The 57671-nt window shown below is 33.9% G+C and carries 56 protein-coding genes, 2 pseudogenes and 1 other annotated feature; of the genes and pseudogenes, 7 read left to right on the top strand and 51 right to left on the bottom strand.

From position 1 onward, the window contains the following. Positions 1–18: 18 nt before the first annotated feature. The 5 genes from nrdG to BHY08_RS02440 form a co-directional block, all read right to left on the bottom strand. A complete protein-coding gene (gene nrdG / locus BHY08_RS02460) occupies positions 19–597 on the bottom strand; it encodes an anaerobic ribonucleoside-triphosphate reductase activating protein (protein ID WP_071456362.1) in 579 nt (192 codons plus the stop codon). A 44-nt stretch (positions 598–641) separates the two neighbouring features. Next, positions 642–2804, bottom strand: a complete 2163-nt coding sequence (gene nrdD / locus BHY08_RS02455; protein ID WP_420855335.1) for an anaerobic ribonucleoside-triphosphate reductase — start codon at positions 2802–2804, stop codon at positions 642–644. Between the two features lie 264 nt (positions 2805–3068). Then, a complete protein-coding gene (rny, locus tag BHY08_RS02450; protein WP_071456360.1) occupies positions 3069–4625 on the bottom strand; it encodes a ribonuclease Y in 1557 nt (518 codons plus the stop codon). A 243-nt stretch (positions 4626–4868) separates the two neighbouring features. Beyond that, complete coding sequence (gene recA, locus BHY08_RS02445) at positions 4869–5927, bottom strand: recombinase RecA (protein ID WP_071456359.1); 1059 nt, start codon at positions 5925–5927, stop codon at positions 4869–4871. 99 nt (positions 5928–6026) lie between these two features. Then, on the bottom strand, positions 6027–7241 hold the full coding sequence (locus tag BHY08_RS02440; RefSeq protein ID WP_071456358.1) for a CinA family nicotinamide mononucleotide deamidase-related protein: 1215 nt from the start codon (positions 7239–7241) through the stop codon (positions 6027–6029). A gap of 144 nt (positions 7242–7385) precedes the next feature. Between BHY08_RS02440 and sdaAB the strand changes: the two genes are divergently transcribed. Further along, a complete protein-coding gene (sdaAB, locus tag BHY08_RS02435) occupies positions 7386–8045 on the top strand; it encodes an L-serine ammonia-lyase, iron-sulfur-dependent subunit beta (protein WP_071456357.1) in 660 nt (219 codons plus the stop codon). A gap of 13 nt (positions 8046–8058) precedes the next feature. Then, the gene (sdaAA, locus tag BHY08_RS02430; protein WP_071456356.1) at positions 8059–8928 is read left to right on the top strand and encodes an L-serine ammonia-lyase, iron-sulfur-dependent, subunit alpha; all 870 of its coding nucleotides are present in this window, start codon (positions 8059–8061) and stop codon (positions 8926–8928) included. Positions 8929–8991: 63 nt separating this feature from the next. Here sdaAA and BHY08_RS02425 read toward each other — a convergent pair whose 3' ends face one another. The 7 genes from BHY08_RS02425 to zapA all read right to left on the bottom strand — a co-directional run bounded on the left by BHY08_RS02425 (position 8992) and on the right by zapA (position 16409). Continuing rightward, positions 8992–10200, bottom strand: coding sequence for an NAD(P)/FAD-dependent oxidoreductase (locus BHY08_RS02425; RefSeq protein WP_071456355.1), 1209 nt, complete (start codon positions 10198–10200; stop codon positions 8992–8994). Between the two features lie 96 nt (positions 10201–10296). Next, positions 10297–10590: a hypothetical protein gene (locus tag BHY08_RS02420; RefSeq protein ID WP_071456354.1), complete on the bottom strand. Its 294-nt coding sequence runs from the start codon at positions 10588–10590 to the stop codon at positions 10297–10299. A 69-nt stretch (positions 10591–10659) separates the two neighbouring features. Continuing rightward, a complete protein-coding gene (gene uvrC / locus BHY08_RS02415; protein ID WP_071456353.1) occupies positions 10660–12441 on the bottom strand; it encodes an excinuclease ABC subunit UvrC in 1782 nt (593 codons plus the stop codon). 97 nt (positions 12442–12538) lie between these two features. After that, positions 12539–12850, bottom strand: a complete 312-nt coding sequence (gene trxA / locus BHY08_RS02410; RefSeq protein ID WP_071456352.1) for a thioredoxin — start codon at positions 12848–12850, stop codon at positions 12539–12541. Positions 12851–12935: 85 nt separating this feature from the next. Then, a complete protein-coding gene (locus BHY08_RS02405) occupies positions 12936–15308 on the bottom strand; it encodes an endonuclease MutS2 (protein WP_071456351.1) in 2373 nt (790 codons plus the stop codon). Between the two features lie 62 nt (positions 15309–15370). Then, positions 15371–15922, bottom strand: a complete 552-nt coding sequence (locus BHY08_RS02400) for a CvpA family protein (protein WP_071456350.1) — start codon at positions 15920–15922, stop codon at positions 15371–15373. Between the two features lie 19 nt (positions 15923–15941). Next, positions 15942–16409: a cell division protein ZapA gene (gene zapA / locus BHY08_RS02395; protein WP_071456349.1), complete on the bottom strand. Its 468-nt coding sequence runs from the start codon at positions 16407–16409 to the stop codon at positions 15942–15944. Positions 16410–16561: 152 nt separating this feature from the next. Between zapA and rnhC the strand changes: the two genes are divergently transcribed. After that, the gene (gene rnhC, locus BHY08_RS02390) at positions 16562–17488 is read left to right on the top strand and encodes a ribonuclease HIII (protein WP_071456348.1); all 927 of its coding nucleotides are present in this window, start codon (positions 16562–16564) and stop codon (positions 17486–17488) included. Positions 17489–17661: 173 nt separating this feature from the next. After that, the gene (locus BHY08_RS02385) at positions 17662–19851 is read left to right on the top strand and encodes an amidase family protein (RefSeq protein WP_071456347.1); all 2190 of its coding nucleotides are present in this window, start codon (positions 17662–17664) and stop codon (positions 19849–19851) included. A 30-nt stretch (positions 19852–19881) separates the two neighbouring features. Here BHY08_RS02385 and BHY08_RS02380 read toward each other — a convergent pair whose 3' ends face one another. From BHY08_RS02380 to pepA, 9 genes are all read right to left on the bottom strand, one after another. Then, the gene (locus tag BHY08_RS02380) at positions 19882–20316 is read right to left on the bottom strand and encodes a GNAT family N-acetyltransferase (RefSeq protein ID WP_071456346.1); all 435 of its coding nucleotides are present in this window, start codon (positions 20314–20316) and stop codon (positions 19882–19884) included. Between the two features lie 14 nt (positions 20317–20330). Further along, positions 20331–20477, bottom strand: coding sequence for a hypothetical protein (locus tag BHY08_RS10905; protein ID WP_157093622.1), 147 nt, complete (start codon positions 20475–20477; stop codon positions 20331–20333). Positions 20478–20564: 87 nt separating this feature from the next. Beyond that, on the bottom strand, positions 20565–20882 hold the full coding sequence (locus BHY08_RS02375) for a DUF1292 domain-containing protein (RefSeq protein ID WP_071456345.1): 318 nt from the start codon (positions 20880–20882) through the stop codon (positions 20565–20567). Between the two features lie 68 nt (positions 20883–20950). Beyond that, complete coding sequence (ruvX, locus tag BHY08_RS02370; protein WP_071456344.1) at positions 20951–21370, bottom strand: Holliday junction resolvase RuvX; 420 nt, start codon at positions 21368–21370, stop codon at positions 20951–20953. Further along, positions 21367–21636, bottom strand: a complete 270-nt coding sequence (locus BHY08_RS02365) for an IreB family regulatory phosphoprotein (protein ID WP_071456343.1) — start codon at positions 21634–21636, stop codon at positions 21367–21369. Before BHY08_RS02365 ends, ruvX begins: the two co-directional genes overlap by 4 nt. Positions 21637–21728: 92 nt before the next feature. Further along, positions 21729–22346, bottom strand: coding sequence for a YtpR family tRNA-binding protein (gene ytpR / locus BHY08_RS02360; protein WP_071456342.1), 618 nt, complete (start codon positions 22344–22346; stop codon positions 21729–21731). A 29-nt stretch (positions 22347–22375) separates the two neighbouring features. After that, positions 22376–22831, bottom strand: a complete 456-nt coding sequence (locus tag BHY08_RS02355) for a universal stress protein (protein ID WP_071456341.1) — start codon at positions 22829–22831, stop codon at positions 22376–22378. A gap of 14 nt (positions 22832–22845) precedes the next feature. Then, positions 22846–23157 carry a thioredoxin family protein gene (locus BHY08_RS02350; protein WP_071456340.1) on the bottom strand — a complete coding sequence of 104 codons (312 nt, stop codon included), beginning with the start codon at positions 23155–23157 and terminating at the stop codon, positions 22846–22848. 7 nt (positions 23158–23164) lie between these two features. Beyond that, the gene (gene pepA, locus BHY08_RS02345; RefSeq protein ID WP_071456339.1) at positions 23165–24241 is read right to left on the bottom strand and encodes a glutamyl aminopeptidase; all 1077 of its coding nucleotides are present in this window, start codon (positions 24239–24241) and stop codon (positions 23165–23167) included. A gap of 174 nt (positions 24242–24415) precedes the next feature. Between pepA and BHY08_RS02340 the strand changes: the two genes are divergently transcribed. Then, the gene (locus BHY08_RS02340; RefSeq protein WP_071456338.1) at positions 24416–24775 is read left to right on the top strand and encodes a PepSY domain-containing protein; all 360 of its coding nucleotides are present in this window, start codon (positions 24416–24418) and stop codon (positions 24773–24775) included. A 98-nt stretch (positions 24776–24873) separates the two neighbouring features. Here BHY08_RS02340 and BHY08_RS02335 read toward each other — a convergent pair whose 3' ends face one another. The 16 genes from BHY08_RS02335 to BHY08_RS11140 all read right to left on the bottom strand — a co-directional run bounded on the left by BHY08_RS02335 (position 24874) and on the right by BHY08_RS11140 (position 41295). Beyond that, positions 24874–25635 (bottom strand): (S)-acetoin forming diacetyl reductase, encoded by a 762-nt coding sequence (locus BHY08_RS02335; RefSeq protein ID WP_071456337.1) that lies wholly within the window; start codon positions 25633–25635, stop codon positions 24874–24876. 226 nt (positions 25636–25861) lie between these two features. Further along, on the bottom strand, positions 25862–28564 hold the full coding sequence (locus BHY08_RS02330) for a YhgE/Pip domain-containing protein (protein ID WP_071456336.1): 2703 nt from the start codon (positions 28562–28564) through the stop codon (positions 25862–25864). Next, entirely contained in the window at positions 28558–29055 is a 498-nt protein-coding gene (locus tag BHY08_RS02325; RefSeq protein WP_071456335.1) for an RrF2 family transcriptional regulator, read from the bottom strand. The genes BHY08_RS02330 and BHY08_RS02325 overlap by 7 nt, the downstream gene beginning before the upstream one ends. 158 nt (positions 29056–29213) lie before the next feature. Next, positions 29214–29897: a metal-dependent hydrolase gene (locus BHY08_RS02320; RefSeq protein ID WP_071456334.1), complete on the bottom strand. Its 684-nt coding sequence runs from the start codon at positions 29895–29897 to the stop codon at positions 29214–29216. A gap of 331 nt (positions 29898–30228) precedes the next feature. Then, positions 30229–30942 (bottom strand): tyrosine-protein phosphatase, encoded by a 714-nt coding sequence (locus BHY08_RS02315; protein WP_071456333.1) that lies wholly within the window; start codon positions 30940–30942, stop codon positions 30229–30231. Between the two features lie 12 nt (positions 30943–30954). Beyond that, entirely contained in the window at positions 30955–31734 is a 780-nt protein-coding gene (locus BHY08_RS02310; protein WP_245729991.1) for a PhnE/PtxC family ABC transporter permease, read from the bottom strand. A gap of 13 nt (positions 31735–31747) precedes the next feature. Next, a complete protein-coding gene (gene phnE, locus BHY08_RS02305) occupies positions 31748–32539 on the bottom strand; it encodes a phosphonate ABC transporter, permease protein PhnE (protein WP_071456331.1) in 792 nt (263 codons plus the stop codon). Beyond that, positions 32532–33347 carry a phosphonate ABC transporter ATP-binding protein gene (gene phnC / locus BHY08_RS02300; RefSeq protein WP_071456330.1) on the bottom strand — a complete coding sequence of 272 codons (816 nt, stop codon included), beginning with the start codon at positions 33345–33347 and terminating at the stop codon, positions 32532–32534. The genes phnE and phnC overlap by 8 nt, the downstream gene beginning before the upstream one ends. Before the next feature lie 4 nt (positions 33348–33351). Further along, entirely contained in the window at positions 33352–34263 is a 912-nt protein-coding gene (locus BHY08_RS02295; RefSeq protein ID WP_071456329.1) for a phosphate/phosphite/phosphonate ABC transporter substrate-binding protein, read from the bottom strand. A 237-nt stretch (positions 34264–34500) separates the two neighbouring features. Then, a complete protein-coding gene (locus BHY08_RS02290; protein ID WP_071456328.1) occupies positions 34501–35706 on the bottom strand; it encodes a M20 family metallopeptidase in 1206 nt (401 codons plus the stop codon). 24 nt (positions 35707–35730) lie between these two features. Beyond that, positions 35731–36579 (bottom strand): MetQ/NlpA family ABC transporter substrate-binding protein, encoded by an 849-nt coding sequence (locus tag BHY08_RS02285; RefSeq protein WP_071456327.1) that lies wholly within the window; start codon positions 36577–36579, stop codon positions 35731–35733. Between the two features lie 21 nt (positions 36580–36600). Then, on the bottom strand, positions 36601–37281 hold the full coding sequence (locus BHY08_RS02280; RefSeq protein WP_071456326.1) for a methionine ABC transporter permease: 681 nt from the start codon (positions 37279–37281) through the stop codon (positions 36601–36603). After that, a complete protein-coding gene (locus BHY08_RS02275) occupies positions 37265–38344 on the bottom strand; it encodes a methionine ABC transporter ATP-binding protein (protein WP_071456325.1) in 1080 nt (359 codons plus the stop codon). The genes BHY08_RS02280 and BHY08_RS02275 overlap by 17 nt, the downstream gene beginning before the upstream one ends. Before the next feature lie 343 nt (positions 38345–38687). Continuing rightward, positions 38688–38920 (bottom strand) — a binding site (T-box leader). A gap of 70 nt (positions 38921–38990) precedes the next feature. Next, positions 38991–40001, bottom strand: coding sequence for a branched-chain amino acid aminotransferase (locus tag BHY08_RS02270; RefSeq protein ID WP_071456324.1), 1011 nt, complete (start codon positions 39999–40001; stop codon positions 38991–38993). Positions 40002–40129: 128 nt separating this feature from the next. Beyond that, entirely contained in the window at positions 40130–40798 is a 669-nt protein-coding gene (locus BHY08_RS11145; protein WP_211267911.1) for an MFS transporter, read from the bottom strand. Between the two features lie 2 nt (positions 40799–40800). Continuing rightward, positions 40801–41295 (bottom strand): MFS transporter, encoded by a 495-nt coding sequence (locus BHY08_RS11140; RefSeq protein ID WP_211267910.1) that lies wholly within the window; start codon positions 41293–41295, stop codon positions 40801–40803. Positions 41296–41480: 185 nt separating this feature from the next. Between BHY08_RS11140 and BHY08_RS02260 the strand changes: the two genes are divergently transcribed. Then, positions 41481–42899 carry an MFS transporter gene (locus BHY08_RS02260; protein WP_071456323.1) on the top strand — a complete coding sequence of 473 codons (1419 nt, stop codon included), beginning with the start codon at positions 41481–41483 and terminating at the stop codon, positions 42897–42899. Positions 42900–42944: 45 nt separating this feature from the next. Here the strand turns inward: BHY08_RS02260 and truA are convergent, their stop codons facing one another. From truA to BHY08_RS02200, 13 genes and pseudogenes are all read right to left on the bottom strand, one after another. Beyond that, the gene (truA, locus tag BHY08_RS02255) at positions 42945–43682 is read right to left on the bottom strand and encodes a tRNA pseudouridine(38-40) synthase TruA (RefSeq protein ID WP_071456322.1); all 738 of its coding nucleotides are present in this window, start codon (positions 43680–43682) and stop codon (positions 42945–42947) included. Between the two features lie 433 nt (positions 43683–44115). Beyond that, positions 44116–45108 (bottom strand): LacI family DNA-binding transcriptional regulator, encoded by a 993-nt coding sequence (locus BHY08_RS02245; protein WP_071456320.1) that lies wholly within the window; start codon positions 45106–45108, stop codon positions 44116–44118. Between the two features lie 87 nt (positions 45109–45195). Then, positions 45196–46068 carry a fructokinase ScrK gene (scrK, locus tag BHY08_RS02240; RefSeq protein ID WP_071456319.1) on the bottom strand — a complete coding sequence of 291 codons (873 nt, stop codon included), beginning with the start codon at positions 46066–46068 and terminating at the stop codon, positions 45196–45198. A gap of 12 nt (positions 46069–46080) precedes the next feature. After that, positions 46081–47511 carry a glycoside hydrolase family 32 protein gene (locus BHY08_RS02235; RefSeq protein WP_071456318.1) on the bottom strand — a complete coding sequence of 477 codons (1431 nt, stop codon included), beginning with the start codon at positions 47509–47511 and terminating at the stop codon, positions 46081–46083. 42 nt (positions 47512–47553) lie between these two features. After that, positions 47554–48831 carry an MFS transporter gene (locus BHY08_RS02230; protein WP_071456317.1) on the bottom strand — a complete coding sequence of 426 codons (1278 nt, stop codon included), beginning with the start codon at positions 48829–48831 and terminating at the stop codon, positions 47554–47556. A 157-nt stretch (positions 48832–48988) separates the two neighbouring features. After that, positions 48989–49217, bottom strand: a pseudogene (locus tag BHY08_RS11230) (IS30 family transposase); the annotation flags it as partial. Next, positions 49181–50059: pseudogene (locus BHY08_RS02225) on the bottom strand (ROK family protein). The pseudogenes BHY08_RS11230 and BHY08_RS02225, both read right to left, overlap by 37 nt. A gap of 59 nt (positions 50060–50118) precedes the next feature. After that, the gene (locus BHY08_RS11225) at positions 50119–50697 is read right to left on the bottom strand and encodes a GH32 C-terminal domain-containing protein (protein ID WP_245729990.1); all 579 of its coding nucleotides are present in this window, start codon (positions 50695–50697) and stop codon (positions 50119–50121) included. Further along, complete coding sequence (locus tag BHY08_RS11220) at positions 50687–51583, bottom strand: glycoside hydrolase family 32 protein (RefSeq protein WP_245729989.1); 897 nt, start codon at positions 51581–51583, stop codon at positions 50687–50689. Before BHY08_RS11220 ends, BHY08_RS11225 begins: the two co-directional genes overlap by 11 nt. A gap of 15 nt (positions 51584–51598) precedes the next feature. Beyond that, entirely contained in the window at positions 51599–52447 is an 849-nt protein-coding gene (locus tag BHY08_RS02215) for a carbohydrate ABC transporter permease (RefSeq protein WP_071456316.1), read from the bottom strand. Between the two features lie 2 nt (positions 52448–52449). Beyond that, complete coding sequence (locus tag BHY08_RS02210) at positions 52450–53328, bottom strand: carbohydrate ABC transporter permease (RefSeq protein WP_071456315.1); 879 nt, start codon at positions 53326–53328, stop codon at positions 52450–52452. A 65-nt stretch (positions 53329–53393) separates the two neighbouring features. Continuing rightward, a complete protein-coding gene (locus BHY08_RS02205; RefSeq protein WP_420855334.1) occupies positions 53394–54686 on the bottom strand; it encodes an ABC transporter substrate-binding protein in 1293 nt (430 codons plus the stop codon). A 105-nt stretch (positions 54687–54791) separates the two neighbouring features. Beyond that, a complete protein-coding gene (locus BHY08_RS02200; RefSeq protein WP_071456313.1) occupies positions 54792–55784 on the bottom strand; it encodes a LacI family DNA-binding transcriptional regulator in 993 nt (330 codons plus the stop codon). Positions 55785–56037: 253 nt separating this feature from the next. On the opposite strand from BHY08_RS02200, the gene asnA reads away from it, so the two are divergent. After that, positions 56038–57045 (top strand): aspartate--ammonia ligase, encoded by a 1008-nt coding sequence (gene asnA / locus BHY08_RS02195; protein WP_071456312.1) that lies wholly within the window; start codon positions 56038–56040, stop codon positions 57043–57045. Between the two features lie 26 nt (positions 57046–57071). Here the strand turns inward: asnA and BHY08_RS02190 are convergent, their stop codons facing one another. Beyond that, positions 57072–57638, bottom strand: a complete 567-nt coding sequence (locus tag BHY08_RS02190; protein ID WP_071456311.1) for an LURP-one-related/scramblase family protein — start codon at positions 57636–57638, stop codon at positions 57072–57074. Positions 57639–57671: the final 33 nt, after the last annotated feature.

Here is a 57671-nt window from a genome sequence, read left to right as displayed (position 1 = left end):
ATTACGCATTCATCCAGTTTATCGAAAGTAAGCTTCCTTATCTAAACATTTTTCCCAAATAACTACATTAGATTTTTCTAACGACTGTGCGACGTCTATAATTCTTTGATTACTGCTACCTCTAAATTGTAAGGTTAAATCTCTCTTATCTAATTCAAATCTTCCATCTACCAAAACGTCAATCAAACGAAGTAATTCTAGTTTATCATCCGTTTCTTGCAATAACTCTTCAAATGTATAACCAGACCAAGACCAAATATCTTTTGACGAACCGAATTCACCTCTAACACGTTTTACTAGCGACAAACACACTTCGGTATTTAAAAAAGGTTCTCCGCCTAATAAAGTCAATCCTTGAACATAATCATGAGATAAGTCTTCAATAATTTTATCTTCCAATTCTTTTGTATAAGGAGTGCCGTAGTTAAAATTTTGAATCGCACGATTAAAACAGCCTTTACAAGCAAATAAACACCCACTGACATAAATACTACATCTAACACCCTCACCATCAACAAACATAAATGGTTTATAATCAGCAATGTACCCTTTACTATATTTAGTAGATTCCCACTCTTTTGGTTTTGGATTTCTCATTTCTATACTCCTTTAAAAAATAAAAAAGAGTTTGATACTCTTTTTTATTTCATATGTTTTACTCGTGATGATATTTCTTTGTGACGACCATGAACCATTGGTCTTGCTTGTGGATTACCTAAGTAGCCACATGTTCGTTTTACTACATCACATGTTTTTGGGTCATTATTGTGGCATTGTGGGCATTCAAAACCACGTTCAGTTGGATTAAAATCTCCCTCAAAACCACATTCATAACAGTGATCAATTGGGGTATTGGTCCCTAAGTAACCAACTTTATCATACGCATAATCCCAAACAGCTTCTAATGCTTTTCTATTTTGTTGTAATACTGGGTACTCACAATAGTGAATAAACCCTCCAGAACAATATTTAGGATAATCTTTTTCAAAATCTAATTTTTCAAAAGGAGTTGGATTTTTTCTTACATCATAATGAAAACTATTCGTATAATATTCTTTATCTGTAATATTTTCAATTTCACCAAATTTTTCTTTGTCTAAACGACAGAAACGATCTGTTAAACTCTCACTTGGTGTCGAATACACACTAAAGTGATAACCATACTCATCACCCCATGAATCTGTATGTTGTTTTAAATATTTCAAAATCTCTAAAGTAAATTCTTTTGCTTCAGGATTATCTTCCCATTCTCCACCAAAAAATGATGAAGCTACTTCATACAACCCAATATAACCAAGTGACACAGTTGCACGTTTGTTTTTAAATAATTTATCAACTGACTCATTTTTATTCAATCTATCACCAAACGCCCCATACATATATAAAATCGGTGCATTAGCTGGTGTTGCCTCAATGCATCTCTTCACACGAAAAACTAACGCGTCTTTTGCCGTAGCTAAACGTTCATCTAATAAAGACCAGAACTTCTCTCTATCGCCACTAGCTTCCAAAGCAATGCGTGGTAAATTAAGTGTCACCACACCTAAATTCATTCTTCCAGCGTTCACTTCTTTTCCTGTTTCATCTTTCCAACCTTGTAAAAATGATCGGCAACCCATTGGTACTTTAAAACTACCAGTCAATTCTACAATTTTGTCGTAATTCAATACATCAGGATACATTCTTTTTGTTGCACACTCTAATGCTAATTCTTTGATATCATAGTTTGAGTCTGTCGGTTTTAAATTTACACCATCTTTAATGGTAAATATTAATTTTGGAAAAATCGCTGTACGATGTTCCCCTCCAAGTCCTTTAATACGATTCAAGAAAATCGCACGTTGAATTTCTCGCTCAAACCAATCTGTACCAAGACCAAAACCTAACGAGGTAAAAGGCGTTTGACCATTAGAAGTAAATAGTGTATTGATTTCATATTCTAAACTTTGCATAGAATCGTAGATATCTTTGCTGGTTTTTTGTTTCGCATATTCATCATGCTTAGACTCGTCATCTATCCATTGTTTCGCATCTTCTAAATGCTTTTCATAATTTTTTTTCGCAAAAGGCGCTAAAAACTCGTCAATTCTATCTGCCGAGCATCCACCATACTGACTAGATGCCACATTCGCAATGATTTGAGAAATTTGTGCTGTAGCTGTTTGGATTGACTTAGGTGATTCCACTTCAGCATTTCCTATTTTGAAACCATTATTTAACATGCTTTCAAAATCAATCAAACAACAATTCGTCATTGGAGAATATGGATGATAATCTAAATCGTGGTAATGAATTTCACCTTTTTGATGAGCATTCGCTACATGAGAAGGCAATAATTTTAGGCCAATTGATTTTCCTACAATCCCTGCTGTCAAATCACGTTGAGTATTAAAAACATCACTATCTTTATTTGCATTTTCATTTACTAATCGTTGATCTTTATTTAACAACTTACCAATTGTAACATTAATATCTGTCGATTCTGCTCGTTCAAAATCTCGTTTAGTTCGATAATTAATGTATTCTTGTGCAAGAGCATATTCTCTATTTTCCAATAAAATATGCTCAACAATATTTTGTATCTCATAAATTTTGACGTCCTTAGAAAAACGCTCACTAATTTCTGATACGATTTTTTGCACAAGTGCTTCAATTTTTTTTGTCGATAATTCATCAACTGGACCATTTACTTTATTCTCAGCTTTTAATAAGGCTTCTGTTATTTTTTTAGCATCAAAATCAACTGTACGACCATCTCTTTTAATGACATTTATCATATCAATTCCTTCTGATAGATAGCTCATTTTTTCATTTAATTCTGTTTCTTCAATCATTACCATCGAACTCCCTTTATGTATTCAACTTATATCTTATCCCAACGAGAGTCTTTTTTCAACTATATATAGTGTTTTAATTTTATTTTTTAATTAAAAACCACTATATATAGATGAAAAGTTGATGTATTAACTTTTATTCTTGTCAATAAATTATTTTGTTTTCTAATTCACTAACAATACACATGAGACAATAAAAAAGACCCAGATTTCTCTGAGTCTTTTCAATAAATACTATTTAGCATAATCTACCGCTCGTACTTCACGAACAACAGTTACTTTAATGTGCCCTGGATATTCAAGTTCCTCTTCAATGCGTTTACGAATGTCATGTACTAAAATAACTGCTTCATCATCTGTTACTTCATTTGGTTTAACAGCCACACGTATCTCACGACCGGCTTGAATAGCAAAACTTGTGTCAACTCCGGGGAAGTCATTTGCAATACCTTCTAAACGTTCAAGACGCTTAATATAATTTTCTAATGATTCACTACGAGCTCCTGGTCGAGCAGCTGATAATGCATCGGCAGCAGCAACAAGTACTGAAATAACTGACGTTGCTTCTACGTCACCATGGTGAGAGGCAACAGCGTTAATCACAACAGGATTTTCTTTGTACTTACTTACAAGCTCTGTTCCAATCTCTACGTGTGAGCCATCAACTTCATGATCAAGTGCTTTACCAATATCATGTAATAATCCCGCACGTCTTGCTAGAGTGGCATCTTCTCCTAGCTCCTCAGCTAAAACTCCAGCTAATTTCGCTACTTCTATCGAATGATTTAATACATTTTGACCATAACTTGTTCTAAATCTTAAGCGACCAAGTATTTTTATTAAATCTGGGTGAAGTGAATGCACTCCTACTTCAAATGCTGCGTTTTCACCATATTCTCTGATACGTTCATCCATTTCTTTGCGAGATTTTTCCACCATCTCTTCAATTCTAGCTGGATGGATACGACCATCTTGGATTAATTTTTCTAAAGTTATACGTGCGATTTCACGTCTAATTGGATCAAAACCTGATAATACCACTGCTTCTGGTGTATCATCAATAATTAAATCAATACCTGTTAATGTTTCAAGTGTTCGTATGTTTCGTCCTTCTCGACCAATAATACGACCTTTCATATCATCATTAGGTAATGTAACAACCGTTACTGTTAACTCTGAAATTTGATCTGCCGCACTTCTTTGAATGGCTAATGCCAACATATTGCGTGCCTTGCGATCAACTTCATCTTTCACACGTTGTTCACTTTCTTTAATCAACATGGCTCTATCATGAGACAATTCAACTTTCATATCATCCATAATAATTGTTTGTGCTTCTTCTTTAGATAGACCTGCTATACGTTCGAGTTCTATCTCTTGCTTTTCAATTAGGGTTGATACCTCTTTTTCCCGCTCATCAATCAATTGCTTCCTTGAATCAAGTTTCTCCTCTTTGTCTTCAAGTGAGCGTTCGCGTTTTTCTAAAGAGTCATCTTTTCGATCAAGATTATTTTCTCTTTGTAATAGTCTATTTTCTTGATTTTTTAGTTCAGCTCTTTCTTCCTTCAGCTCACTTTCAATTTCTAATCGGTATTGTTGATTCAGTTCTTTTGCTTCCAACAAATGCTCTTTTTTTAGAGTCTCAGCCTCTTTCTTGGCCTGTCGAATAATTCCGGTGGCAGTATTATTCGCTCCTTCTATAGACTTCTTATGTCGAGTCATGGCAATAAAATAGCCAATTGCTAGACCTACAATTAAACCGATGATAGCAAGGAGTATCGTAGCAGCCATAAAAACACCTCCATACTATCTTTATTATTGTGTTATTCATAGATTTAAAACATATCATTATGACTAAATCGTATATAAAATATGAGTATATATATTTCTATACATTATATATTCTAATCTTTGTTAAAAGGAGTGTCAACTTAAAAAAAGATTCAAATATGAAAGAAAAAAATCAACTCCTCTATATTATCATCGATAAATAACACTCATTACTATTCAATGATCTATATAGGAGTTGATTTTTTAATCTTCTAAATCTAATGATACTTCTTCAGTTTTTTCATTTTCTTCGGTCGCTTCTTCTGGTGAAACTCCATCCATATTATATGCTAGACGAACTTTTTGATAAATTTCTTCTCTCATTTCTGGATGATCTGTCAGATATTTCTTCGCATTCTCGCGTCCTTGACCGATACGTTCTTCTTCATAAGAATACCATGCACCACTTTTGTTGACGATGTCCTTATCAGCAGCCATATCCAGTAGTTCCCCCTCTTGAGAGATTCCTTCACCATACATGATATCAACTTCAGCAATTCTAAATGGTGGCGCTACTTTATTTTTAACTACTTTAATTTTCGTTCTATTACCAATAATATCTGTTCCTGATTTTAATTGTTCTGCTCTACGAACTTCCAAACGAACAGTTGCGTAAAATTTCAATGCTCGTCCTCCAGGAGTTGTTTCTGGGTTACCAAACATCACACCAACTTTTTCACGAATTTGGTTAATAAATATCGCAATTGTTTTTGTTTTATTAATTGTTCCAGATAATTTTCTCAACGCTTGTGACATCAAACGTGCTTGAAGACCCACATGAGAATCTCCCATTTCACCATCAATCTCAGCTCTTGGTACTAAAGCAGCTACTGAATCAACAACAACAATATCAATTGCTCCACTTGAAACAAGTGCTTCAGCAATGTTTAGCCCTTGTTCTCCAGTATCCGGCTGTGATAAAAGAAGCTCATCAATGTTGACTCCTAAGGCACTCGCATATTTTGGATCTAAAGCATGCTCAGCATCGATAAACGCTGCTGTTCCCCCTGCTTTTTGTACTGAGGCAATAGCATGCAATGCAACCGTTGTTTTTCCTGAACTTTCTGGGCCATATACTTCAATGATTCTACCTCGTGGGTACCCACCAACTCCTAAAGCTGAGTCTAGGGCAAGAGAACCACTTGAAACAGTCGAAATCTGAGTATCAACTTTTTCACCTAGTTTCATCACTGAACCTTTCCCAAAATCTTTTTCTATTTTTTTTAAGGCAGCATCTAAAGCTGCTTTACGATTATCTGACATGTATGTACCTCCAGTTATATTTATCTCTTCACTTTATAATATACTTTTTTTTATTCAAAAAAGCAAGAAAAAAGCGAACAAATATTCGTGTGTTTTATTTTAACTATTTAATCGAATAAAATTATATGCGTGTTTAACGGCACCATCCTTCATATAAGCTAGATGACGTTTAAACACTCTTTTTTTACATACCACACCATTTTCACTAGCTAAGACAAACCAAACAGTCCCTTCTGGTAATTCATCATTTCCACGACTTAAATCTCCTAAGAGAACCATCACGTAATCTGTGCCAAACTTTTGTAAACTATATGTTGCTATTTCTTTTCCAAGCACCTCATCATCGTTTGTATCAAATGTTTTATCAAATACTGTAGTTAACATGTCTTTGTTCTCAAGAGCTAATCCAAATTTAACAACATCAGTCCCACCTTTCACCTCAATCCCTTTTGTAAAGAACTGTCCATCTGTTAATATGTCAATCACCGCAAGAGTTTTGCCCTTTTGTTTTAATTGATTAACAGCGACATCTTGTATGGTCAACTCTTCTCCATAGCCATAGAAGAATTCTTTCTCAATAGCTAATATTTTATCTTCCATTTCATCTAGTAAATGATTGGCTATTTGTAAATCTGAACTTTGCGCCGTAAGTCGTAACATTACTTCATTTGATTTCGCGTAGGGAGCCACAGTTGGATTAGTCTGTGCATCAATTAAATCAGATAAATCTGTCACAAGTTGTGATTCTCCTATATCAATAAATCGCAAATAACGTGATATTAATTCTTTATGATGTGGAGCTAGTTTTCTGAGTAAAGGTTTAGCAACCTGTTCAAACATAGCTGTCAATTCACTTGGTGGACCAGGTAATAGTAAATAATTAACATCATTCACCGTAATAAAAATTCCGCATGCAAGTCCTGTCGGATTTTTTAATGTGATCCCTTTCTTAAATGTTAGAGCTTGTTGTTTATTATTTTCAGGCATTTTTTTATCATTTGACGTAAACAGATGATAGATTTTTTCTAGAGATTCTTCATCATACTCTAGTGGTTCATGAATGAATTCACTCACCACTTCTTTTGTTAAATCATCTGTAGTTGGTCCTAACCCACCACATAAGATAACTAATTCACTTCTTGTAGATGCTAATTCTATTGTGTCCGTTAATCTTTTTTTATTATCACCTACCGTCGTTTCAAAATAAACTTCATAACCTAAATCTGCTAATTCTTTTGATAAATATGCCCCATTTGTGTTGACTATTTGCCCAAGTAGAAGCTCTGTTCCAACAACAATTAATTCTGTTTTCATCTATATTCCTCCACTCATAAATTAATATACGTTTTTTTCCATTTTATCACATTATATTTAAATAAAAAAAAGACTTAATTCAAGGTATAGAATAAGCTTTATGGTAAACTAAAACCAATGATTAAATAAATATGGAGGAAAAATATGGGTCAATATAATAGCGTTTTCGATATCATTGGACCAGTCATGATTGGTCCAAGTAGTTCTCATACTGCAGGAGCTGCAAGAATTGGTAAAGTCATCAGACGAATATTAGGTGAGCAGCCTTTATCTGTTGATATTTACTTGTATGAATCATTTGCTAAAACATATAGAGGTCACGGTACTGATATTGCCCTAGTCGGTGGGTTACTCGGTATGGAACCTGACGATGATCGTCTATCTAAATCTTTAGAACTTGCACATGAAAAAGGGATGGAAGTGGCGTTTATACCTAAAATTGAAAAAGCAGATCACCCAAACCAAGTTAAAATGGTACTTCGAACAAAAGATCGAACAATGACATGTACAGGAATTTCTATTGGTGGCGGATCGATTCAAATTTCGGAATTAAATGGGTTTAAAATTAATCTAGATTTTTCTACCCCAACCTACATTACTTTCCATCAAGATAAACCTGGAGTTGTTGCGAATGTGACACGGCTATTATCTGAAAAGAATATTAATATTAGTACGATGACATTAACTCGTGAAGCAAAAGGCGAAAAAGCAATGATGATTATCGAAGTTGATAACCGAGTAGAAGGTTTACTTGATTCATTACGACAAATAGAATATATTGATGCGGTTGATTTTTTCAACTAGAAAGGACACAGGAATGTTTGAAACAATTGAAGAATTAGTTATTTTAGCAAATGAATATGGTTCGCTTGCTGAAGCCATGATCCAAACAGAAATAGAAGTTTCACAGCGACCACGTGAAGTGATTATAGCTCACATGGAAAAAAATCTTTCCGTCATGTCAGCCTCAATTGAAAAAGGGGTAAAAGGGGTCACTTCCGTAACCGGTTTAACCGGTGGAGATGCTCCTAGAATGAATCAATATATTAATAAAGGTGATTTTTTAAGTGGTGAAACTATTTTACGTGCGGTGCAAAATGCCATGGCAGTCAATGAAGTAAATGCTGAGATGGGGTTAATTTGCGCCACACCTACTGCTGGGAGTGCCGGTGTAGCTGCTGGAGTATTATCTGCTCTAACAGATGAACGTGATTTAACAAAAGAGCAACAAATCAACTTTTTATTTGCAGCTGGTGCTATCGGTTTGGTCATTGCTAACAATGCCTCAATTAGCGGGGCTGCTGGAGGATGCCAAGCTGAAGTCGGATCAGCTAGCGCTATGGCAAGTGGAGCACTTGTTGAAACTTGTGGTGGTACACCTGAACAAGCATCTCAAGCTGTCGCTATTACTATTATCAATATGCTTGGTTTAATCTGTGACCCGGTTGCAGGCTTGGTAGAAATTCCTTGTATTAAGAGAAATGCTCTTGGTGCATCACAAGCATTTATTTCTGCCGATATGGCTTTAGCAGGAGTAAAAAGTGTCATTCCTGTTGATGAAGTCATTGAAGCCATGCATCAAGTGGGAATGCAAATGCCTTCTGCTTTTAAAGAAACTGCTGAAGGTGGACTAGCTGCCACTAAAACAGGTAAAAAAATTATGCATCAACTTTATAATAATAAATGATTTAATAAAACAAAAAACAGCAATCTTAAGTATAAATACTTAGAATTGCTGTTTAATTTTATCTTAATGATAATAATCAAATCGACCTTTTTTAAGAAGGGTTCCTGCTGTTCCTACCGCAAGAAGTGATTTATTAATAATGCTTTTCTTAACAATTGAACCCATATAACCTTTGACTTCTTTACCACCTAATATTTGTCCGATACCAACATTATTACCGATTGAAGCAACAGTACCTAAAGATTTGAAAGTAAAAGCTTCTGTTGGTTGGTTAGTTAATAAGCGAGCTAAGTTATTTGCAGCGGCTTCACCTTGTTTAATAGCAATTTGAGCTGTTGTTGGGAATGGTCTTCCAGACTCTTCATCCATCACAGCACTCACGTCACCGATCATGAAGATATCAGGATATCCTTCAACACGTAAATCTTTTTCAACCATTACACGTCCACGACGTTCAGAAAATCCAGATTCACCAACAACATGACTACCTTTAACACCCGTTGTCCAAATAATGGTATGAGCATGAACTTCTTTCAACTCACCATTTTCTTCGTAAACAACAGTATGCTCTTTGATTTCTTTAATTGGTGTTCCGACTTTAAACGTTACACCACGTTTTTTCAATACATCAATACCAAATTGACCAAGTTTTTCAGAGAACATTGGTAGTAATGTTGGCATTGCTTCAATACAAGTAATTTTCACTTTATCCATTGGAAAATTCATTGTTTTAGCTAATTTAGGAATACGATTTGTAATTTCTCCTAAATACTCAATACTTGTAAATCCAGCTCCACAAACAACGATAGATAAATCTAATTCATCTTTAGATTTTTGGTAGTTAGCTAATGCTCTATCTAGATGAGCTTGTGCTGCTTCAGCTGTTTTAATATTCACTAATGGTAACGAATAGTCATCAACACCTGGAATACCAAATGTTTCTGATTCAAATCCTAATGCCATCACTAAATAGTCATAAGCTAATTCACCAGTATTTTCTAATAAAACTTTTTTGTTATCTTTATCCACTTTGATAACAGTGTCCTTTAAGAACTGAACTTTCTTAGTATCAATAACATCAACAATGTTGAAAGTTATTTTACTGGCTGGTTCTGTTCCTGCTGCTACTTCGTGTAACTGCGTTGATTCATAGTGATAATCATTTTTGTTCACCAAAATGATATCAGCATCAACATTTTTCTTACTTAATTCTTTAGCTGTTTTTAAGCCTGCATAGCCTGCTCCCAAAATAACGACTCTAGGTCTGCTCATTTTTTATTCCCTCCAACTTTTATTCAATGGATACTATAGTTCTTTTTCACAAAAAAGTCAAAATATTTGACTGTGAATAAAAAAACAAATATTTTTCTAATTTTTTAGCGTTCGAGAGTAGTACCAAATACTGATTATTGTTACCAAACTGACAAATGCTCCATAAATCAGTAAGTGATTCACAAACTCACTTCTTGATAATCCAAACGAATTTAATTCAATTAAAATAACACCAAGACCTAAAACAAAAGCACTCATACTAAGTTGAGATGTTCTTGCTAATACTTCTAAACCTAACTGACTCTTTTTTGCTTTACTCACTTGGCGATAATAAATAAACATACTGGTAAAAATGATAACTAATGTAATAATTTGTATGATTAAACTCATGGTTAAAACTCCTCTGTTATCGAATTAAAAAAACACGTTATAAATTGTAACACTTTTTTGCTACTTTGACTATTTTTTTATCGTTTGAAAATGTTGGTATACATTGGTTGCAACAGTTTTTGGAAGGCCAGAATCAACTAAATCTTCAACACTTGCTTCCTCAATTTTTTTCATAGATTTAAATGTCGTTAATAGTTTTTTCTTACGTTTTGGTCCAAGACCTTCTATTCCGTCAAGTTTTGATGCGAAACTTGTTTTACTACGGGTTGAACGGTGGAATGTTATCGCAAATCTATGCACCTCATCTTGTATACGTTGAAGTAAAAAGAACTCTGAAGAACTTCTTTTTAAAGGCACAACATCTAAGTCTGGCCCAAATAATAATTCACTAGTTTTATGCTGATCATTTTTAGCTAATCCTGCAATTGGTATATCTAAACCTAATTGGTTATCAAGAACATCTTGAGCAGCATGTACTTGTCCTTTTCCACCATCAATTAAAATTAAATCCGGCATTGGTAAATTGTCCTTTATCACTCGTGAATACCTTCGATAAATCACTTCTTTCATTGAAGAATAATCATCTGGACCTTCAACTGTTTTAATTTTAAATTTACGATAGTCTTTTTTTGATGGTTTTCCGTCAATGTAAACCACCATAGCAGAAACGGGATCCACTCCCATAATATTCGAGTTATCAAATGCTTCTATTCTATTAGGCGTTGGTATTTTCATTGCTTGCCCTAATTTTTCTACAGCGCCAATTGTTCTATCTTCTTTTCTTTCTATTAAATTAAATTGTTCTTCTAAATATATTTTGGCATTTTTATTGGCTAGATTCACTAAATCTTTTTTCTCTCCGCGTTGAGGTTGTAAAATTTTAGTTGGAATCATCGCTTCGACAAGGCTTTTATCCAGTTCTTTTGGTAATAGTATTTCTTTAGGAACAAAATGGTGATTCTCTTGATAAAACTGCCCAATAAAAGTCAACATATCTTCCTCTGGCTCATTGTAAAATGGAAAATCAAATACATTTCGTTCAATTAGTTTTCCTTGTCTAACAAAAAAGACTTGAACAACCATCCACCCTTTGTCAGCATAATAGCCAAAAACATCACGATCGACAAAATCTGCATTCGTCATTTTTTGTTTGGTCATCACACTTTGAATAGACTGAATTTGATCACGATATTCTGCCGCTTTTTCAAACTCCATATTTTCAGAGGCTTTTATCATTTTTCCTTCAATTTCTTTTTGAATCTCAGTATAGCCACCATTTAAAAACTTTTTAATTTCTTCTACCATCTCTTTATACTTTGCTTCTACTACTGGGTTCACACAAGGACCTAAACATTGTCCCATATGATAGTATAAACACACTTCATTTGGTAAATTTTTACATTTTCTAAGTGGATAAATCTTATCAAGCAATCGTTTCGTTTCATTCGCTGCTTTTACATCTGGATACGGGCCAAAATAAATCGCATTATCTTTTAATACTTTTCGTGTAATTAACAGTCTCGGGGCTTTTTCATTTGTTATCTTGATAAAAGGATAGCTTTTATCATCTTTTAACATAATGTTATACTTCGGCATATTCTTTTGGATTAAATTTATCTCTAAAAGCAAGGCTTCCGTATTCGACTCTGTGATAATTGTCTCAAAATCTACAATTTCACTTACTAGTCGTTGTGTTTTCTCATCATGCGTCCCAGTAAAATAAGATCGCACTCGATTTTTTAAAATCTTCGCCTTACCAACATAGATGATGGTATTATATTTATCTTTCATCAAATAACAGCCTGGCTGATCTGGCAACAAAGCTAATTTATTTTTTATTCTTTCGTTCACTAGTTTAATCTCCTTGTACTCTCTCTTTATCAAGTATACAATTTGTTGAAAAAAAATCATTCCACAGTGATTATAGCACCATAGAATGATTATAATTTTAAAGATATTTATTAAATACTTGTTCTAATTGTGGTTTTTGTTGGACACCAATCATTTGTTCAACAACTTGACCATCTTTTTTAAGTAATAATGTTGGAATACTCATGATTCCGTGTGCTTGACTTGTTTGAGGATTTTCATCCACATTTACTTTAACAATTTTTACTTTGTCTTGGTATTCTGTTGCGATACCATCTAAGATAGGTCCTTGCATACGACATGGTCCACACCAAGGTGCCCAGAAGTCGACCAATACTAATCCTTCATCTGTTTCTGCTGCAAAGTTTGCATCTGTAATATTTTCTACCATATTCATTCATCTCCTAAATCATCTTTTACTTTATAAACTGATTATACCATCGGGGGTAGTAAAGAACTAACAATCTGCTCACTTTTTAGAAAGTCACAATTGTCGCACCGTCTCCACCTTGATTGCTAGGAGCAAAATTATATTTTTTTACTCGACGATTATTTTTCAAGTACTCTTGTACCCCTTGTTTTAAAGCACCCGTTCCGCGTCCGTGGACAATCGTTACTTGAGGATAACCTGCAAGTAACGCTGCATCAATGTATTGATCAACTTCTGCCAAGGCATCTTCATAACGTTTACCACGTAAATCCAGTTGAGTTGACACTGATTGACGACTGCCGCCACCATCACTTTTTACCGTTGAAACACGCATTTTAGGTTCTTTCTCCGGTGCAATTCGTGTCATGCCATCTTCTGAGACAGTCATCTTCAGAATACCTAATTGAACTTGCCACTCTCTATTGCCAACTTTCTCAATCAATGTTCCTCTTTGACCAAATGCTTCAACTAAAACATCATCACCAGCTTTAAATGATTTTTTCTCTTTCGCTTTTTTCAAGACTTTATTTTTCTTCAAGTGCGTTTCATCATGTTTTAGATTTTCTAATCCTGATTTAACTTCAATCAATTCATGTTCTTTAACAGATTGATTATTCCCTGTTCTTAATTGCATTTGACGAATTTCTTTAATCATTTTTTCTGATTCTTCTTGTGCTTTACTGATGACTTCATTTGCTTCTTTTTTCGCTTTATTCATCTCTTTTTCACGTTCGGTAAAGAATAGTTCATACGCTTCTTTTAAATCATGATAAAGATTTTCCGCCTCATCAGCATAGTGACGCATTTCCAAATATTCGGTTTCCGTCATTTTACGTTGATTTTCTAAATCAGAAATCATATCATTTAAATCTTGGCTTTCTCCGTCAATAATTTGTTTAGATTGCTCAATGATATCAGGAGATAACCCTAAACGTTTTGATATTTCAAACGCGTTACTTCGACCAGGAATCCCAATTAACAAACGATATGTTGGACTAAGTGTATCAACATCAAATTCCATACTAGCATTGATTGTATTCGGACGATTATAGCCATAAACTTTTAACTCAGGGTAGTGAGTCGTTGCCATAACATAGGCGCCGATTTCTCCCACTTTATCTAGAATAGAAATAGCCAATGCTGCTCCTTCTTGTGGATCTGTCCCCGCTCCTAACTCATCAAATAATACCAAACTATCTGAATCAAGATTATCTAAAATTGACACAATGTTTGTCATATGTGAAGAGAACGTTGATAAATTCTGTTCAATCGATTGCTCGTCCCCAATATCTGCATAAATATTTGAAAAGATTCCAATACTACTTTCTTCTTCAACAGGAATTGGTAAACCAGATTGTCCCATTAATTGTAGTAATCCTAATGTTTTAAGTGTAATTGTCTTACCACCTGTATTTGGTCCTGTAATAACGACAGCCTGATAATCTTTTCCAATCACGATATCATTTGGTACAACAACGTCTTCATCAATTAGTGGGTGTCTTGCTTGTTTAAGGTTAACATCCTTGTCCTCGCTCAATCTTGGCACAACAGCTTTTAATTGTTTTCCAAACAATGCTTTACTATTAATAAAATCAAGTTTTCCTAAGACATAAGCATTTTGTAAAATATCATGTCTGTAAGGTTCTAATTCATTAGAAAGTTCAGCTAAAATTCGCTCGATTTCTTTGCGTTCAGAAATTTGATGTTGTCTTAAACGATTATTAAATTCAACTACTTGTCTTGGTTCAACAAAAACTGTTTGACCAGATGCACTTTGATCATGGACAACACCACCAAAATGACTTCGGTACTCGCTTTTTACCGGGATAACATAACGATCATTTCTCATTGTCACAATCGTATCACTCAGATAATTCGAATTTTTCCCACGAAGAATCCCGTCAAGTTGTTCTCTCACCGCTTGTTCAGACCGTCTAATACTTTGTCGAATTTGTTTTAATTCAGGTGACGCGTCATCTGTTACAGTACCATCTTCATCAATTGCATGTCTGATTTCTTTTGATAGTTCTGGTAGAGCAATCATTTTTTCAGACCAGTCATACAAACGATATAATTCAATATCCGCATCCTTTAAATCATCAAAAAAATGTTGAATTTCAAGAACAGTTGTCAAGACACGGCCAACTTGTGCTAGCTCTAAACCATTTAGCATAGCACCAATTTCAATACGTTTCATATGTGGTTTGATGTTTTCTAAGATTGGCATAGGAATGCCCCCTCGTAAACGTAAAACAGTCAGCCCATCTTCCGTCTCCATTAATGCTTCTTCTATTTCATCATATGAGTGTGATGCTTTTAAATCATTAACATGCTCCAACCCAGATTTTGTTACAATATGTTGAGATAACATTTGTTTGACTTTATCAAACTCTAATATATCTTCTATTTTCTTTTTCACTCTATTTCACTTCCTAAAATCCGACTTATGTAAATAAAGAGCCTACTCTATTAGGCTCTCTTTTATAAAATAATTTGTTTAATAAACCATTGGTATAGATTGGCTGATAATACTGGAGTGTGCTCAATCATTCCCTTAGCAATACCTGATTTATCAAATGCATTTTGAATAAATCCTAAAGGTATCATCGACAAAACTGTCAGAACAAGTACTAATCCAATATAAGTTAAGCCAAGATTGATTACACCACCTATTAATTGATTGCTTTTATTCGCTAGTTGAATAAACGTTAATCTGTAGCATAACATGCCAATAAATCTTGTGATTAAATACCCTACTAAAAGGATGAGTATGAACGCAAAGCCAGCATAAAAAGCTTTGTCTAAATCAAAGATTAAATTATTATCAAACACACTAAGTTTAGTGGTTTGTGTTGGTGCTGGATAAGGGACGAGTAATTCAATCTTTTTACCAACTGATTGATACGATTCTTTTGCCATGAAAAAACTTAAGGCGTATCCGACAAAATAAATCAGTTGCAAGGCAAATCCTCGGCGATATCCGGCATAAAATCCTGTTAATAATATAAGTATACTAATTATCGTTATAACCATTGCAAAACCTACTTATTCTTTATTTATTAATTGATGATTTCTTTTGATTATTGTTTCGTTTAATTTTTTCTTTTGCTTGCTCATTGACAATTTTTTGAATTTCAATTTGATTTAACATCTCTTCATCTGTCAACTTACGATTCTCTTGTAGTATCTTTTTTCGCATCTCTTTTTCTCTAGATTCAATATTAGCAAGACGTTCTTCTAATCCCATCATTTTCTCCAGCTCATCTTCTAAATCACTAATATCTTTTTTCAAATCAAGAATGGTTTCTTGTTGTTTTATTTGAACAGATAGTGTATTAATCGCTAGTAAGATAGCTGCCTGTTCTGTTGATAGCTTAGGAGCATTTTTCATAATTGTTTCAAGTTGTTCGTTTGCCAATTGATTAACAATATCCATATGATAATGACTTTCTTTTCCTATAATAGTATATGTATTTCCTGCAATTGTCGCTTTATAACGTTTGTTCTCTTCAAGAGCCATCTTAAATCCTCCCATAAATCCTTCACTAAAAGAAGCAACTTAATTATATATGACTTTCTTTTAATTGACAATTAAGCAAGTTGTACCTTAAGAATCATTCATGATAAAAACATGTTATACTTAACATAAATTTTTTAAAAAGGAAGTTGAACATGCAACAAACTATAACATTATTAGCTTCTGACAAGCTAATCAGTGAACTAACAACAGCTTATGAACCATATTTCCAAAGGACACCCCCATATGCATTATTTCAAGCCAAAATTCCTGGAGTAGTTATCACAGCTTATCAATCAAAAAAGGTTGTCTTTCAAGGAGTCAACGCTGAAAAAGAAGCCGCTATGTGGGAAAAGCGTGGAGCTAACACGACGCAAAAAAAACAATCTTCTAATTCTTCAAACTCGTTACCAAAAGATTTTGCTTCATGGAACGTTGTGGGGAGTGACGAGGTTGGTAATGGTAGTTACCTTGGACCAGTTGTTGTCTGTGCTGCTTACGTTGATGAAACACACATGCCTTTATTAAAAGAATTAGGTGTGAAGGATTCTAAAATGTTAACTGACACAGATATTAAACGCATTGCAAAAGAGATTATTCATGTCATGCCCTACCGAAAACTTGTACTCACACCCAAAAAATATAATGAAATACAACCTGAGTATAATGTCAATCGGATGAAAGTTGCCTTACATAACCAAGCGATTTACTTATTATTACAAGATATTTCTCCGATTACCCCCAAAGGTATATTAATTGACCAATTTACTCCTGAGTCAAACTATCGAAAGTATTTAGCTAAAGAGAAAAATCAAGTAACTAAACCTTTATACTTCACGACAAAAGGAGAACAATATCATCTGGCGGTTGCTGCAGCATCCATTATTTGCCGCGCGGAATTTTTAACAAGTTTAGAAACAGCTAGTAAAGAATTAGGATTTACTGTGCCCTCTGGTGCTGGACAAAAATCAGATATAGCTGCTGCTAAAATCATAAAAAAAGGTGGCATGCCCCTTTTAGAACAATATGCAAAAGTTCATTTTGCCAACACTCAAAAAGCCTACCATTTAATAAATCGTTAAAAACAAAATTGTTTTGCTTATTTCAACCACTGTCTTCTATTGGTGGACTTTTATAAATTATTTACACATATTTGGCTTTTTTGTCAGTAAAAGAGCGACGTAAACATTTACGTGGTTCTTTTTTTATTGTTTTTGGTTACACTTTAAGAAGTTTGTTAAAAAGGAGAAGAAACATGTCGATAAAAAATCATATTAAATTATTACTTGCCACAGCTCTATTGTCTGTTGGTATACATACTCAAGCAGTGGAAGTTCCTATCACTACCACTAGTAGTTCAGCCGTCATTACTGAAACAACTCACCACGTTAAGCTAACAACTGATGAATATATTTCTATGAGTGCCACTGATTTAGCAAAATTAGTAAGAGAGAAAAAAGTTACAACCGAAGAATTAATTGACTTAGCTTTTCAAGTTAATGACATAGAAAACCCACGAACAAATGCTTTAATTACCACAAGAAAAGAACTTGCTTTAAAAGAAGCAAGCGAGATGGTCGATAACGGTCAACCTTTTTTTGGTGTCCCTATCGTGATGAAAGGTTTAGGTCATAGCATCGTTGGAGGAAGTAACTCAAATGGGTTAGATTTTAACAAACATGTCACAACAAAATTTAACGGGCGAATTGCCAAATCATTACAAGATTTAGGCTTTGTTATCATTGGTCAAAGTAACTACCCACAATTAGGTTTGAAAAACGTGACTGACTCAACTCTTTATGGTCCAACTGGAAGTCCTTGGAACCCCAACTATCAAGCAGGTGGGTCTTCTGGTGGTTCTGGGGCCGCAATTGCGTCAGGTGTTGTGCCAGTTGCTTCTGGAAGTGATGCTGGTGGGTCTATCAGAATTCCGGCATCATGGAATGGTCTTGTGGGATTAAAACCTTCTAGAGGAATCATTTCAGGAAATGCAAAAACTGGACAAGTCGTTAATTTCCCACTTGCTAAAAACATGGAAGACACGACAGCTTTATTTGAAAATTTATTAACATCTGACATTAATCCTACACCTACTAATCTTACTGGAATAAAAGTAGGTTACACCACTACTTCACCTGTTGGAACACCTGTCAGTGATGATGCTAAACAAGCTGTTATGAACGCTGTGAACTTTTTAAATTCAAAAGGATTTGTCACTGAAGAAATATCTATCCCTGTTGATGGTGTTAGATTGATGCACGGATATTATGAAATGGCTACTGCTTCAGGTAGTTTAGCAAACTTTTTAGCTAAACAAACTTTAAAAAGAAGTTTGCATATAGACGATGTTGATCCAGTTACTTGGGCTCTTTATCAAGCAAGTGAATTTGTCCATAAAGAAGATTTAGAAAAAGTCAGTGCTTATAATGATGAAGTCAAAGAAACAATGGAAGGTTTGTATAAAGAATACCCATTAATCTTAACTCCTACTACAGCCTCAACTGCTCCAGGACTAACTGAATCTTTATTAACACCAGAATACGCTGAACAGATCAAACATATTGATGAGTTGAAAACAAAAGATGAACGTATGAAAGTTGTCTATGATCAATGGTTAAATTCATTAGCATACACACCGTTCACTCAGTTAGCAAATTTAACTGGCCAACCTGCAATTAGTTTACCTACTTATGTCAGCAAAAATAATTTACCTTTAGGGATACAATTTAATGCTGCGACAAATCAAGATAGACTTTTACTAGAAATAGGAAAACTATTTGAAGAAAATAATCAATTTAAACAATTGCACACCAAAAAAGGTGTAGTCGCTCCTGAAACAAGCGATACAATGCCTTCCACTACAGAGTCAACAACAAAAACTGAGTCTAGTTCTTCTTCAAGTAGTGAGATGGAAACCAGTCAAACAAATGATAGTATGAGTCATGAGTCGACACAAGAAACAACTAGCGTAACAAATACTACGACTGCAGAAAATAGCACTGACTCTACGACCCAAACAACAAGTAACGAATCAAAGAGTTCCACCACTAGTACTTCTGAGACAACCGACACTACAGTAAGTAGTAGTCAACAAGAATCAAGTTCTACGTCATCTTCTGCTGCTCTAGTAAGTGAAGATGATAGCATTGAAATTACGCCTATTCCTGAAATAACTAGTATTACAAAATCAAGCTCTAGTGAACACTCAAGTCAATCAGCCAGTTCAGAGAGTAGTCAAACTAGTGAAATAAGTAGTCAGACAGACACTAAATCTCAGAAAACAGTTTCTAAAAAGAAAAAAATAAACAACGATAATCAGGAACTAAAATCTTTATCTCGTCTTCCTAAAACAGGAGAAGTTGTCCAAAAATATCTGCCACTCATCGGAATATTAATCATTGGTTTAGCAGCTATTTTTATGTATATGAAAAAGAAAAAACAATAAAAATAAAACTGACAGTTGATTTATTCACTGTCAGTTTTTGTATACCATGACCAATTCAATTTCTTTTGTCCCTTCGTCACGTTGAGTTTCACTAATTTTAAATCCTTCTTTAGTATAAAAATTAATTGCCTGTTTATTTTTCTCATAAACTGTTAAGGATAATTCTTCAAAATCAGCTTTTGCTCGTTCTATTAGTTTATTTCCAATACCTTGCCTTTGATAATCAGACGATACAAATAATCCCGCTATATAGCCTTCTAAAATACCTAAAAAGCCAATAATTTTTTCGTTTTCATCTGTTGCTATATAGATGTCTGCTTTCGGCAACTCTTTTTCTACAAACTCTACATTGTCTTCCCAATATGAATTGGCTATAAAAGAATGAGCTTTTTTGTTAGTATCAAGCCAAATCGACATAATATCTTTTAATTGATTTTCCGTTAACACCTCTAATTTAGTAATCACCTTATCATTCCTTCCTAATATCTTTTCATGACAGAAAACAATGGGTAAGTTAAAATCCCAATTAATATGCCTAATGCCAAATCTTTTACAATATTCCCCAAAACAACCCCGATTAGAAGACTTAAAAACAATACGGTATAGCTTCCTTTATACTTTTTCATTTACTTTTCCTCTTCTCAAACTTCCAAAACTCTGCAAAAAAAGCTAAACCCAATCATATTAAGGGTTTAGCTCTTATTTTAAGATGTTTAATCTTCTTCGGCTTCGAAGGCATTGAAGACTTCTTCAATCATATCCCATTCAGCTTCTGTTTCAACTTCCATTAGACGGCCCTCTGCTTCATTATCTGCTTGTTCGTAAGCATAGGCTAATAACTCAACTTCTTCGCCTTCTGGTGTACTTGCATCATATAATAATACGTACTCTTTACCAAATTGTTCTTTTCCATCAATTGTTAAATGAATACGGAATAGTACCTCGTTACCTTCATCATCAATTAATGTAATTAAATCATCTGCATCATGTACATGATCGTGATCATGGTTATGTTCATGGTTGTCTGTCATTTTATATTCCTCTTTTCTATTCAACTTTGCTTCTCTTTCATTATACAAAAAAAAAGATAAAAAGGCTATTAAACCTTTTTATCCAAATAATTTTGAAGAATCATCACAGCAGCTAATTTATCAATCACTTTTTTACGTTTCGCTCGAGACGTATTCGCTTGTTCGACTAGCATTCTCTCAGCTGCGACTGTTGACAATCGTTCGTCTTGATAAACGACTGGTAAATTAAACGTTTCTTTTAATAAATCACCATAAGCCATTGCTGCTTCTGCTCTTGGTCCAATGGTATTATTCATGTTTTTAGGTAAGCCAACAACAAATTCTTCGACTTCATATTGATTGACTAACTCCGCAACACGCTCAATCCCAAATTCGCCTTCATCTTCATTAATTTTTATAATTTCTAACCCTTGGGCTGTCCAACCTAATAGGTCACTTACTGCAATACCAACAGTTCTAGATCCTACATCTAATCCCATTTTTCTCATAATAGATTAATTCCATTATGCACTAAATAGTTTTTTACCAATTCTTCCATAATTTCGTCTCTTTCATGACGACGAATTAAATTACGAGCATCCTGATAACGTGGAATATAGGCTGGGTCTCCTGATAATAAGTAACCAACAATTTGATTGATTGGGTTATAACCTTTTTCTTTCAATGCCATATAGACAATCGCTAACGTTTCACTTACTTCACGTTTATTATTATCCCCAAAATCAAATTGGACTGTTTCATCAATAAAACTCATTGCAATTCCCCCCTTTAATATGTCTCATGTGTTATTTTAACTCATACTAATTCAAACAACAATTATTAACTCAAAATTTTACAAACAATTAACTATTGAGGTAAATTAAAACGTGCCCCTACTTCATAGCTATCATCTAATTCTAAAATTCCTTTTTCTTTAGGCGCATCTGGTAAATGTAATTCTTTTGCTGAACATACCATACCAAAACTTTCCACACCTCGTAATTCTCCTGGCCAAATAATTAATCCGTCTGGCATCATGGCACCAACTTTTGCTACAACTACTTTTAAGCCAGCTTTAATATTTGGTGCACCACATACAATTTGTAAATGCTCACCATTATCAACTTCAATATCATTGACTGTTAAGTGGTCAGAATCTTCATGTGGTGTACATGTGTGAACATATCCTACAACAAATTTTGGCGAATTATCTACTTCAAACTCATGAGCAAATCCCGCCTCTTTTAATGCCAAGTTCAGTTCAGTAATTTGTGATGGCGATAACTCTATTTGGCCATTTCCATTTAAATTTGTAATATGATGTGATGCTTCAAAAATATTCCATCCAAGAATTTGTTCTGTTTCTTTGTCGACTATACAAGCAACGTTTCCTTGTTTAATAACTGAAACCTCTTTATTTTTCCCTTGAGCTGTCACAATGATTAATGTGTCACCTACAGCTTCTAAATTATAACTAACAATCATTAATTTTTTCCTCACCATTCTTTTCGTTTTTATTCTGGTCGAACAACTAACACATCACACGGTGCTGTACGAATGATATGATCACTCACACTTCCCATAACCAATCGTTCCACTGCGTTAAGTCCTGACTGCCCAACCATAATTAAATCTGTGTTGTATTTCTCTGGTAATTCTGTCGCCATCATTACTTTAGGAGACCCAAATTCTAATGTTACTTTCACACGATCATACCCTAAATCTTTGGCTATTTTTTTATAGCTTTCAAGCAACTCTTTGGCTTGATTTGTTTCTTCTTGGACAACATCTGGAGAAAAAGTAGAGAATGCCATCGTTCCACCATATAATTTATTTTCAATAATGTGAGCAACGACAATTTCTGCATTGTTTCGTTTTGCCACGGATACAGCTTTTTCAAACGCTTGTTGCGCTTGTTCACTACCATCTGTTCCGACTAAAATTGAACGATATTCTTGTGCTTCTAACATACTATCTCCTCCTTTTATAATTCACTGATAAACGTCATAATTTCTTCTTTCGTTTTACGGTTTTTGCTAACAAAACGACCTAGTTCTTTACCGTCTTCGATTGCCACAAAACTTGGAATACCTAATATTCCCCATTTTTGGCAAATATCGATAAACACATCTCTATCCACTTGAACGAACGTGTATTCAGGAAAACTCGCTTCAATTTCTGGCATGTCTGGTTTGATAAAGACACAATCACCACACCAATCAGCTGTAAAAAATAGCATGGTTTTTCCTTCTTCAAGTGGTTTAGCTAATTCTTCATACGTTGTTGGGATTAACATCTCTTCACTACTTTCCGTATATTATTGTATCAACTTCTGTTTTATCTAATGTTGTAATTAATTTCAAGACCATTTCTCTTGCAGCTTCATAGTCTTTGATACTAAACATTGTTTGATGAGTATGGATATAACGACCTGGCACACCAATTACCGCACTTGGAACCCCGTCATTGACTAAGTGTGCTGCACCTGCGTCTGTTCCACCTTTTGAAACAAAGTATTGATATGGAATGTTATTATCTTCTGCTAATTCAAGGATGTATTCACGCATACGACCTAGCATAATCATTCCTGGATCAAATATTCTTAATAAGAATCCCTCATCTAATTGACCGTTTGCATCTTTTTTACCTGACATATCATCAGCTGGTGAACAATCCACTGCAAAGAATAAATCAGGTTTAAATTTGTGAGTCGATACTTTTGCTCCACGTAACCCAACTTCTTCTTGCACGTTTGCTCCTGCAATTAAGGTATTTGGTAATTCTTGACCATATAATTCTTCTAACACATCTAAAACAAGGGTACAACCATAGCGATTATCCCACGCTTTTGAAATGAGTCGTTTACCGTTTGCTGTTTTAATTGTTTCAGCTTGAGGAACAATCCCGTCTCCTGGACGTACACCAAATTCTTCTGCTTCTTCTTTGGATACAAATCCTGCATCAAATAAAATATCCGCAACATCTATTCCCTTTTGCTTATTTGCTCCTCTTAATAAATGAGGTGGAACTGATGTCGAAATAATTGGGTAGTCACCTTTTTTTGTTTGTAAAGTAAAACGTTGTGCCGATACAGTGTAAGGATTCCATCCACCTAAAGGAACGACTCTAAATAACCCATTTTCTAAAATTTGACTCACCATAAAACCAACTTCATCCATGTGAGACGCTAACATGATACGGGGTGCTTCATTTGATTTGTTTTTACGAATACCAAACACACCACCTAATCCATCATATTCCACTTTATCAACAAAAGGTGTCATCTCTTTAGCCATAACACGTCGCATGTTATCTTCAAGACCACTGACACTTTGAATTTCAGTTAATGTTTTTATACGATTAAATAATTTATCATCCATGATTATCTACTAATTAAATAATTAGTAGTTCACCTCTCTTTCTTCTTCACTTAATTATAACATAATGACCGCATACGCAAAAACCTATCACTTAATTCTTGCTTCTTTTTTTCTTCCTATTTGATTCATTTATGCTACAATAAGAACATCAGTATTACCATAGGAGGTAACGACATGTTTCATAAAAAACAAAAAACAAAAGAAGTTTATCATTATGGCTTAACAACTGGTTTAGGTATTGGTTTAGCATTAGGTGCCGTTGCTGGTGCTTTAGTCACAAAATGGTACAACGACAACAAAGTGCTTTCAGCAGATGATATCTTAGAACAAGTAAAATCTGATTTTCTACAAGATGGACCAATTGAAGGATCTTGGATTCACTTTAAAAAAGAACCTTTAGATAAGTTTGCTATTAAAACAGATGTCTATACAGGTGGTATTTCTCGTATTGAAGAAGGACAACTTGTCCAATATGAATTTACAGCAGATGCTCATACTGGTTCAATTATTGATATCCATAAAATTGAAAATTAATAGATAAAAGAGTGTTGACTATCTAATCAGCACTCTTTTTTTGCAATAAAAAACTCCCTCAGAATTTCTTCTAAGAGAGTTTAACTTATAAGTAACTATTAATGGAATTGCATTCCACCATCTACAATAATTGTTTGACCAGTAATGTAGTTTGAGTCTGGTCCTGCAAGGAATGATACCACACTTGCTACTTCTTCTGGTTCAGATAAACGTTTCATTGCAATGTCTTTAGCAAAAGTTTGCATTCCCCATTCATCATCTTTTCCTGCATTTTTACCAACTTGATGAGCAATGTCATACATCATAGGTGTTTTAACAATCCCTGGTGCATAAGCATTTACTGTGATTCCTTCTTCAGCTAAATCACGTGCCGCGATTTGAGTCATTCCGCGAACCGCAAATTTTGATGAACTATAAAGCATTAAATTAGGGTTTCCTACAACACCAGCTTGAGACGTTGCGTTAATTACTTTACCACCATGACCAAATTTACGGAATACTTCTGTTGCGATTTGAGTTCCCCATAAAACGCCACCAACATTAATGTCATAGACTTTTTTGAAAAGTTCTGGAGTAATTGTTTCGATTGGTGTTGTTGGTGCGATACCTGCATTGTTTACCATAACATGTAAGTCACCAAATTTTTCAACAATCGCGTTAACAGCTGAGATTACTTGTTCTCTATCTGATACATCTGCTGTAGTAGCAAACGCGTTTTCACCTAGTTTTTCAACCGCTTGTTGTGCCATCTCTTCGTTATAATCGATAATCCCTACGTTAAAGCCATCTTCATATAATCGTTTTGCAATGGCAAAACCAATCCCTTGACCTGCACCTGTAACTACTGCAACTTTACTCATCTTTCTTTCCCCTTTTTAGCTGACTGTTTTAAGGCAATCAATATTTTTTCTTGTTTAGTATACTGCTACTATTAATTTGTTGCAAATTACTTTTTATTGTTATTTAATTTATTGCTAAATACCCACATTTTATACTTTGTTAACCTTTTCTTAAATACATTATTGTTTTATTTATAACAAAAAAGAACCTAGAGTTATTCTAGATTCTTTTTTATATAATTTAATGTTAATGAAGAATTCGTCCTTCTTTAAGGTTATCTCCAACTTTTTTAAATAGTTTTTCAGCACGAGGATATAAAATATATCCGGCTACGAAAAAGCCAATAGTAATACTTACTAATATAGTAATAGCTTTGAGTGCTGATGGCCAGTAGATACCTCCCACAGACTCTCTTAGTAAATTCACGGCATATGTAAATGGAATATAAGGATTAATTGCTCTAAAGAATGGACCGGACATTTCAATTGGGAAGTTTCCTCCACCTGCTGAAATAGAAAGAACCAAGATAATAATGGCAATTCCTTTACCAAGATTATCAAATAAAGCAACTAGCACATACACCATCATCATAAAGGCCAAATCAATAATTAAAGCAAATATCACATTCCAAACTGGATTTTTTGTGTATGTTCCTAAAAGTAATTGATTTCCAATTGTTACAATCAATGCTTGGAAAAATCCAACTACAAGGAATGTTCCCATACGAGCTAAGAACTGTTGACGTTTTGAATATTTTCCAACTTGTTCTTCTTCTAAATGGAATTTAGTTGAGGCAATACTTGAGAATAATACTGCCCCAACCCATAAACACAGAGCTGTATAGAATGGTGTACTCGCTGAACCATAATTAGGAACAGGGTATACATCTTTTGTTTTTAGTTTAACAGGACTTGAAATAAATTTACTTTCGGCATTGGCATCACCTTTTAGATACTTCAATGCTTCATCTAAATCAATGTCTTTTTCACCTTTTCTGATGGCGTTGGCTGCTTTTTGAACGCCTTCTTTAATATTTGGCCAATCTTCTTTAATCATGACTTCAGCTGCATTTAATGCTGTCTCTAACTTAGGTGCTTTTTCATTTGCCTTAGCCATCGCTTCTTTTACGTCGTCTTCAATACCTGGTAAGTCATTTTTAATAAATAATGTTGCCTTGTTCATTTTACTTTGTACAACGGGAAAATCGTTTCTAAAGAAATCCGCCCCTTGGTTAATACCATTAATAATTAAATTCATATTGCCATTTAACATCACATTAGCTGTATGAATTTCATCTTGAATCGCTGGCATCTCTTTTTGATAATCTTTTAAGAATCCTATCGCTTCATTAATAATACCTGTTGTATTTTTTAATAAACTATCAAGTGTGTTCATTGTATTATCGTCAATGATCGTCCCTGTAATTTTTCCAGCTGACGTTAGCATTTGTTGAACATTTTTTAATGTTTGATTAACTTGTGCTTCAATGTCTTGTGGGTTAATTGATACAACAATCTGATTTAATGTACTACTGATTTCATTTAATTTTGCTTGTAATTTAGCTGGTGCGTCTGCGTAGCTTTCCCAATTATCTAAAATAGATTGAACGTTTGATTGAGCGTGACTCACATGATTTTCTAAATCAGCTAATTGTGCCAATGCATTAGAAAAATCAGGTGCATTTGGTAAGGTTGATAATTGAGTCAATGTCTCTTTTAATGACTGAATAATTTGTAGTTGTGTGCTTAATTGTTTATCCAATTTTACAAGTTGATCATGAATTTGCGCTGTATGTGTTTCAGTATCTAACGCCGCAATATCAGCTGCTAATTTAGCTGATACTTTAGATAAGGTATCTAACACTTCCAATCCTTGTGTCAATCCTTCTGTTACAGTTGGTAATACTTCAGCAATTTCAGTCAATTGTTTTTGTAAATCTGGCATCATACCATCAGCTGTGTTAATCAACTCCGTCACGTCTGGCAATACTTTTTGTGCTGTAGCAATCACTTCTAGCCCTTTTGTTGCTTCATTAATGGCATCATCCATCATCTTCACAATTTTATCCATATCATTGTCAGCTTTGTTTAACTGAGTTCCGGCATTTTTTATTTTTGGAATATTTCCTTGAACGTCATAAACAAGTTGCCCATACTGTGCAATTTCTGGTAATTTACCATTTAATGCCACCACTTTGTCCGTTGTTTTATTTAATTCAGGAATATAATCAACAAACTCATTTGCCATATCAAGTTTTCGTTTAAATTCTGGCATTTTAGCTTGTAGTTGTAGCACTTCTTTTGTATAGCCATCAATTTCATCAATATTTTCATCAACCGTTAAAATTTTAGATGTAATTTTTCTAATAGAAGGCAAGTTTGCATCAAGATTAAATCCAATTTCATTAAATACTTCTAGCAATGTTTTACTCGCTGTTTCAATAAACTCTTTTGAAATTGTATCTTGAATGGTTCCTGCACCTTTATCAGAAATTTTTGGTGCAATGGCATTAATTTTTTGGTTCACTTGATACTCGATCTCAGGATAATCAATTTCACCTTTTGTAAAACTTAATAAATTTTCAGTGAAGTTCTTCGGTAAATAAATTCCTGCATAATACTTACCAGTTTTCACTTTATCATCAAGCTCTTGCTTTGATGACACAAATTGCCATCCAATTGTTTTATTATCTTTTAAATTTTCAACTATCTCTTCACCAATATTTATTTTTTTACCTTTCAAATCAACCGTTTGATCGTCTGAATAGATACCAATTTTGATACCACCAGTATTTGAATAAGGATCCCATAAAGCTGCAATGTTAAACCATGCATATAGCGATGGGATAATCATTAATGCAATTATCAAAACAAACGTCAGCTTGTTATGAAAAATCCTTTTCCAATCTAGTACAAATAAATCCCATACATTTTTTATTCTATTTAACATTGAACTGACCCCTCATCCTCTATAAAATCATTCCAATTTCGATGTGGTATTTCGCCATATTCTCGAAATACATCAGATAATATATCTTTGACTGTTATTCTTCCTAATTCTTCATTCCATTTTCTATCTGCTTTTGCAAAACAATCTGCTATCTGTTTATCACCTGTTTGAGCTATTTCAGTAAAATCACTGAACGCTCTCTCCAAAACACCTATCTTGGGAAATGAATGAAATGGCTCTTCTATTGCTTCGACAATATTTAATAACGTAATTTCTGATAAATCTTTTTTTATATAAAATCCACCGTTATTGCCGGAAACACCTTCTATTATATTCGATACCACGAGTTTTCTTAGTAGCTTTCTAATATATGAAGAAGAAACAGATAATTTCTGATAAATTGCTATTGATGACACAGGAACATCTTTTTCCTGAGTTGACAATAATGCCATAATCGCCAAAGCTTGTTCCGTTGCATTGGTTAGCTTCAAGCTATATCACTTCCTCTCATTTCTTACATTTGGCTATTATAGACTTTTTTTGTCCACAATGCAACGGGAAAGTTTTCGTTATTTATGTTTCGTAAAAAAAGTTACATTTACAGTACTAAAAAAGAACAGCTTTATAGAAAACTGTTCTAATATCGTTTTTAATATTCAATAAATTCTCCTGGTTGAAGCACTTTTCCCTTACCTTTAGGTAACGAATTAACAAAGTATTTTGGGTCTTGTTCTATAACTGGAAACGTATTGTAATGAATTGGGATATTAACATTGGCATTGATTATTTTAGCTGCCTTCACTGCATCTTTTATTCCCATCGTAAAGTTGCCACCAATCGGTAAAAACGCTACATCGATTTGAAAATCATCAGCTAACAATGATAAATCACTATAAAAGGCCGTATCTCCAGCATGATAGATCATTGTGCCATCAATCTCAAATACAAATCCGGCAGGCTCACCCATATAAATCATCTCACCATTAAACTCATAGCCAGAACTATGTTGAGCAAACACCATTGTTACTCGGCCAAATGGAAAGTTAAAACTTCCACCAATATTCATGTGGTGTACGTTTTCGATTCCTTGACTCGTCGCAAAATGACATACTTCAGGAATTGCCACAACTTGGGCTTTCGTTTTTTTAGCTAAATAAACCATATCACCTATGTGATCTGCATGACCATGAGTTATAAAAATATAATCTACTTCTACGTCATCTAGTACTAAGTCTGTCAAATCATTTCCAGTGATAAATGGATCAACTATTAATCGCTTGCCGTCATTTGTTTCTATACTAATTACCGAGTGACCATGATATCCTATTTTCATCTTTATGACCTCCTAATTGATTTAATAGTTCAATTATACCTTAATAGGCCTTAATAACTCAAAAAACTGAATGATTTTCATCATCCAGTTTTTTTGTTGACTTGTTGATTAGAAGAAAATTTAACAAAAAACAACTAGGGGGATAGTGTTTTCTATTAAAGAAGTCAGGTTGTTCTATTTCCTTGACAAGTCATTTAACTATTAACATAACAATTATAAGCCGATTGTAATAACGCCATCTTTAGTGACAATTACTACACTCTTACTATACAACGCTAGTGTAAAGTCTCTATCGTAACTTTGTAAATTGTTTGTAAATTAAAAACAGTTGTTAAACTTTTTGAATGTACGCTTCTTTAATTTCTAAAAGCATCTCATCAGACAAACCACATTCTTTTAAATAGTTATATACTGTTCCATAATTTTCTGTAATAACAGGCAATAACTTCTCCATATTTTTGCGATCAGAATACATTAAATCCTCATAACCTTCTGGTGATTGCAATGCCTCATTAGCAGAAAGATAGGTATAAGAAGTTTCATAGTTAGCAATGATATCTTTTTCATCCACATCTAGTAAGCCTAATAATAGACATGCCATAACACCAGTTCTGTCTTTTCCCGCTGCACAATGGAAAATCAATCCTGTATCTCTTGATTCATGCACTGCAACAAATAATTCATTCACAATCCCTTTTTGTTCATGAATCATGTGCTCATAGAAGTCATACAATGACATACTCGTTGTTGATTGAGAGATGTCTTGAATGCTTTCATCCACCACAAATGGAATATGATAGTTTTTAACTACTGAACTTCTTTCCAATGGATAATCTGATTCTGTTCTTTCTTTTGGTGTTCTTAGATCAATCACAGCACCTACACCATACTCTTCTAAAAAAGCAACGTCATTGTCTGTTAAACGACACACATCATCACTTCTAAAAAGTTTTTTCCAGGCAATCATGTTATTATCTTTCGTTGGAATTCCACCTAAATCTCTTGTATTAAATGTTGTTTCTAATGGTAATCGTTGATAGTACATACACTTTCTCCTTTAAATTGCTTTTTTCGCTCGTGTTGCAAACATTTCTACAGCAAACATTGTACTGAAGATAACTAACACGATAAATGTGATTCTTCCATAATCATAGCTACTGATTGCTCGAGTTAGTAACGTCCCAATCCCTCCAGCACCTACCATCCCGAGTGAAATAGATTCTGCTACGTTTCCTTCAACACGGATGGCTAACCAGTTTAAAAATAACTTGGAAACATTTGGTAAAATCCCTTCTTGAATTAATTGGAACCAGTTTGCTCCAGTTGATTTCATGGTTTCAATCACTTGTGCTGGAACTTCTTCGATACTACTAATAAATGATTTTGTTAAATAACCAACTGTCGGGAACATCATCCCGATAATTCCAGCAAGTGAACCAAATCCTAAACTGGCAACAATCATTAAAATCCAAACAAGTGATGGAATCGCACGAATCACCGACATGATTCCTTTAATTACTGCCGATAAAAATGGTAATGGTGAGATATTATCTGCCCCTAAACAAGCTAAGATAAATGAAATTATCGCTCCTAAAACAAGTGATGCTACTGCCATTGACAATGACAATAATAGTTCTGAAAATACTGTTCCTAAATCAGAAGTATCTATTGTAAGAAAGTGTTTGATTACTTCACCTGATTGTTCAAATCTGGACATGAATGTTGCCATATCTAAATTTAAAAAACTGACACTCACAATAAATAGTAAAATTGCTCCTATAGTAATAAAAATAGTTCGAATTCTATCATTCTTTTGTGTTAATGGAATATCTTTCACTGTCGTAATCCTCCTATAAAATCCATTTTCGTAGTTTATTTACAACAAATTCTGTCAATAATACTAAGATAACTAAGATTAAAATTAAAGCCATCGCTTCTTTGTATTTAAATAGTCGGATATTTGTTTGAATCATGATACCAATACCACCAGCACCCACCATTCCTAAAATAGCTGATGCACGAATATTAATTTCAAAAGAGAAAAATGTCCAGTTAATCCATGAAGGGAAAAACGCTGGAATAATTCCATGAACCAATAACTGAGCAGGAGATGCACCAGTCGCTTTTAATGCTTCTAATTTACTATCAGCAATATTGTTCATCTCTTCAGTATAAGACCTAGTTAAAAATCCAAATGTCGCAATAATTAACGCTAGTAAACCGACCATATTCCCTATCCCAAAAATATACACAAGCAAAGATGCCCATACTAAAACTGGAATATTACGGATGAACGATACAATAAATCGTATGATGATTCTTACTGGTGCAAATGGGTTGATTGATTCAGCCATCAATAACCCAAAAACAAATGATAAAATAGCAGAAATATATGTACCGACAACTGCAAATAATAATGTTTCGATTATCAATGACACATAACTCGAAAAGCCAGTGAAATTTGGTGGAAAAAAATTCTCACCAAAGAACGAAAACACACTAGGTAACGTGACAAATGGTGTTAATGGATTCACTTTTAAATAGATAAAAGAATACGCCACAACGGCAAATAACAACACATCTGTAATTCTTCTTTTTATGCTCTTTTGTTGACTTAAAGCAATTGTTGCTGGACTATCCATATACTTGACCCTCCTCCTGAGACATTGACACTACAGGGATACTCTTAATTTTTCCAGCTTGAGATAATTCATTATTGTAGATTGTTTCAATCATGTCATCAGTTAACTCAGACGGTTTACCATCAAACACAATCTCACCTTTTCTTACACCAATAATACGAGTCGCAAATTTTTTCGCAACGTCAACTTGATGCAAGTTTACAATTGTTGTTACTCCTTTTGATTCTGTAATATCTTTTAATTGCCTCATAACTACATCAGATGATTTGGGATCAAGAGACGCGATTGGTTCATCAGCTAAAATCAATGCAGGATTTTGCATTAAGGCACGACAAATTCCAACACGTTGCATCTGTCCACCTGACAATTCATCTGCACGTTTGTATGCTTGATCTTCTAATCCAACTTGTTTTAATAAATCCATTGCTGTATTTCTATCTTCTTGAGAGTAACGACCAAATGCACTAGTAAAAAATGATACTTGACCAAGTTTTCCGTGAAGCACATTTTTTAAAACATTTGTGCGTTCAATCAAATTATAGTGTTGAAAAATCATCCCGATATGTGAACGTAATCGTCTTAGTTCTTTTCCTTTTGCACTTGAAATTGATTGGCCTTTAAAAATGACATCACCTGATGTTGGTGCAACAAGTTGATTAATAATACGAATTAATGTTGATTTACCTGCACCAGAAGGGCCAATGATTACGACAAATTCACCTTCATCAATTGACAATGAGACATTGTTTAATGCTTTTTGTCCAGCTTTATACTCTTTATTTACGTTTTTAATTTCTAATAAAGTCATTTTTTTACTCCCCTTCTATGCCTAATACTTTGGTAATATCCTTCACACCTTCGTAATCATCATCTTTTGCCTCAACAAATCGAATTGATCCATCTTTATAGAATGCTTTAAAATATTCTTCATCATCATAATTTAAATAAAAATCTTTGATTTTTTTCTTTAGTTCTTCAGGTAATTCTGAGCGAATAACATATGCTGCATTTGGGATTTCTTGTGTTTCATCAACTACTTTTAACTCGTCTTTTTTCACTAACCCAGCATCATCCATACTTTGTAATACTTGGCTAGCAACTGCTGCTGCATCATAATCTCCTTTTGACACACCCATAACACTTGAATCATGTTTACCTGAATACGCAACTGTTTTAAAGAAATAATCTGGCTCTTCTAGTTTTGCTTGATCTAATTTTAATTTTGTTACTAATTGATATTTTGGATAAAGATATCCTGATGAAGATGCAGGATCAACAAATGCGAAGTTCGTTCCTTTCAAATCTTCTAATGAATTAATTTTGTCGTTATCTTTTTTAGTAATAAACACTGTACGATATGTTTCACTTCCTGGAGCTGTTGTTGTTACTAAAGGATCAATATCAACTCTTTGTTTTGCTTGAAAATAACTCATAGGTGACACAAGAAGCACGTCTAATTTTTTATTTTTCATGGCTTCAATTCCGACTGCATAATCCGCACCCTCCATAATTTCAACTGGAAGACCAATCGCTTCACTTAAATCTTTTTGGAATTTCTCATTTTTACCACCAGCTGCTGGATTGTTTTCATCTGGCATAGTAACAATCGTCACCTTGTCTGGCATACCATCCTCTTTTTTACTATCAGCTGAACTTGACCCACATGCTGTTAATAATCCTACTGATACTAATGCTGCCAAACCATAAAGTAATTTCTTTTTCATCTTAATATTTAACCCCCATATTTTTCTTTTACTAACGGGATTATATCTTTTTCATGTAAATTTCAAAGTCTTTTTTATGTAAAGTTTTTGTATAAACAAAAGAGTCTGACTCAAAAGTCTTAAGAATAGAAAGATCCCATGAAACCAGCTTATTAAACACTGACTTCATGGGATTTCTATTTTGTTAGTTTAGTGATTTTCATTTAAAAAGCTACTTTTGGGGCAGCCTCTATAGAATTAATTCCCTTTTATTTTTTGTTCTTTGTGTTCTTCTTTTATTTTATTTAGTAACTCTTCATCTAATAATAAATCCAGTGCTGTTTCAGCTAATAACTCTGCTGAAATTCCTATAGAATCTAATCCCTTTTCACTTTTAGCTGCTTCTCTAAATTCTTCAGAGTGACCTGCAATATATTCATTAGATATAGAGACAGTTGGTTGAATCGTTGGAATAACTTGGCTCACATTCCCAACATCTGAAGAACCAAGATTCTGCCTTTCACCACTATATACTTCTTCTTCTGGAATACCAATTTTTTCAAAATGACTAACAAACACCTCATCAAATGCTGGTGTCACAATGATGTCATCTACCCCATTTTGAAACAAACCAAATTTATAATCAGTACCTGTTGCAAGTGCTGCACCCTTAATCACATTCTCAACTTTTTTGTAAACATCGTCTAAAGTGGCTCTGTTAGAAGCTCTTAGGTAAAATCGACCCGAAGCATACTCTGGTACAACATTTGCAGCCACGCCACCATTTGTGATAATACCATGGATATTCACATCCTTTGGTAAATGAAGTCTTAATGCATTGATACCATTAAATACTTGAATTAAGGCTTCTAATGCATTCACCCCTTTATCAGGAGCAGCTGCAGCATGTGAGGCAATCCCGAAAAACTCAACATCTACTGGATCGTTGGCTAATCCTAATGCTGTTTTTCCATATTTATGCGCTGGATGAACACAAAGAGCTGCATCAACATCATCAAAAAATCCTTCCCTTACAAAACTACCTTTAGCTGACCCATTTTCCCCACCTTCTTCACCAGGTGTTCCATATACTCTTATTTCTCCACCAACTTCATCTACCACTTGTTTTAACGCACTAGCAGCTAGCGCGGAATAATTTCCAAATAGATTGTGCCCACAAGCATGACCAATACCAGGTAAAGCATCGTACTCTGCTAAAAATGCTAATGTTGGACCATCTTTTTTAGATTTATAACGTGCATCAAATCCCGTATGATGTCCTGCCACATCTTTTGTTACATCAAATCCTTCTTTTTTTAATTGATTGATTAATACATCTGATGAGTAAACTTCATAGTTACTGACTTCCGGATGAGCGTGTATGTCTAATGCTAGATCTTTATATATAGGTAATTGTTTTTTAATATAATTTTTTATAATTGCTGATTGTTCTGCTCTTGTCATAGTCCTTTTCTCCTTTAAGTATCTTTATTTTTTACCAAATGTATCCCAAGCTGGAATACTTGAGCCTTTAGATGTTTCTTCAATCACTTTTTTCGTATCTTCTGTTTGATAAGCATCTACTATTTTTTGGTATGTTTCATTATCTTCGTCTTCTTTTCTTGCCACAATAATATTGACATATGGTTTTGATGTATCGTCTACTGGTTCTAAGAATATCGCATCTTTCGTTGGATTGTATCCAGCATCTACTGCCACACCACTATTGATAATAGATGCTGCAACATCTTGTAAAGAACGAGGTGTTTGAGAAGCATCTAATTCTTCAATTTTTAAATTCAATTTATTCTCTGTAATATCACTCACTGTTGGTGATTGTTTTTTGGCTGGATCAACTTTGATTAACCCTGCTGTTTGAAGAAGTAATAACGCACGTCCCCCATTTGTTACATCATTTGGAATAGAGATTGTATCTCCATCTTTTAGTTCTTTAACATCTTTAATTTTTTCTGAATAGATTCCTAAAGGTGCATTCACTGTATTACCAATTGATACTAAATCTGTCCCATGTTCTTTATTAAAGTTATCTAAAAAGATTTGATGTTGGAATGAGTTTAAATCAATATCACCACTATCTAAAGCGACGTTTGGTTGACTGTAATCAGTAAATTTTACATATTCTAAATTAATGCCTTCATCTTTTAATCTCTTTTGTACATTATCCCAAACATCTGTGTCTGATCCGACAACACCTAATTTCACTGTCTCTTCTTTTCCGTCTGTTGACTTAGATGTTGCCCCTTTATTCCCTGAACCACACCCTGTAATAACTAATAATACTGCAACTGCTACGATATATCCGACAAATTTTTTCATATTTCATTCTCCTTTTGATTGTTAATGGCTTATTTTTTTTATGATAAAGTTACTAATTCCCTGACAAATAAATACAATTAATAAAATAATAATCAATGATGCCCAAGTGACATCACTTTGAAATCTATTATGACCTCTTGATATGGCTAGATTTCCTAACCCTCCAGCCCCAACTGCTCCCGCCATCGCTGTTAACCCAATCACATTGATGATCGTGAGAGCTGAAACTCTGACAATGCCTGGTAAGCCTTCTTTTAAATACACTCTAAAAATAATTCCTAAAGGACTTGTTCCCATTGCTTCAGCCGCCTCAATAACTCCCGGGTCAACTTCGAGTAACGCGACTTCAATCTGTCTTGCAAAAAATGGGACAACTCCTGCAACAAGTGGTACAAGTGCTGCTGTTGCGCCAATTGTTGTTCCTGCAATGACACGTGTCACAACATTTAATAAAGCCAGTAAGATGATAAATGGTATAGAACGAACCACATTCACAATTTTATCTAATAGGTGATACAAATATTTTTGTTCTAATAATCCACCTGGTCGAGTGACGACTAAAACAACACCAAATACCAAACCAAATATTCCCGCAATAATGGCTGTCCAAAACGACATGTATAATGTTTCTATAGTCGCTTGCTTAAATTCATCTGGAATTTGACTCACATTTGGTAGATACTTTTCAATTAACCCTTGCATAATGATTCACTCCTTCCACTTCAACTGGCTCATCTGCTTTAACGATTGTAATTTTCACGCCTTCAGCAATAAGATACGCTACTGCTTCTTGTCGTTTATCAATGTCACCTGATAAACTGACCACTAAGCTTCCCAATGGAACATCTTGAATAATTTCAACATTTCCATAAAGAATATTGGCTGATACTTGGAAACGACTGTACAGTTGTGAAATTAATGCTTCATTGGTTTGACTTCCTATATAAGATAATTCAATTAGCCAAACATCGTTGGATGAATCAATAAATGATTTACTATTCAATATCGTTTCTAGGGCTTGATCAATATGTGAAGCTGTTCGAATAAATGTCTGAGTCAATTCTTTTTCCGCTTGGCTGAATAACGTGACACTGTCTCCTTTTTCAACAATCTCGCCATTTTCCATTACTGCGACTTTATTACATATTTCTTTAACCACTTGCATTTCGTGGGTAATAAGTACAATGGTTAAATTTAACCGTTTATTCAATTCTTTTAATAGGGATAAAATCTGTAATGTTGTTTTTGGATCAAGAGCACTTGTTGCTTCATCACATAAAAGAATTTCTGGGTCATTTACTAAAGCTCTTGCAATAGCAACACGTTGTTTTTGACCTCCTGACAATTGGCTTGGATACGCGTCATGTTTATCAGATAAACCAACTAATTCTAATAATTCTGTTACTTTTTCTTTTCTCTCTTGTTTTGATTTTCCTGAATACTTTAGCGAAAAATCAACATTATCAAAAATAGTACGACTTGCCATTAGATTAAAATGTTGGAAAATCATCCCAATGGACTGTCTCTTCCTTCTTAAATCTTTTCCCTTTAAATTCGTGATATTTTCTCCTTTTATAATGACCTCACCTGATGTCGGTCGTTGTAATAAATTAATCACTCTCACTAACGTACTTTTTCCTGCACCAGAAAAACCGACAATGCCATAGATATCGCCTTTATCTATAGTTAGATTAACATCTTTGACAGCATTAATTTGTCTGTCTGGTTGATGGAATGTTACTGATATATCTTTCAACTCAATCATTTTATTTCCTCCAAATTCATTTATAAAAAAACATCCTCAAGAAAACAAACCCTGTCATTTGTTTTCTTGAGGACGCTTGTGCGTGTTACCACCTCTAATTTGACTAATTCTCACAAATTAATCCTTATCAAGTACTATCATACTCTAGCAAGTTAACGGTTGCGCTCGTTGCATTCTTACAATGTTTTGCTCGAATCCAAATTACTCAATGGCCATTTTCAGTTACATCATTTTTCCTCTTCTCAGCTAATCGAGGTTCTCTGTAAAAAATAAAAATCAACCTACTTACCATATCATCGTATGTCTATAAAAATAAAAAAGCCCCTTTACATAGTGAACTATGTAAAAGGACGAGTTATCGTGTTACCACCTTAGTTTAGAAGAATTTATTCTTCCCTTAGCCCGACAAAAAATCTATCGGCGTTTCTTTTAACGGTGAAACAATCTCCGAGAATACCTACTTATCGATATCCTTTCCTCATAGGCCATTTTCTACTTATCTGAACTTAACTCTTTTCACCAACCAGAGTCTCTCTAAAAAGCATCAAAGTATACTTTCCTAATCAACAGAACGTTATTTATCTATGGTTATAAATTTACATGATTTAACTCATGATGTCAACACTATTTTTTAATCTTTTTCTAATTATACTTTTGTAATCCATCCTTCTGGTGCGTCAATATCTCCAAATTGGATTCCTACTAATTCATCATATAACTTTTTAGTTACTGGACCAACTTCTGTTTCAGAATAAAACACATGGAAGTCATCTCCAACTTGTATACCGCCTATTGGTGAGATAACTGCTGCTGTTCCACAAGCTCCTGCTTCTTTAAAGTTATCTAAATCTTTGAGATATACATCTCCCTCACTCGTCTTTAAACCCAATCTTTCTTTTGCAAGGTACAATAAAGAATACTTTGTAATACTTGGTAAGATAGATGGAGAGTATGGTGTGACAAACTCATCATCTTTTGTTATACCAAAGAAGTTTGCTGAACCAACTTCTTCGATTTTTGTATGCGTTGCTGGATCAAGATAAATACAATCTGAAAAGTTTCGCTCTTTTGCGATTTTCCCTGGGTATAAACTCGCTGCGTAATTTCCCCCAACTTTTACTGCCCCTGTCCCTTGAGGTGCCGCTCTATCATAATCAGAAATGATAAAGTTTGTCGGTTTTAGTCCTCCCTTAAAGTAAGGTCCTACTGGCATACAAAATACCGTGAACAAATACTCAGGTGCAGGGCCCACGCCAATATAATCACCTGTCCCAATTAATAATGGTCGCAAATAAAGTGTCGCTCCACTATCATATGGTGGACAAAACTCTTCATTAGCTTTCACTACTTGTTTTACAGCATCGATAAACATCTCTTCTGGTACTTCAGGCATCATCAAACGTCTTGCACTAACCTGCATTCGTTTGGCATTCTCATCTACTCTGAATAAATTAATTGAGTTGTCTTTACAACGATAAGCTTTTAATCCTTCAAAACACTGTTGTCCATAATGAAGTGCGGTTGAGCCTTCACTAATATGTAACATATTATCCTCAGTTAACTCTCCCTTAGACCACTCGCCGTCTTTCCAATATGAAATATATCTAAATGGTGTTTTGATATAATCGAACCCTAAATTATTCCAATCTAATGCCATACAACGCACTCCCCTTCTCATTTTTTTCTAATTTTACCACATCTTACTGTCTATCACTATCCTTTTTGAATTATTTATATATAAACAATTTTGAAAACAGATTATCAAACATATCAATATAAAACGTATTATTTAATCGCTCTATTTTTTGCTGAATTTAACCCAACAAATAATAATAAGACTGTCATGACTAACAAAATAATGAGAGACGTTTTCCATGTATTCGTAACATCATGTAAAAAACCAAATAAAAAGGGGCCAGTTGCAGCTAGTAGATAACCGACAGATTGAGCCATACCTGATAATTCAGCAGCTTGTTTGGCACTCGTTGTTCGTAAATTGAAAAACATCATAGATAAACTAAATGCTATCCCTCCAGCGACACCGATCCCCATAATTGAAAACGTCGCAATCGTCATATTATTTCCCATAAACCCTACAATACCTGAAGCAAATAATAAAAAGGCTACCCACACAAAACTTTTTTGATTCGGCCTTTTTTCGGCAATAATTGGCACATTAAAGGTGACTGGTAATAGTGTCATTTGTAATAATGACAACATTCCACCAGCTTGTGCAGTTGATAATCCTTTATCTACTAACATTTCTGGCATCCAAGCGACTAATACGTAAAAAATAAATGATTGAATTCCCATAAACAATGTTACTGACCAAGCTAATGATGATGTCCAAATAGATGAATTTTCTTCTGGTTTTATTTCAGTGACATCTTTATCGGGACGCTTTAATTGAGGAAGCCAAAAAATAAATGCTATAAGTGCTAATACTGACGACACTCCTAAAGCAACGTTCCAATCAAGACCCACTTTTTTACTAATGGGATACTAATATCAGATGCAATCGCTCCTGTTAAATTCATACTAACTGAATAAATTCCTGTTACTAAGCCACTTTTATCAGGAAACTCTTTTTTAACAATCCCTGGAATCAATACATTACAAATCGCAATAGCAGCACCAAGTAAAGTTGTTCCTAAAAATAAAAATACTAATTGAGGTATTGCTCTTGGAAACATCCCTACAATCAATACCATCAACGTACCAAAAATAGTTCGCTCAATCGTCCATTTATTGGCTAATTTTGGTGCTATCGGTGAAATAATAGCAAAAGCCATTAGTGGTATCGTCGTAATCAACTCAGCTTGCCCACCTGATAAGGATAATTTTTCTGAAATAATGCCGACTAAAGGACCGACTGAAGTGATAGGCGATCGTAAATTCATCGCCACAAATATTATCCCCAACAACAACGCACTATTTATCTTTCTCTCCATCATGGTTCTCCTTAAACCCAAAAAGCATGAGGCTGACCCAAAAGTCTCATTCTGTTTAAATAAAATATTCCCCCAAAAATAAAAGTTTGTAGTAAGATAGTTAAGTGGATAATGAATGTGTTTAATTGTTGTCACAAATTAGTTTAAAAAGAACGACTATTTTATATTTATCGGAGGAATGATTTATGGATACAACAAATCAAACACTAAATAAAAATAGATGGCTAGTATTAGTCGCTATTGGTTTATTTACCTTTATGTCAACACTTGACGGAAGTATTGTCAATATTGCATTACCTGTCATGTCAAAAGACATGCGGATTCCTATGAACCAAACAGAATGGATTGTTTCAATTTATTTAATGACCGTCTGTGCGTGCCTTCCCTTATTCGGGAAAATTGGGGATAGTATAGGGAAAATCAAAATTTTCCGTATCGGGACATTAACTTTTGTTATAGGATCATTACTCTGTGGTGTCACACATACATTTGAGTTATTACTGTTCTCTCGTATTATTCAAGCAATTGGAGCAAGCATGACCATGTCAACAAACACTGGCATCATTACAGAAGTTTTTCCTATCAGCGAGCGTGGGCGTGCATTGGGAATGATTGGGGCTTTTGTTTCACTTGGGTCTATTATGGGGCCAGGATTAGGTGGTGTCATTTTAGCTAAATTCACCTGGGAATATATTTTTCTAATTAATGTTCCTGTCGGGCTGCTTACGATTATTCTTGGACAAAAAGTATTACCAAAAGACTCAACTAAATCAGGGAATCCAATTGATTTTCTTGGATTCTTATTATTTGCCGCAACCATTCTCACGTTATTTGGTGGAATTTTTATTGGGCAAGAACTTGGTTATGTCCATACTCTGCCAATCATTTTAATCATCATCGCACTCATGTCAATGATTCTTTTCTACCGTGTCGAAATAAACAGAGATAACCCTTTAATCCAGTTTTCATTATTCAAAAATAAAGTATTCACTCTAAGTTTATTGACAGCATCGATGATATTTGTCACAAACTTTTTCACTAATGTTGTGATTCCATTTTATTTACAAAATACACGAGGTTATTCTGCAAGTTTCTCAGGGCTACTTATGATGGTTATTCCTTTTACCATGATAGTTGGTTCACCTGTAAGTGGATATATCACGGATAAAATTGGTGCCAAGTTATTAACCTTTGTTGGACTTATCTTAATCACTATATCGCAAGTCCTTTATTTAGTATTAGGACAACAGACATCGCTTATCTTTTTTGTTTTTGCATCTATCTTTGTCGGATTAGGTAATGCTTTATTCCAAGCACCTAACAATACACTCGTCATGAGTAACGTCGAGAAAAAAGATTTAGGGGTCGCTGGTAGTTTAAACTCACTGGCTAGAAACCTAGGTATGGTTATTGGGATATCTCTTTCCACCACTGTCTTATATGCAGCCATGAGTCATAATTATGGACAAAAAGTCACTACCTATATTTCTGGTCGTCCAGATGTCTTTATTTATGGCATGCATGCTGTTTACATGACCTCTTTTGTAATTTGTTTAATTGCAACCATTTTGACTGGTATTCGATTTTTCAAAAAAATTAACTAAAAAGACGTATCTATGCTAGTCATAGTTACGCCTTTTTTCATTTATTTAATAAAATACTTCATCTAAGAATAGTCCTTGTGCTGGAACCGTGTCTCCAGCGTTACTTCTGATTTTCGTATCAAATACTTGGTCAATATCCTCTAATGACATTTTTCCTGTTCCCACATCCAGTAACGTGCCCATCATAATACGAACCATCTTATGTAAAAAACCATCTCCAACAAAGGTAAAATGAAGAATAGCGCCTTCTTGTTTAACAGATAATTCAGTAATCGTGCGTGTCGTTGATTTTTTCGTTTTCTTTAATGCTGAAAATCCACGGAAATCGTGTGTGCCTGTTAATTTCTCACAAGCTAATTCAACTTTTTCCATGTCTAACTTTTCAGGAACATGCATACTATAGTTTTTATAGAAAGCTGACGGAATACACTGATTCCAAACATAGTAACTATATTGTTTTCCTTTCGCATTATATCTTGAATGAAATCTTTCAGGCATCTCTTCAAGTTGTGTTACAACAATATCTTGAGGCAAATATTGGTGAAAGAAATCCAACATATCATCTAATGATAAATCAGATTCTGTTTTAAAGTTTGCTACCTGCCCTTTTGCGTGTGTCCCAGCATCTGTTCTACCAGACCCGACAATTTCAAGTTTTTCACCGGTCATTTGATGAATAATATTTTCTATTTTCCCTTGAATTGTTTTGTCTGAATCACCTAATCGTTGCCAACCTTGGTATCTTTTTCCATCATACTCTATTGTCATCTTTATATTTCTCATGATTATTTATTAATCTCCTTTATAACTGTCATACCTTGTCTATCATGACATAATTTCACTCATTATAAAAGAGCATTTAATTTAGTTTTATAAGTCTCTATATCGTCATTTGTTAATTTAAGAGGAAAATCGGATTGTCTTTCCCTCAATAATTTTATAAACCAATCTGTCACTTGTTGAAAATCATAAAGAGACATTTTAAATTTCAGTTCATTTAATAGAGCGGTCCAAAAATTTTTTATTACGCTCTGAAGCATGGCTATACATCGTTTTAGGCTCAATTTTTTATCTTGTTTCAACCATAATTGATATTGCCACTTCTCTTATCATACCACCAGTGATTGTAGTCCTTATACTGCCTCCCGTGATTATTTCTACTGCATTTTTTACAGCTTTACGCTTTTTAAATGCAAAATAAAAAGACATCCCTCTATTAATGAATGTCTTTTTTTGACGTCTTACCTTCCCATAGCGTAACTGGTAAAATGTATTCATGTTCTGTTTCTTTTTTGTTGATTCGTTTCATTAATATACTGATAGCCATCTCTGCCATCTCATCAATCGGTTGCACAATTGTTGTTAAATCCGGCAAAATACTACGAGTCATAATCGTTCCATCATAACCAACTAATAATAAATCCTCTGGTACACGAATCCCTTTTTCTTTTGCTATTTGTAAAATCAATGCCGCATCCATATCATTTGAGGCAAATATTCCATCAACATCAGGGTATGTTTCAAATAATTGATAAAAAATATCTTTTTTCTCTTGATACGGTATATTAAAATCAACTGTTACTGTTTGCGGTGACAAACCATGTGCTGTCATTGTATCCTCATAAGCTTCACGACGTCTTTTAGCTGGCGTTTCTAATTCAACAGGACCATTAGTATGAATGATATGTTTAGCTCCTTGTTCTATTAAAACTGTTGTTGCTAATTTTCCACCTTGATAATTATCAGACTCAATCACAGGAATATCTTCATTCATCACACGATCTATCGCAACAATCGGTAAGTTTTGGTATTTGTATTCTTGAATACCTTGATTATGCGTTCCAACAATCAAACCATCTACTTGTTCCGATAATAATTGATTCAAATAATCAGACTCTTTTTTGGTATTATTCATTGAGTTACCTATCAAAACTTTGTACCCATCTTCATACAACTTTTTCTCAAGTGCTTCAACTAATTCACCAAAGAATGGATTGGCAACAGTTGGAAAGACTAGTCCAATAATATTTGTTTTTTTATTATACAATTGTCTTGCCACAACGTTTGGCTGATAATTTAATTCCTCCATAGCCTCGTGCACTCTATCAATGGTTTTCTGGCTTAAATACCCTCTATTATTTAATACCCTTGATACAGTAGTTTTTGATACATTTGCTCTTTTGGCTACATCTTCTAACTTTGGTCTCATAAAACTACCCCTCATCATTATTCTCTGTCTAGAATAGCATAAAAAAGGCCTTTATAACAATTCATTATAAAAGCCTTTTTACTAGTATTATTCTTGTAATTGGATTAATCCTAAAGCAAAGTTACCCAATGTTGCTGAGCCATTATTTTTAATTAATGGTCGAGTAATGTATTTGTCTAGAGGTGGTAATTCAACATAATCATTTAAGAGTTCAGCCACATTTTGACGAACTTTTTCAAGTAATGTTTCATTTGCCACACTTCCGCCAAATACGATTTTATCTGGGCGAATAATCAAGGTTGTTTGAATCACTGCTTGTGCTAGATAATAAGCCATAATATCCCACACTGGATCAGTCAATGGCACTGTTTCACCTTTTTGACCAAGACGCGCTTCAAATGTTGGACCAGAAACTAAACCTTCTAAACAGTCACCATGGTATGGACAGATACCTTTAAACTCTAAATCATCCGGATGACGTTTTACAAATGTATGCCCCATCTCTGGATGTCCTGCTTCACCTAGAAGTTCACCATTAATAACTGCACCACCACCGACACCCGTTCCGACAGTGTAATAAACCAACGAATTAATTTTTTCATTTGATAAAGTCGACATAATGTATTCACCATATGCTGACCCATTAACATCTGTTGTCCAAGACATTGGCACATCTAATTCTTTCTGTAAATAACCTAGAACATCAACATTTTTCCAACCTGGTTTTGGTGTAGTTGTAATATAGCCAGATTTAGGTGAATGTTTTCTGATTTCAATTGGTCCAAATGATGCTACTCCAAGTGCCTCAATATCAAACTGTTTAAAATACTCCACCGCCTGTTTTAATGTTTCTTCTGGTGTCGTTGTCGGAAACGTTATCTGGTCTTTTACTCGGTAATCTTCATCACCTACTGCACAGACAAATTTTGTTCCACCTGCTTCAATACTACCAATTAACACAATAAAACCTCCTTAGTTATAAGAAACTGCATTATCATCTAGTTGATAAACTGTATAAGAGATAGTTTCTTCTTCACTAACCGTCACACAAACATCTGTTTTTTCTCCTGTATAGAAACGTTCAGTAAACACAAGCTCCCCTTCATTAATGAAGATTTCAATCGAACTTGTATCAATAAACACTCGTAATGACAGCTTATCACATGGTTGAATTGTACCATATCTTAAGTCATCTTTGTCACTACGTTTTAAAATAAACTCATTCGTTGCTTTAGAATAGGTTAATAAAACTAATTCTTCATTAGATGTTTTTAACGAAAAGCTGACTTCTTCTTGATTAGTTCCTGTAAGAGGAATATCTATTAGCACTTCACTAGATGATGCATCTTCTGCTACTAATAATTCTTTAGCAACAACTGAAGAATCATTTGAAACTTCTTTTATTCTTAAGTCTTCTAATTCTTTTACAGGTGTCATATAAAGATGATCATTTTTTAATCTCAATTCACGTGGAATAGTCAACGCTCCAGCCCAACCATCTTCTTGTTCTGGAAGTAGGCTTTCCCACATATCCATCCATGCAATGACAATACGTCTGCCATCAGGTGCTTCAGTTGTTTGAGTTGCATAAAAATCATGACCCTTGTCTAATTCATGGAACTCTCCGCGTGTGAATGTTGCTGTTTTATAGTCATAATCACCAATGAAATAACCTGTTTGGAATAGATTTAAGTAATCTTTCCCTTGAGCATCTATCCCTTGTGGTGATAATAATAAGATGTCTTTTCCATCAAGATTGAAAAAGTCTGGGCATTCCCACATAAAGCCTTCTGTTTTTAATCCATTTGCTCTAGAAATAGGTCCTTCATATTCCCAATCCAATAAATCTTTAGATGAATAAACAATGGCCCTACCTAATCCATCTTCACCTTGACTACCTAAAATCATGTAATAAACACCATCTTTTTCCCAAACTTTAGGATCTCTAAAGTGATGTGTATTATCTCCGGGTTCTTTAGCAATGATAGGATTGTTTTCATATTTTGTAAAATGAATACCATCTGTACTGTAAGCCATATTTTGATTTTGCCAAAAATGATCTTTATCTCCATCACCATAATAATGATGTCCAGTATAGAATAAGTATAATACGCCATCTTTTTCGATTGCACTACCAGAGAAACAGCCATCCTCATCTTCTTTATCACCAGGTGTTAAAGCAATTGGTAGACTTTCCCAATGAACTAGATCTTTACTTCTTGCATGTCCCCAATGCATTGGGCCCCATTCAGCACTGTATGGGTAATGTTGATAAAACACATGATAGTACCCATCAAAGTAGCAAAAGCCATTTGGATCATTAATCCAACCGGACGGTGCAGCAACATGATATCCTAAGCGATAACGTGAATTAGTTAATTCGATTGGTTCTTTTTTTGTCATAATAAATCTCCTACTTTCTTTTATTTTATAATTATTTTTATATTAAGCTCTAACAAATGGATCTCCTTGCACATCTTGATCATCCTTTTTAATAATGAAGAAAGCATATACACCTGCGATAAGAACAATAAATGAAATAATTCTAAATGTTGATTGATAACCAACTGCGTCTCTTAAAATACCAAGTGGGGTAGATAAGATAACTTGTCCAACTTGTGCGGCAATTTGGAAGCCGATCATATAAAGTGTGGCAGATAACTTAGTATCAAAATGTAAGGTGAAGTAACGGAACATTGGTAAAATAAACATTGGTACTTCTAAAGCATGTAACATTTTAATACAAGAAACAGCAATTGGAGATGTTGTAAAACCACATAATCCAATACGAATACACATAATTGTCACACCACATAATAATGTATTTCTGACACCAATTTTTCTCATGATGATTGGGACAACTCCCAACATAATAGCTTCACAGAATACTTGAACAGCATTTAATGTTCCATACATTTTTTCCCCAGCAGCTGAAGTTGAAAATAAACTAGTGTAAAACCCTGGAAACATTTGTTGATCAAATACATTGTAAAAAGTCCAAGAAAAAACGATAAAAATAATAATTGCCCATAATTGTGGTAATTTTAATAAACCAAACATTTCTTTTAATGAAGGAACACTACTCGATTCAGCTTGTTTGTCTTCAAATTCTTTATTTGCTACTCTTTCAGCTTTTGGTTTCCAAAGTAATAAATTTAGTAATAATAATAATCCAAAGAATGAACCAGCCCAGAAGTTTAAGTTTGGATTTTGTACAAAAAGGAATCCAGCGAGTAATGCCACAACAGCATAACCAAATGATCCCCATGCTCTTGCTTGACCATATTCAAAATCAAACAAACGACTAAAACGTTCTGTTACTGCTTCAAAAATACCAACCGATGATAAGAATCCGGCTGATAATACCACTGCTCCAACAACAATACCTAAATTGAAATTATTTTCTAATAATGGTGCGTACACCCAGATAAAGAATGGGCCAACGAGTGCTGCAATAACTGCTGAAAAAATTAGCAATGTTCGTTTGATATATAATTTATCTTGCAATGTTCCATAGATAAACATGAATATCAATGTGACAAGTGAATTGGCTGAAAAGATAGTTCCGACAGCGCTACCACTCAATCCCAAACCATTAGATTCAGAAGTCAGCCATAGCTGGAAGAATGACCACCATACTCCCCATGATGCAAAAAATAGTAATAAGGTTAATGAACTTTGTAGATAAGATGGATTTTTAAATGACTCTTTAAATTTTAACATATCAGTTTCCCCCGATGATATTATAGTCTTCCGGTTATAGCAACCGGTTAACATTTTTTTAAAAAACGTTTTCTATATTTCAAAGTATAAATTAGATCCGCTTTCATGTCAACCGGATAACATAAACTGTTTTGTGAATTTTTTTAAATGTCATTTGTCAAATTAAGCTAAACAAAATATCGTTGTCTACATAACTCAAAAATTCTTCCGATGTTTTTTTTATAGTTTAATGATTGTCTAGGAATATTATTTTTTAAATCCGATAGATTGGATAAAAGATTCCTTAACTTCATTGAAACCCGTTTGTTCAGGTAATCCATCTTTACTTAATAACCATTATAACATTCATTTAAGATTCGTTTTGAAGGTATCCCTGAATCGAAAAATTTCCTAATGTGACAGACCCATTGTTTTTAATCAACGGTCTTATAATGTATTTATAAAGTCGTGGCAACTCAACATAATTATTCATAAATTCTTTCACATTGTCTCGAACTTTTTCAAGTAATATTTCATTTGAAAAACTTCCACCAAAAACAATTTTGTCTGGACGAATAATTAACGTAGTTTGCATCACCGCTTATGCTAAATAATAAGCCATAATATTCCACACCGAATTATTTAAAGGGACTGTTTCACCTTTCTTTCCTAGTCTTGCTTCAAAAGTTGGTCCTAACACGAGTCCTTCTAAGCAATCACAATGAAATGGACAGATTCCATCAAAATTAACATCACCTGGATGGCATTTCACGAACGTATGCCCCATCTTAGGATGCCAAGCGGAGCTAAGATTATCACCGTCAATCACAGCTACACCACCAACACCTATCCCAACAGTGTAATACACTATATAATTTATCTTTTCATTAGATAATGTTAACACAATATATTCCCCATAAGCCGAACCATTTACATCTGTAGCCCATGACATTGAGGCATCTGATTCTTTTTACAAATAAACGATGACATTTACATCTTGCCATTCTGGTTTTTGTGTGGTCGTTAAATACCCTGATTTTGGCGTAATGTTTTCTAATCTCAATTGGATCAAATGATGCGACACCTAAAGTATCATTTGATTCAATTGTTTGAAATAATCCACCGCTTTTTTCAGTGTCTCATCAGATATAGCTGTTGAAAATGTCACTTGATCTTGTACACGGTAATCTTCATCACCCACTGCACAAACAAATTTCGTTCCACCTACTTCAGTACTACCAATTAACACGATAAAACCTCCTCAGCTATGAGAAGACATACCTCTTTATATTATATCACTAGTTTCTCTTACAATTTAAGCTCACTAATTTCTATACCTTTAAGCAGTGAAGAACCACTTGTCACATGAATATCTATCTGATTTAGTCGATTATTATCATAGTAAGTTGCAGTCATCGTATCAGAATGATTTACAAATAATTCAATACATGATGTGTCAATTATACATTCAATAAGTAGAACGTCATTTTTAGGAAAAACTTTCATCGTTCTAGAATTCAATTCTTCAGCTTCTTCTCCAATAATATGATATTTATCACTTTTTCTAGTTAAAGTTAACAAATTTCTATTAACATCATATTTGATATAAACTTTATTCCCAAATAACTTAACATAAATCTTTTCTGCGCTATCAGTTTTTAACTGTAATTTTAAATAATTAAAATTATCTAATGATTTATTTTGATATACATTTTCTTCAGTCAATCTAATATCATTATCCTTAAATATTGTATTCAAGTTATCATAAAATGTTTTGTAAGGTTTTTGTATTAATTTATTTTCAACAATACTTAGTTCTCTTGGGAATGTCATCGAACCAGACCAACCATGAGATAATTCGTGACTCCATAATGTCCTATGCCACATCCATCTGCATCCACGCTACCATAACTCTGTTACCTTCGTCATCTTGACAAGTTTGAGGAGCATAAAAATCTAATCCAGTATCAATCTCATGATAATTCTCAACTGAGAATTTCCCCTCATTCCAGTCCATCTCACCTACAAATGCTACAGTCGAATTAATATTATAATAGGCATATCCTTGTCTTTCCATTTCAATAGGTGACATGATTAAAACATCCTTATTGTCTAATTCAAACAAATCTGGACATTCCCACATAATCCCTTGGTGTTTTTTACCTTCCAAAAGAATTGACTTAAATTGCCAATCAAATAAATCTTTTGACTCAAATAATAATATTCTACCTAAATTTGTCTCACTTTTTGTTGCTACAACTGTGTAAAATACACCTTCACGATAAAAAACTTTTGGATCTCTAAAGTCAGATATATCACCATATTTTTGCAGTTGTTTCTCTGAAATCACTGGATTTTTTTCATATTTTTTAAAAACTATTCCATCTGTTGATACAGCCAAGCATTGAGTCTCTCTTCTTTCTCCATTTCTTTCATAGTGTCCTGTATATAAAAGATATAACTTATCCTCAACAACAATCGCGCTCCCAGAAAAGCAACCATCTGCATCATATGTTTCACCAGGCTCTAAAGCAACTGGTAAATCTTCCCAATGAATCAGATCCTTCGATTTTGCGTGTCCCCAGTGCATCGGTCCCCAAACACTATCATATGGATAGTATTGATAAAACAAATGATATTCACCTTTATAATAGACGAAACCATTTGGGTCATTCATCCACCCTAAAGTAGGCATTAAATGAAACTTATTACGAAATGTTTGATTGATTTTATTCTTATTTTCTAAAATATATTTATTCACTGATTGACTCATATATGTGTCCTTCCTTTATTTGATTCCTGTACCAGAACCACCTAAACCTTGCAATATATATTTTTGTGCTACGATATAAATAATTACTAATGGAATAGTTGATATAGTTAAAACTGCCATAACTTGATTTATATATACGGGTTGTGTTGTATTTATCGTTGTAATGGCAATCTGCATCGAAAATTTACTCTTATCTGTTAGAACCATTAGAGGCCAAATATAGTCATTCCAACTACCGATAAAAGATAATACCCCTACTGTTGCAACAGCCGGTTTCGACATTGGAAGCATAATTCTGAAAAATATTGTTCCCATACTAGCTCCATCCATTTTGGCTGATTCAATAATTTCATCAGGTATTGCGATAAAAAAATTACGAAAAAGATAAATGTTAAATACACTTGCCATACCAGGCAAAATAACTGCTAATCTAGTATTTACCAGACCCAATTTTTCAACTATTGTAAATTGAGAGATTAATATGGTTTCAACCGGTACAATCAACAGTGCTAATAATAAGCCGAAAAGTATTTTTTTACCTGAAAAATTAATTTTTGCAAAAGCGAATCCTGCCAACGAATTGACGATAATTGAACCTAATGCAAATGTTAAACCATAAAAAATACTATTTAAGAGATATGTTCCTACACTAAAACGAGAGATAACTTCTTCGTATGTTTTAAACCAATTTGCTGGATTTAAACTTGGTAAAAATGCTTTTAATGATGTTAAATTGTTAAATACGTCCGCTTCTGGTTTCATAGATGACGCAACCATCCATAACATTGGGAATAGGAACAACGAAGCAAGAATTATCAGTAAAACATATTCTATAATCTTTAATAATATATTTTTTTTCTGCATTGTTATTCATCCTCCTTAGTTATTTTACGTTGAGCAATAGTTATCAAACCAATCATGGTTGTAAATATTAAAGCAATGGAGCTTGAGTAACCTACTAATCTATCAGTAAATCCTGTTTGGTAAATGTAGTAAACCATAGTCATTGTTGAATTCATTGGACCACCTTGTGTCATTACCATTGGTTGAACAATTAATTTGAACGCTGATATTAATGTTGTTAATAAAACAAATATTGCTGTTGGTTTTAGTAGAGGCATAGTAATATATCTAAATTGTTGGAACTTTGTAAATCCGTCTAGCTCAGCTGCTTCATAGACATCTTTTGGTATATTTTGCATGCCACCTAAGAGTAAAAGCATTTGGTATCCTGCTCCTTGCCATGCTGAAACGAAAACAATGGTATACATTGCCTGTTTAGGGCTCTTTAAAAACGGCATCGAAGCAATACCTATTTTATTAAGCAATGCGTTAATTAAACCTTCATTTGGATTTAATAGATACAACCATAAAATGGAGATAACAACTAAAGACATTACTACTGGTGCAAAAAAAGCTACTTTAAAAAATATATTTCCTTTACGTTGTTTATTCACTATTAAAGCCATTCCTAAAGCAACTCCCAATTGAGCCGGAATAATCCATACAACGAACTTAGCTGTATTCCAAATACTTTGCTTAAATATTGGGTCTGACATCAATTTTTTAAAATTATCTAATCCAACAAATTGTCTTGCATCGGGTGTTAACAAATAATAATCTGTAAACGCATAATAAAACATCATTCCAATAGGTATGAGTAAAAAGATAACTAATAATATAAGTGCAGGACTTAAAAATAAATAACCTAGAGCATTCTGTTTTCTATCATTTTTCTTTCCCATAATCTCTCTCCTTTAAAATCAAACAGGCAATTCGCAATATATTCTACTAATTGCCTGTTCTTATTTTATCTCTTTAATGAAGCATCTATTGCTTGCTGCATCTCTTCAGCTCGTTGATCTGCAACTTTTTGTACATCAGGGTTTTCATCAAAGTAACTTAAATCTTGTATTGCTTGTTGGAAGGCTCTTGAGACTTGAGGATATGCCACCACAACAGGTCTTGCATGGCCAGAAGCTTGATTTTGCTCCATCAATACTTTCATACCTTCAGAAACGTCATTTTTAATTAAATCAATTGTAGATTTTCTAATAGGTAGTACACTATTTTCTAAACTCATTATTTTACTTGATTCTGTATTTGTTGCATATAATATAAAGGCAGCAGCTGCATCTTTTTTCTCGGTCTGCGTTGTCATCGCTAATTGCCAACTACCAGTTGGTGATACTAATTTTTTAGTTTTATCAGATACAGGATAAGGTAAAATTCCATAATCAACATCTGGATAATTAGCTTCTAAATCTGCCATGGTCCATGAACCACTTAAATACATCGGATATTTTTGAGTTTCAAATCCTTTTTCCACCGGTGTAATTGGTACATAGTCTTTTTTTACTAAGTTCTGAATGAAAGATAACGCTTCCACAGAATTTTTACTATTAAATTGACCTTTAGCTTCAGTTCCTTTGCTGTTTACCACGTCACCATCATTTGACCAAATAAATGGTGTATATGCATAGGTTAACATTTCATCATTACTTGCAATTTGCATATCAAATACTGGCGAATCATATTTCTTATGTAATCTAGATAAAATATCTTCTAATTCACTCCATGTCCAAGGTTTATCAATTGTTGGTAATTCTTCATCTTTAATGCCCGCATCTTTGAACATTTTTTTATTATAATACATTCCTACACTTGACTCAGAAAAACCAAATGCATAAAATTTGCCATCGTAAGTTCCTTGCTGTTTGATACTATCAAGCACATCATCCATGTCTGCATCTTTTAAATAATCATCTAAAGGTGCAATTACTTTAGAGTGAGCATATGCCGCAGTATTTGGACCATCTAAGGTTATTACATCAGGTAATGTTTTAGTTGTTACAGCTGCATTTACTTTATCTTCATATCCACCACCACTCCCACTACGTGGAATATATTCTGTTGACACCTTATATTTCCCTTTGTACTCTTTATTAAATCCGTCAACAATTTCCTGCCAAGCTTTTCCTTCTGGCGTTTCATCTGAAAACTGTACCCAAACTTTGATACTTCCAGGATCTTTATCTTCTTTTTTTGTTTCTTTAGATCCCCCACATGCAGATACTAGACCCAATGTAGCAATTAACAACATTGAATATTTAAAAAGTTTCTTCATACTCTCTCTCCTTTTGAAACGTTTCCATAATATAAGAAATAAAAAAATGGAAACGTTTCCTTTTATGTGTTAAATTTAACATCATTTTTCAATGATGTCAATATTTTTTTTTGTTGTATAACCTTCAACAAATTTCACTGGTAGCATAACTCGTTTTGGCACTTCATTTCCATCAATTAACTTAATAATATTTTGGACAGAGACTTCAGCCATCTTATCTACTTGTTGTCTAATAGTTGATAATAAATAATTTTGATCCAGTGCCGTTTTAGAACCATCAAATCCAATTATTTGAATATCTTCCCCAACTTTTCTCTCTAATTTATCTAATACCTTAATAATATCTAAAGCCGTTAAATCATTAACAGCAAATATACCGTCTATTTCAGGGTGTTCTATCAAAAACTGCTCAACTTGTTGCACAAAATTCACTCTTGGTTCGTCAACCATTAATTTTACAACAGATAGGTTATGATCTTCACAATATTCTGAAAAACCTTCATATCTCTTTAATGTTTCATTCTTATATTTTGATACACTTGAAATATATGCCGGATACTGAACTTTTCTTTTAATCAATTCAGAAGCTGCTATTTTTCCTCCCAATAAATTATCACTTGTAACATAATAAACATCTTCAGTAAAATAACGATCAATGCTAACAAAAGGCAAATTAGCAGATACATACTTATCAATGTCCGAATAGGTAACCCCAATAATTCCATCGACTTTATTTTGTTTAACCATTTGTATGTATTCTTTTTCTTTATCAGCTTCTCCGTTTGAATTACATAAATAAAGTTTGTACCCCTCTTTGCTTAATTCCTCTTCCACATAATACGCAAACTCTGAAAAAAAAGGATGCCATATTGTAGGGACAATAAGCGCCAAGGTATTAGTTTTATTCTTTTTTAATCCTCTTGCATACTCATTTCGTTCATAATTTAATATTTCGATTGCTGATTCAACTTTATCTTTCGTTTGTTCCTTAACTTTTATGCCATTTATAACTCTTGATACAGTACCAACACCAACACCAGCAAGTGCGGCAACATCTTTCATAGTCGCTTTCATCTCATCATCTCCTTACTTCCCAGAATTATTGTAACACATTTCATAATGTTAGGAAACGATTCCATTTACATTGAGCAAATATATACTTTACTTGTATTGTATTACCATCACTAACTTCAACTTAACGATTTATAATATATATCTTATTAATACAATTTATACTTTGTTATTTTTCAGGAATTCTATATTTATTTTCATTAATTAATAAAATATGATAGAATAATTAGAAATCATTGATTAGGAAGTGTATTATATGAAGGAAAAAACAATTGTACCAAAAGATTACCAGTCTTCACTGTCTGTTTATGACACACAAAAAGCGATTGGATTAACCAAACATTGGTTTGAAGAAGCTTTAACTGGAAGTTTAAAACTAAAAAGAGTATCTGCTCCATTATTTGTAGATGCATCATCTGGGTTAAATGATAATTTAAATGGGGTTGAACGTCCTGTTCAGTTTGATGTTCCTGCTCTAGCAACACCTGCTGAAGTTGTTCATTCATTAGCTAAATGGAAACGTACGGCGTTAAAACAATATGATTTTCATATAGGAAATGGTATTTATACTGATATGAATGCAATTCGTCGTGACGAAGAATTAGATAACCTTCATTCTATCTATGTCGATCAGTGGGATTGGGAACGGGTTATTTCAAGAGAACAACGTAATCTAGATTACTTAAAACAAACCGTTCAACAAATTGTCAATGCAATCATTGAGACTTCTAGCCGCTTGCATACTAAATACCCTTCTCTATCTATCGAGCTTGATAGCAATGTCTCGTTTATCACGACACAAGAGTTAGAAAACTTATATCCTGATTTCAATGATAAAGAGCGTGAACAAGCTTATGTAAAAGAGCACCCAACAACATTCATTATGCAAATTGGAGATAAATTATTAAGTGGAAAACCTCATGATGGCAGATCACCTGACTATGATGACTGGCAATTAAATGGGGACTTGTTGTTTTGGCATGAGCCACTACAAACAGCTGTGGAAATATCTAGTATGGGGATTCGTGTGGATGAAACATCTTTAAAAGAACAGTTGGAAAAAGCTAATGCAACTGATCGCTTAAAATATCCATACCACCAACAAATTTTGGCAAATGAACTACCGTTAACAATTGGTGGCGGGATTGGTCAAAGTCGTTTATGTATGTTACTACTTGAAAAGGTGCATATCGGTGAAGTACAAGTCTCTTTATGGGATGAAGAAACACTTGATGCATGTCGTGGAAAAATAAACTTGCTATAATAGTAGAAAAGAGCACTTCAAGAATATTATCTTGAAGTGCTCTTTATTTTTTCTCTTATTAATTCCATTGACTGATAGGAGGCTTTGGGACTTAAAAAAGAATTCACCTTTTGCCAATTCTTTTCATTATTCTTTGCCCAATAATCCATCACTGCTCCTATACAGATACAGACTGGTGCTAATGTTTCATTTTTAATTGATAACTTATAGTAATCACCTTGATAAACTGTATGCTTTTCCATGAGCATCAATCGCTCTTTAAAAGAGTAGATACGATACGTCTGTTTATTTACGTTAGCCAAAACGAGCCAGTTTAATTGTTTCACTAAATAAATATCACGATTAAACGAGATCAACCGTCCTAACGAGCCAATTTTTTTGTATCTATCATACAAATCAAAGCGTGAAGGAAAAGCATAAGTTGTTTGTTTCACTGTCGCTAATACTTCTCCGTTCATATTATATACAGATAACACATCACCTTTTACACCCCAACGACCTACTAAAATATACATCGATTTATCTTGAGCATTTTTTATCACTGTCCGAACATTGGCTGACAGCACATGTTCATTGATGTAATATGTTTCCATCGTTATCAACTTCCTTTAATTAAAATCTTTTAT

Origin of the sequence: Vagococcus teuberi, from assembly GCF_001870205.1 — a bacterium.
GTDB classification, from domain to species: Bacteria; Bacillota; Bacilli; order Lactobacillales; family Vagococcaceae; genus Vagococcus; species Vagococcus teuberi.
The sequence above is the reverse complement of the archived record's forward strand: the minus strand, read 5'-3'. Positions and strand labels throughout refer to the sequence as shown.

Coding starts and splice junctions, on each gene's coding strand:
- nrdG (WP_071456362.1), bottom strand. CDS start 597: ATGAGAAATCCAAAACCAAAAGAGTGGGAATCTACTAAATATAGTAAA.
- nrdD (WP_420855335.1), bottom strand. CDS start 2,804: ATGAGCTATCTATCAGAAGGAATTGATATGATAAATGTCATTAAAAGA.
- rny (WP_071456360.1), bottom strand. CDS start 4,625: ATGGCTGCTACGATACTCCTTGCTATCATCGGTTTAATTGTAGGTCTA.
- recA (WP_071456359.1), bottom strand. CDS start 5,927: ATGTCAGATAATCGTAAAGCAGCTTTAGATGCTGCCTTAAAAAAAATA.
- BHY08_RS02440 (WP_071456358.1), bottom strand. CDS start 7,241: ATGAAAACAGAATTAATTGTTGTTGGAACAGAGCTTCTACTTGGGCAA.
- sdaAB (WP_071456357.1), top strand. CDS start 7,386: ATGGGTCAATATAATAGCGTTTTCGATATCATTGGACCAGTCATGATT.
- sdaAA (WP_071456356.1), top strand. CDS start 8,059: ATGTTTGAAACAATTGAAGAATTAGTTATTTTAGCAAATGAATATGGT.
- BHY08_RS02425 (WP_071456355.1), bottom strand. CDS start 10,200: ATGAGCAGACCTAGAGTCGTTATTTTGGGAGCAGGCTATGCAGGCTTA.
- BHY08_RS02420 (WP_071456354.1), bottom strand. CDS start 10,590: ATGAGTTTAATCATACAAATTATTACATTAGTTATCATTTTTACCAGT.
- trxA (WP_071456352.1), bottom strand. CDS start 12,850: ATGGTAGAAAATATTACAGATGCAAACTTTGCAGCAGAAACAGATGAA.
- BHY08_RS02400 (WP_071456350.1), bottom strand. CDS start 15,922: ATGGTTATAACGATAATTAGTATACTTATATTATTAACAGGATTTTAT.
- zapA (WP_071456349.1), bottom strand. CDS start 16,409: ATGGCTCTTGAAGAGAACAAACGTTATAAAGCGACAATTGCAGGAAAT.
- rnhC (WP_071456348.1), top strand. CDS start 16,562: ATGCAACAAACTATAACATTATTAGCTTCTGACAAGCTAATCAGTGAA.
- BHY08_RS02385 (WP_071456347.1), top strand. CDS start 17,662: ATGTCGATAAAAAATCATATTAAATTATTACTTGCCACAGCTCTATTG.
- BHY08_RS10905 (WP_157093622.1), bottom strand. CDS start 20,477: ATGAAAAAGTATAAAGGAAGCTATACCGTATTGTTTTTAAGTCTTCTA.
- BHY08_RS02375 (WP_071456345.1), bottom strand. CDS start 20,882: ATGACAGACAACCATGAACATAACCATGATCACGATCATGTACATGAT.
- ruvX (WP_071456344.1), bottom strand. CDS start 21,370: ATGAGAAAAATGGGATTAGATGTAGGATCTAGAACTGTTGGTATTGCA.
- BHY08_RS02365 (WP_071456343.1), bottom strand. CDS start 21,636: ATGAGTTTTATTGATGAAACAGTCCAATTTGATTTTGGGGATAATAAT.
- ytpR (WP_071456342.1), bottom strand. CDS start 22,346: ATGATTGTTAGTTATAATTTAGAAGCTGTAGGTGACACATTAATCATT.
- BHY08_RS02355 (WP_071456341.1), bottom strand. CDS start 22,831: ATGTTAGAAGCACAAGAATATCGTTCAATTTTAGTCGGAACAGATGGT.
- BHY08_RS02350 (WP_071456340.1), bottom strand. CDS start 23,157: ATGTTAATCCCAACAACGTATGAAGAATTAGCTAAACCACTTGAAGAA.
- pepA (WP_071456339.1), bottom strand. CDS start 24,241: ATGGATGATAAATTATTTAATCGTATAAAAACATTAACTGAAATTCAA.
- BHY08_RS02340 (WP_071456338.1), top strand. CDS start 24,416: ATGTTTCATAAAAAACAAAAAACAAAAGAAGTTTATCATTATGGCTTA.
- BHY08_RS02335 (WP_071456337.1), bottom strand. CDS start 25,635: ATGAGTAAAGTTGCAGTAGTTACAGGTGCAGGTCAAGGGATTGGTTTT.
- BHY08_RS02330 (WP_071456336.1), bottom strand. CDS start 28,564: ATGTTAAATAGAATAAAAAATGTATGGGATTTATTTGTACTAGATTGG.
- BHY08_RS02320 (WP_071456334.1), bottom strand. CDS start 29,897: ATGAAAATAGGATATCATGGTCACTCGGTAATTAGTATAGAAACAAAT.
- BHY08_RS02315 (WP_071456333.1), bottom strand. CDS start 30,942: ATGTACTATCAACGATTACCATTAGAAACAACATTTAATACAAGAGAT.
- phnE (WP_071456331.1), bottom strand. CDS start 32,539: ATGGATAGTCCAGCAACAATTGCTTTAAGTCAACAAAAGAGCATAAAA.
- phnC (WP_071456330.1), bottom strand. CDS start 33,347: ATGACTTTATTAGAAATTAAAAACGTAAATAAAGAGTATAAAGCTGGA.
- BHY08_RS02295 (WP_071456329.1), bottom strand. CDS start 34,263: ATGAAAAAGAAATTACTTTATGGTTTGGCAGCATTAGTATCAGTAGGA.
- BHY08_RS02290 (WP_071456328.1), bottom strand. CDS start 35,706: ATGACAAGAGCAGAACAATCAGCAATTATAAAAAATTATATTAAAAAA.
- BHY08_RS02285 (WP_071456327.1), bottom strand. CDS start 36,579: ATGAAAAAATTTGTCGGATATATCGTAGCAGTTGCAGTATTATTAGTT.
- BHY08_RS02280 (WP_071456326.1), bottom strand. CDS start 37,281: ATGCAAGGGTTAATTGAAAAGTATCTACCAAATGTGAGTCAAATTCCA.
- BHY08_RS02275 (WP_071456325.1), bottom strand. CDS start 38,344: ATGATTGAGTTGAAAGATATATCAGTAACATTCCATCAACCAGACAGA.
- BHY08_RS02270 (WP_071456324.1), bottom strand. CDS start 40,001: ATGGCATTAGATTGGAATAATTTAGGGTTCGATTATATCAAAACACCA.
- BHY08_RS11140 (WP_211267910.1), bottom strand. CDS start 41,295: ATGGAGAGAAAGATAAATAGTGCGTTGTTGTTGGGGATAATATTTGTG.
- BHY08_RS02260 (WP_071456323.1), top strand. CDS start 41,481: ATGGATACAACAAATCAAACACTAAATAAAAATAGATGGCTAGTATTA.
- truA (WP_071456322.1), bottom strand. CDS start 43,682: ATGAGAAATATAAAGATGACAATAGAGTATGATGGAAAAAGATACCAA.
- BHY08_RS02245 (WP_071456320.1), bottom strand. CDS start 45,108: ATGAGACCAAAGTTAGAAGATGTAGCCAAAAGAGCAAATGTATCAAAA.
- BHY08_RS02235 (WP_071456318.1), bottom strand. CDS start 47,511: ATGACAAAAAAAGAACCAATCGAATTAACTAATTCACGTTATCGCTTA.
- BHY08_RS02230 (WP_071456317.1), bottom strand. CDS start 48,831: ATGTTAAAATTTAAAGAGTCATTTAAAAATCCATCTTATCTACAAAGT.
- BHY08_RS11225 (WP_245729990.1), bottom strand. CDS start 50,697: ATGTGGCATAGGACATTATGGAGTCACGAATTATCTCATGGTTGGTCT.
- BHY08_RS11220 (WP_245729989.1), bottom strand. CDS start 51,583: ATGAGTCAATCAGTGAATAAATATATTTTAGAAAATAAGAATAAAATC.
- BHY08_RS02215 (WP_071456316.1), bottom strand. CDS start 52,447: ATGCAGAAAAAAAATATATTATTAAAGATTATAGAATATGTTTTACTG.
- BHY08_RS02210 (WP_071456315.1), bottom strand. CDS start 53,328: ATGGGAAAGAAAAATGATAGAAAACAGAATGCTCTAGGTTATTTATTT.
- BHY08_RS02205 (WP_420855334.1), bottom strand. CDS start 54,686: ATGTTGTTAATTGCTACATTGGGTCTAGTATCTGCATGTGGGGGATCT.
- BHY08_RS02200 (WP_071456313.1), bottom strand. CDS start 55,784: ATGAAAGCGACTATGAAAGATGTTGCCGCACTTGCTGGTGTTGGTGTT.
- asnA (WP_071456312.1), top strand. CDS start 56,038: ATGAAGGAAAAAACAATTGTACCAAAAGATTACCAGTCTTCACTGTCT.
- BHY08_RS02190 (WP_071456311.1), bottom strand. CDS start 57,638: ATGGAAACATATTACATCAATGAACATGTGCTGTCAGCCAATGTTCGG.